Origin of the sequence: Roseovarius amoyensis, assembly GCF_003260265.1 — a bacterium.
In the GTDB taxonomy this organism is placed as follows: domain Bacteria; phylum Pseudomonadota; class Alphaproteobacteria; order Rhodobacterales; family Rhodobacteraceae; genus Roseovarius; species Roseovarius amoyensis.
Genome location: NZ_QITQ01000010.1, coordinates 1 through 56,228, shown reverse-complemented (window position 1 = coordinate 56,228; position 56,228 = coordinate 1). Strand labels below are relative to the sequence as shown.

The following is a 56,228-nucleotide window of genomic DNA, read 5'->3' as shown; positions in this document are numbered from 1 at the left end:
CGCCATCCGCCGGGGCGGCATCCTCGGCGCCCTCGACGCCCTCGACGCCAGCGAGGATCATCTGTTCTTTCAGCGGAATACCGAGTTTTTCATAGGTTTCCAGCAGCTTGGGGTCGACCTCGTCCAGCGATTTGGGCTTTTGGTCCATGCTCTTGGGACGGGCATAGTAGTACTGATTCTGGAAATTGATCTCGGGATACTCGACCATCGCCCAGTCGGGCTCTTTCATCTGCAGCCAGCGTTCATAGGCCGCCAGCCGCCAGTCGGTCATCCATTCCGGCTCGCCGTTCTTTTCCGAGATCAGGCGCACGATGTCCTCGGACAGCCCCTTGGGGGCATATTCCGTCTCGATATCGGTTTCCCAGCCGTGCTTGTAGGTGCCGACCTCAAGCACCGCGTCGACGGTTTCCTTGTCGACCCCTTCCTTGACCTCGGTCCGGTCCAGTGCCACCATGCCCAAACTCCTTTCGCGTCACGCCACGCGGGCGCGATGTTTTTCGTGCAGCCCTGCCCAGGTTTTGGCAAAGCGCGTTACATCGTCCTCGGTCGTCGCCGGCCCCAGAGAGACACGTACCGCGCATGCCGCGTGGTCCGCATCAAAGCCCATCGCCTGCAGCACGCGGCTGGCACGCACCTTGCCGCTGGAACAGGCCGATCCCGACGAGACCGCGAACCCGGCCAGGTCCATCGCCATTACCTGCGTCTCTCCCTTCCAGCCCGGTGTGATGAAGCAGGCTGTGTTGGGCAAGCGCCGATCCGATTTCCCGACAAAAATAGTCTCTTGGGCGGAATCCACAAGGCAAGATTCTAGAATGTTTCTAAGTTCCTCGACGCGCGTCCAGGTCCCGGCCTCCTGGTCGCGCATCGCCGCGTCCGCCGCGGCGGCGAACCCCGCGATTCCAATGACATTTTCCGTGCCGGATCGCCGCCCCATCTCTTGTCCGCCCCCCAGGCTGAGGGCCGGTATTTCCAACCCCTCGCGCACGATCAGGGCCCCCACACCCTTGGGTCCGCCCAGCTTGTGCGCTGACATGACGCAGATATCCGCCCCACTCCAGGCAAAAGAGAACGACACCCGCCCCACCGCCTGAGTGATATCCAGCAGCAAGACGCCCTCGCGCTCGGCCGGCGGCTCGGTCAGGATGCCGGTCTCGGAATTGGCCAGCCCCATGGCGAGGATCGCCGTCCCCTCGCCCGTCTCACGCCGGTGCGACCACAACGCATCATGGGCGGTGTCCTGCACCCGCACCGGCCCCGGCCAGCGCGCCAGAACGCTCGCCGCCTCGGTCGCGCCGGCGGTAAAGACCACTTCCTGCGGCTTCGCGCCCACGGCCGCCGCCACCCGCGCGCGTGCGCGCTCGACCAACCCGCGCGCCGCGCGCCCCTCGGCGTGTACGCTCGACGGGTTGCCGGCCAGATCCATCGCCTCGATCATCGCCGCACGCGCCTCGGGCCTCAGCGGCGCCGTCGCGTTGTAGTCCAGATAGACCCGCGCCATTGCTTCCCCTGCTTCTTTCTGGGTCAAATACCCCGGGGGAGTCGCGGCCCCGGGCCGTGACGGGGGCGGCGCCCCCATCGCATCGGCTGTGCCTTAGCACCCGTGCTTATTCGTCGTCCACCACCGAAAACAGCGTCGGCACCGCCGGACAGGGCGCCAGCGAATTGGTCACCACGTCGCTCAGCCGGGTCTGGTGCAGGAACACGTAAACATGCGCGCTCAGCCCTTCCCACAACCGATTGGTCATCGACTGCGCGCGCGACCCGCTGGTGCCGCCCGACGCGCCGGCGCCCATATGCAGCGCATCGACGGTTTCGTCGACCGCATGCAACACGTCGAACACCCGGATTTCCGAGGCCGGCCGCGCCAGGCGATAGCCGCCGCCCGGCCCGCGGACCGATTCAACCAGCTTGGCGCGGCGCAGTTTGACGAACAGCTGTTCCAGATACGGCAGCGAAATGTCCTGCCGCTTGGCGATCTCGCCCAGCGTGACCAGCCCCTCGCCCTGCATCAGCGCGATATCGACCAGCGCCACCATCGCGTAGCGCCCTTTCGTGCTCAGTTTCATGCGTCCGTCCCCGCGAACAGATTGACCTGACGACCTGCAAAGCTTATCTCGCTGAAAGCCCATCCAGCCAAAGCTGGAAACCAGATCAACGTAAAGGCCGCGGGATTGGCCGTCAACGATCCCCGGTGCCCCGAAAGATGGACAATATGACCCTATGCCCGAGGTAATCTTTCCCGGCCCCGAAGGCCGGCTCGAAGGCCGCTATCACCCGCAACGCGAAAAGGACGCGCCGATTGCTATCGTGCTGCATCCCCACCCGCAGTTCGGCGGCACGATGAACAACAAGGTTGTCTATAACCTGCACTACGCATTCTACAACATGGGCTTTACCGTGCTGCGGTTCAATTTCCGCGGCGTAGGGCGCAGTCAGGGCGAATATGACCAGGGTGTGGGCGAGCTGTCAGACGCCGCCGCCGCACTGGACTATTTGCAGTCGATGAACAACAATTCCAAGCATTGCTGGGTCGCCGGGTTCTCGTTCGGCGCCTGGATCGGCATGCAGCTTTTGATGCGCCGGCCCGAGATCACCGGTTTTATCTCGGCCAGCCCGCCAGCCAACATGTACGATTTCTCGTTCCTCGCACCCTGCCCGTCATCAGGGCTGATCATCAACGGCGCCGCCGATCGCGTTGCCCCCCCGCCGGACACCCGCACCCTGGTGCGCAAGCTGCAGGAACAGCAGGGCATCACCGTCACCCACGAAGAGATCGAGGGCGCCGGCCACTTCTTCGAAGACCCGTACATGGACCAGATGATCGGGACGGTCACCGATTACGTGAAACGCCGCCTGACAGAAACCACGAGGTAGGCACATGGGCGTGACCGAGGAACTGGCCGACGACCTGGCAACGCAGGTGATCCGCTATATCGATGCGTCGGGCGACGAACAGGTGGTGAACGACATCGTCAAGGTGCTGGGCGCCACCTCGCAAACCGCCGAAGAGGCGTTCCTGACCTCGATGCGGGTGCGCCGCGCCAACATGAAGGCGCGCACGCTGCTGGCCGAACGGGTCAAGGCGTTCAAGACCCGCCAGCCGGGCGGCAAGACCGGCGGCAAGGAAAAGGAATAAGGCATTCGCGCCGGCCGCTGGCTGGCCCCGTCCCGGCCCCGAGCCGGGGCCTCGCCCCTCTGACAAGAGGCCCCGGGTCAGGCGCGGGGCGCAAGAAGCAAAGAGATGCCGTAGTATCTTTTTAACGATACCAGACAAAATCCTGACATATCAGGTTTTTCCCGCTTCCCTGACCTTTTGCGCCAGGTCGCGGGCGATGGCGAATGCGCCCTTGATCTTGTCTGAATCCTTCTTCCAGTCCCGCCGCACGACGATCTTGTTGTCGCGCACCTTGGCCAGCCCCTTTTGATCGCGGATGAATTCGACCAAACCCGCGGGGTTGGCGAACTTGTCGTCGTGGAACTGGATCGTCGCGCCGCGCGGCCCGCCATCAAGCCGGGCAATGCCCGCGCGTTTGCACATCTCCTTGATCCGCACCACCAGCAGCAGGGTGTTGACCTCTCTGGGCAGCTTGCCGAAACGGTCGATCAGTTCGGCGGCGAAGCCTTCCAGCTCGACCTTGCCGTGCAACTGGCTCAGCCTGCGGTAAAGCCCCAGCCGCACATCCAGGTCGGGCACATAGTTTTCGGGGATCAGCACCGGAACGCCCAGGTTGATCTGCGGCGCCCATTGTTCGTCCGGTTCTGTCAGGCCCTCCATCTCGCCGGCGCGGATCTTGGCGATCGCCTCTTCCAGCATCGACTGGTAAAGTTCGAACCCCACGTCGCGCATCTGGCCCGACTGTTCCTCGCCCAAGAGGTTGCCGGCGCCGCGCATGTCCAGGTCCTGGCTGGCCAGGGTGAACCCCGCCCCCAGCGTGTCGAGGCTGCCCAGCACCCGCAGACGTTTCTGCGCTGCCGGCGACAGCGGCACCCGTGGCTTGGTGGTCAGATAGGCATAGGCGCGCAGCTTGGATCGGCCCACCCGCCCGCGGATCTGGTAAAGTTGGGCCAGCCCGAACATGTCGGCACGCCAGATCACCATCGTGTTCGCCGCCGGGATATCGAGCCCCGATTCGACGATGGTCGTGGCCACCAGCACGTCGTACTTGCCATCGTAAAAGGCGTTCATGCGGCTGTCGAGTTCCCCCGCCGCCATCTGCCCGTGCGCCACGACAAAGCTGACCTCGGGCACCTGCTGGGCCAGGAAGTCCTCGACCTCGGGCAGGTCGTCGATGCGGGGCACGACGAAAAAGCTCTGGCCGCCGCGGTAATGTTCGCGCAGCAGCGCCTCGCGCACGGTAACGGGATCGAACTCGCTGACATAGGTGCGCACCGACAGCCGGTCCACCGGCGGGGTGGCGATGATCGACAGGTCGCGCACCCCCGACAGGCTGAGCTGCAGCGTGCGCGGAATTGGCGTCGCGGTCAGCGTCAGCACATGCACGTCGGACCGCATCTGTTTCAGGCGTTCCTTGTGGGCGACGCCGAAACGCTGTTCCTCGTCAATCACCAGCAGCCCCAGGTTGGCAAAGCGCACGCCCTTGGCCAACAGCGCGTGCGTGCCCACCACGATATCGACCTTGCCGTCGGCCATCGCCGCACGCGTCGCCGCGGCGTCCTTTTGCGAAACAAACCGCGACAGCGGTCGTACACTGACGGGAAAGCCGCGAAACCGCTCGGCAAAGCTCTGGTAATGCTGGCGCGCCAGCAGTGTCGTCGGCGCGATCACCGCCACCTGAAGGCCCTGCATCGCCGCGACAAAGGCCGCGCGCATGGCCACCTCGGTCTTGCCGAACCCCACGTCGCCGCAGATCAACCGGTCCATCGGCGTGCCCGAGGCCATATCGTTGAGCACCTCGCCGATGGCGCTGAGCTGGTCGTCAGTTTCTTCATAGGGAAAGCGTGCGGCGAATGCCTCCCACGCGTGATGTTCAGGCTCCAGCACCGGGGCGCGGCGCAATGCGCGTTCGGCCGCGATCCGGATCAGCCGGTCGGCCATCTCGCGGATGCGTTCCTTCATCCGGGCCTTGCGCGCCTGCCATGCCCCCCCACCCAAGCGGTCGAGCATCCCCTCTTCGTGCCCGTAGCGGCTGAGCAGTTCGATGTTTTCGACCGGCAGGTACAGCCGCGCGCCCTCGGCGTATTCCAGGCTCAGACATTCATGCGCGGCACCGGCGGCGGTGATCACCTCAAGCCCGTGATAGCGCCCGATGCCGTGGTCGACATGCACCACCAGGTCGCCCGTGCTGAGCGACTGCGCTTCGGTCAGAAAGTTCTCGGCCCGCCGGCGCCGGCGCGGCGCGCGGATCAGCCGGTCGCCCAGGATATCCTGCTCGGCAATGACCGTCAGGCAGGCATCGCCAAATGGCGCCTCGAACCCTTGCTCCAGCCCCCAGACCGTCACGTGCAGCCCGTGCCGCCCCAGCCCACCCGCATCGCGCAAGCCGACCGCACCGATCAGGCCTTCATCCTCCAGCAGCCCTTCAAGGCGTTCGCGCGCCCCCTCGGAAAAGGCCGCGATCAGCACCGGCCCGACCTCCAGCTTGGCCTCGACGTGGTCCTTCAGGACGCTGAATAGGTTGACGTTTTCCTGCTGCCGCTCGGGCGCAAAGCTGCGCCCGATGCGCCCGCCCGCGTCGATCACGCCGGGGCCGGGGCTTTGCGGCAGGGGCGAAAAGGACAGGCAGCGCCGCCCGGCAACCGCCACATCCCACGCCGCCGGGTCAAGATAAAGCGTCTCGGGCGGCACCGGCTTGTAGACGCTGCCGGCCCCCCTCTGGCCCAGCGCATGGCGGCGCGCGCCGTACTGGTCGCAGACCGCCTCCCACCGGGCGGTGCGGCCGTTGGCGGTCTGATCGTCCAGCGTCACCGGCGCGTCCGGCAGATAGTCGAACAGCGTCTCCAGCCGGTCATGAAAGAACGGCAGCCAGTGTTCAATACCGGCGCTCTTGCGGCCGGCGCTGACCGCCTCGTAGAGCGGATCGTCGCTGCCGGCGGCGCCGAATTCGATACGATAGTTCTGGCGAAACCGCGTGATCGCCGCCTCGTCGAGAATCACCTCGCTGGCGGGGGCCAGTTCGACGCGCGTCAGTTTTTCAGTGGTGCGCTGGGTCGCCGGGTCGAACCGGCGCACCCCGTCCAGCACGTCGCCGAACAGGTCCAGGCGCACCGGCCCGCCCGCCCCCGGCGGGTAGATGTCGATGATGCCCCCGCGCACGGCGAAATCACCCGGCTCGGTTACAGTCGGGCTTTGGGAAAAGCCCATCCGCACCAGAAAATTCTTCAGCGCCGCCTCATCCACGCGGCTGTCGACCTCGGCCACGAAGGTCGCCCCGTTCAGCACCTCGCGCGCGGGCACCCGCTGGGTGGCGGCGTTGAGCGTGGTCAGAACGACGAACCGTTCGGGCGGACGATGCACCAGCGTCGCCAGCGTCGCCATGCGCGCCGCCGATATCTCGGGGTTGGGCGACATCCGGTCATAGGGCAGGCAATCCCAGCCGGGAAACCGGAGCACCGGCATGGAGGGGTAAAAGAACGCCAGCGCCTCGGCCATCTGCGCCATGCGCTTGTCGTCGCGCGCAACATGGATGACCGGGCCGCCGGCACGCGCGGCCTCGTCCAGCACCAGGCGCGCATCGAACCCCTCGGGCGCACCGCCAACCGCAATCTTGCTTGTTTCGCCCATCGCCCGCTGGCCCTAGCCCAGCGCGCCGATGTTCATGTTCTGCAGCATGCCCCACATGGCGGTGACAAAGATCGAAACCATGCCGATCGCCTGCGTGATCACCCGGTGGCGCCGCATCGCCTTGTACAGCGCATCACCTTGCAGATCATCACGGCGGATGCGCCGCGCCGTCGCGATCGAGGCCAGACCAACCAAGGTCATCGGAAAACCCAGCATGAACACCGCCTGCGCGAATTCGTTGTCATAGACGAACCCCAGCAGCACCAGCGACGTCAGCACAAAGCTGCCGAACGCCGCCAGCAGCAGCCCTGATTCTGAGGCAATCAGCAATATGCGCCTGGTGTTGATGCGCACCATCGTTTCCAGGTCCGCCTGTGTCTCCGCCCCCCCCTGTTTGCGGGTGCGCAAGATCATGTCCCAGGGCACGCCCAGAACCCAATGGCTCATCGACGACCACATCACGGCAAGCATGATCCAGAACCACAGGTTGCTGAAACTGCGCATGTCGATAAGTTCGAAAACGGTGTCGTACCAGTCCACGTCTCAAGCGCCTGTAATGCCCAAGGCTTCGTCGCCGTTGCTCTCATAGCGCCGCCGCGCGGCAATTCCTACCCTTGAGATGGGGAAATTTCCATGCCAGTGACATGACCGAAACGACAAGGAAACCCACCATGCGCCCGATCCAGGCCCCCTTTCCCGCAACCCGCCTGCGCCGCACCCGCCAAAACGCCGCCGTGCGCGCGCTGGTCAGGCAGTCCACGCTGTCGCCGGGCGACCTGATCTGGCCGCTCTTCGTGCGCGATGGCGAAGGGGTCGAGGAACCCGTGCCCTCGATGCCGGGTGTGGTGCGCCGGTCAGTCGATCGCGTGGTCGAGGCCGTGCGCGAGGCGGCGGCGCTGGGTATCCCGGCGATCTGCCTTTTCCCCTATACCGGGTCGGACAAGCGCACCGCCGACTGCGCCGAGGCGTGGAACCCCGACAACCTGTCCAACCGCGCCACCCGTGCAATCAAGGACGCGGTGCCCGACATCGTGGTGATGACCGATGTCGCGCTGGACCCCTATTCCGATACCGGCCATGACGGCTTTGTCGTCGATGGCGAGATCGTCAACGACGAAACCGTCGAGGCGCTGGTGAAACAGGCGCTTGCCCAGGCCGAAGCCGGTGTCGACATCATCGGCCCCTCAGACATGATGGACGGCCGCATCAGCGCCATCCGCACCGCGCTGGAGGGCGCAGGCCACCAAAACGTGATGCTGATGTCCTATGCGGCGAAATACGCCTCGGCCTTTTACGGGCCGTTCCGCGACGCGGTGGGCGCATCCGGCGCGCTGAAGGGCGACAAGAAGACCTATCAGATGGATCCGGCCAATTCCGACGAGGCGCTGCGCTGTGTCGCGCGTGACCTGTCGGAGGGCGCAGACATGGTGATGGTCAAGCCGGGGATGCCCTATCTGGACATCTGCCGGCGGGTAAAGGACAGCTTCGGGACGCCCACCTTTGCCTACCAGGTGTCGGGCGAATATGCGATGATCATGGCCGCCGCGCAGGCGGGCTGGATCGACGGCGACCGCGCGATGATGGAAAGCCTGATGGCCTTTCGGCGTGCGGGCTGCGATGGCATCCTGACCTATTTCGCGCCCCAGGCCGCCCGTGCGTTGGGGTGAGGCAAGGTTTAGATTCGCACCGCAACCCGCTCTTATTTCATCCAATTTCGTGGCACATCGTCAGCCCGGCCGGCACCGGGTAAAGGTATGGGCAACATGCCGCCCAGCGGGCGCTTTCCGGGTGACACTGCAGGCGGTTCTGCCTATACTGGCCGCGACCGGCAGCACAACAAGGCCGGCAGCGGCATCAAGCAGTAACAGGCGGAAACCATGAGCATACTTTCCAGACGCAGTTTCACCTTGGGCGTCCTTGCGGGCACCCCGCTGTTGGCGGGTTGCGGCAACGGCGTGGGCAGCAACAAGGCACAGGAAATCGACGCCCGCGTCGATTCAACCCTGAACCACATGTTCACCACCTACCCGGCCACGCGCGAGATCGCCAACAAGTCCACCGGCATGCTGGTCATGCCACTGATGACCGAGGGCGGCTTCATCGTCGGGGGCGGCTATGGCCGCGGCGCGCTGCGCGTGGGCGGCGTCACGGTTGATTTCTACTCGGCCACCAAGGGTAGCTTCGGGCTGCAGATCGGCGCCCAGCAATTCGCCCATGTCCTGTTCTTCATGACCGAAGAAGCGCTGGCGCGGTTCCGCCGGGCATCGGGCTGGGTCGCCGGTGCGGATGTGGAATATGTCTTCAACGATCAGGGCGGCAACCTGCGTGCCGACACCGTGACCACAACGGCGCCGGTCGTCGCGGTCGTATTCGGCCAGGCCGGTGCGCTGGTGGGGGCCTCGCTCGAAGGTATGAAATACACCCGCATCATCCCCTGAGCGCGGCAGGGCGTCAGTTAATGCGGAATTCCCCTTTCAGCTGACGCCATTCGCCCGGTGCGATCATCTTGCGATGCGTGAACTGCACCGAATGCAGTGGCCCCTCGATCTGGTCCTGCCAGTACTCGATAAAGCTGAACAGGCGCGGGTGATCCGGCGCGATATCGTACTCCTGCCAGACAAAGGAATTGAGCACATGCTCATAGTCGGGCATCCGGTAGAAGAATTCCGCCGTGGTCAGCCCATAGCCTTTCAGCATCATTTCGGTCTCGGACATCTCCATTTTTCTGCTCCTTTTCATGCCTGATATGAAAAGGATGGCATGTGTTTTTTACTTTTCAATAAAAACAGTGTGTTATCAGCCGCACCCCACTGCTGCCAGCAGCCATCTTGCATCACCGCCGCACCGGGCATTGCACCCCATATCCGGGCTCTGATATAACCGCCACAACAAGATATTGAGAAATCAGAACAGGACAGGTCCCAGGTGAGCGACACGCCGGAAACCCCTGAAAATCCAGCCGAAACGCCGCCAGAGCGTCCGGTGTATGACGGCCCGGTGATCTCGATCACCGATGAGATGAAGACGTCCTACCTCGATTACGCGATGAGCGTGATCGTCAGCCGGGCGATTCCCGACCTGCGTGACGGGCTCAAACCAGTGCACCGGCGCATCCTCTACGCGATGCACGAAACCGGAAATACGCACGACAAACCCTATCGCAAATCGGCCCGCCCGGTGGGCGACGTCATGGGTAAATACCACCCCCACGGCGACTCGGCGATCTATGACGCGCTGGTGCGGATGGCGCAGGATTTCTCGATGTCGCTGCCGCTGCTCGACGGTCAGGGCAACTTCGGCTCGATGGACGGCGATAACGCCGCCGCCATGCGCTATACCGAGGTGCGGATGGCGCGTCCCGCCTCGGCGCTGCTGGCGGATATCGAAAAGGACACCGTCGATTTTCAGGACAACTATGACGGCAAGGACCGCGAACCGACCGTTCTGCCGGCACGCTTTCCCAACATGCTGGTCAACGGCGCCGGCGGCATCGCCGTGGGCATGGCCACCAACATCCCGCCCCACAACCTGGGCGAGGTGATCGACGCCACGCTGGCACTAATCGACGATCCCGATCTCGACAGCGCCGCGCTGATCCAGTACATTCCCGCCCCCGATTTCCCCACCGGCGGGCTGATCCTGGGCCGCACGGGGGCGCGCAAGGCCTATCTCGAGGGGCGCGGCAGCGTGCTGATCCGCGCCCGCACCCGTGTCGAGGAAATCCGCCGCGACCGTTACGCCATCGTCATCGACGAGGTGCCTTATCAGGTCAACAAGGCGACGATGATCGAACGCATCGCCGAATGCGCCCGTGAAAAGCGCATCGAGGGCATCGCCCACGTCCAGGACGAAAGCGACCGCGCCGGCGTGCGCGTGGTGGTCGAGCTCAAACGCGACGCCACGCCCGAGGTGGTGCTGAACCAGCTGTTCCGCTTTACCCCGATGCAAACCTCGTTCGGCTGCAACATGCTGGCGCTCAACGGCGGGCGGCCCGAACAGCTGACGCTGCACGGCTTTCTCAGCGCCTTCATCGCCTTCCGCGAAGAGGTGGTCGCGCGGCGGACCGCCTATGAACTGCGCAAGGCGCGCGAGCGCAGCCATGTTCTGTGCGGGCTGGCGGTGGCGGTGTCCAATGTCGACGAGGTGGTTGCGACGATCCGGTCCTCCGCCGACGCGGCAGAGGCGCGCGAACGCCTGATGACCCGGCGCTGGCCGGCGGGGGACATCCTTGAATACATTGCGCTGATCGACGATCCGACCCACACCGCCAACGAGGACGGCACCTATAACCTGAGCGAGATTCAGGCGCGTGCGATCCTAGATCTGCGGCTGCAACGGCTGACGCAGTTGGGTGTGCGAGAGGTCACCGACGAACTGGGCGACCTGGCGGGCCGGATCAAGGAATACCTTGCCATTCTCGCCAGCCGCGCCCGGATCATGGAAATCATCTCGGATGAGCTGCGCGAGGTAAAGGAACAATTCGCCGTGCCCCGCCGCACCGAGATCGTCGAATGGGAAGGCGATTTCGACGACGAGGACCTGATCGAACGCGAGGACATGGTCGTCACCGTCACCCAGGGCGGCTATATCAAGCGCACCGCGCTGGCCGATTTCCGCTCGCAGAAACGCGGCGGCAAGGGCCTGTCAGGCATGGCCACCAAGGAAGAGGACGTGGTCACCACGCTGTTCGTGGCCAATACCCACACCCAGCTGCTGTTCTTTTCCACCGACGGCATGGTTTACAAGCTCAAGACATGGCGGTTGCCGCTGGGCGGGCGCACATCCAAGGGCAAGGCGATCGTCAACATCCTGCCCATTCCACAGGGCGTTTCCGTCGCCGCGATCATGCCCGTCGATGTCCCCGAAGAGGACTGGAACAAGCTGCAGATCGTCTTTGCCACCTCGGCCGGCGGCGTGCGACGCAACGCGCTGTCGGATTTCACCAACGTCAAGTCGAACGGCAAGATCGCGATGAAGCTGCCCGACGAGGAAACGCAGCTGGTCAATGCCCGCATCTGTTCGGAAGAGGACGATGTCATGCTGGTCACGCAGGGCGGCCGCGCGATCCGCTTTCCGGCGACGGCGGTGCGCGTCTTCAAGGGCCGCGATTCCACCGGCGTGCGCGGTATCCGCCTGCAACCGGGCGACCGGGTCGTGTCGATGTGCGTGCTGGGCCATTTCGAGGCCACGGCCGACGAACGCGCCGCCTATCTCAAGATGCGCCGCCAGATGGCCGGCGCCGACGACGATGAAACCGCGGTCGAAGAAGACGGCAACGCCGATGCGCCGCTGTCGCCCGAAAGGTTCGAGGAAATGCGCGCGGCCGAGGCGCTGATCCTGACCATCACCGAACAGGGCGCGGGCAAGCTGAGCTCCAGCCACGACTACCCGGTGCGCGGGCGCGGCGGCATGGGCGTGCAGGCGATGGACCGCGCCATGCGTGGCGGGCCGCTGGTCGCGGTCTTCCCGGTTGAGATGGAGGACCAGATCATGCTGGCCACCTCGCGCGGGCAATCCATCCGCGTCCCGGTAGAGGGCATTTCGTTCCGTTCACGGGGCGCTGGCGGCGTGCGTGTCTTCGACACCCGCGACGGCGAGAAAGTGGTCAGCGTCGCCTGGATCGCCGAGAGCGACGAGGAAACCGAGGACAGCGAGACCGCCGACGCCTGAACTGCTTCGGCGCGTGCCCTCACCTGATCTCTTTAGCATGACACGCGGGAGCCTGCTGTGCGGGCTCCCACCTTCGGGGCAAAGCTGCGCACGCCCGTTGTTTCGCGCAGGCATCGCTCACAAGTCCGGAATGGCCTCCTTCGATACACTTATCGCGTCCTGCCTGACCGCCTCCTCCCCCGCAATTTTCACCTTTATGCTGCAGTTTTGACAAACTTTCATCGCAGTACCTGACCTTGGGCGGGTACGCCGGTTTCTGGCCGGGCCCTGACTCGTGACAATGGCATGCGCACTGTGCGCGGAAACGTCTGGGCGGAGACTCATGAAGGCGCTGATGAAAAACGACCGCTCGCTGAATTATTTCGGCCTCAACCTGATCCGTATCGTGATCGGGTCCTACCTCATGGCCATTTCGCTGGGCCTGATCCAGGGTTTCGACCATGCCGCGCTGTTTCGACCGCTCATGCCCGGCACGCTGGCCGATCTGGCCGGCAAGGCGGCGCTGTTCGGGCTTGCCGCCTGTTTCATCGCCGGTATCCACCTGCGCATCTTCGCGCTGGCGCTGGCGCTGTTCGTTCTGGCCTCCGGCCTTTCGGCGGCGATGTCGCAGTTCGGCGCCGGCGCGGCGTCGGCCCTGTGGCGAGATCTGGTGCTGGTTTGCGCCATCCTGCTCAGCTATGCGCCGCTGCGCCGGCGGGAATTGCGCCACGCCGCGCTGCTGCTGAGCCACCGCGCGCGTCGCATCAGCCGCCGCAGAGCCCGCGCAGTTCGGCCCCGCCGGGTCAAGGTGCCCGCCAAAAGCATCGAGACCGCCCAGCGCCGCCCGAACAGCGACGAAGTGGCCCAGGCCCTGCGCCCGCCGATCCCGCCCACCGGCCCGATCGGTCGGCCCGAAGACCTGTCCGACAGCCGGGACGAGGCCGCCGCGCCCAACGACGCGAGCGTCGAAAACGACGACATCGAGAACATCTTCGCCAGCGGCTGACAGCGCGTCCGCATAGCCGGATACGCGCCCCGGGGCACGATTTGGCGCGCCCCGCCCTATTCGCCGATGTTGTCGACGCGCGCGCCAATCCCCACGACCGAGCCGATCAATCCCAGAATGGTCTGGGCGCTGGTGATCGGACTTTCGGTGGTCAGCAGCGTGTCACCCGGATGAACCTGCAACTGCCGGGCAGCAAACAGCCCGTCGGCGCTGGTCAGGTCGATGGCAAAGACCACCTGCTGCATGTCCGGGCCCTCGGGGCCCTTGCGCAACTGGCGCGGCTGGTATTCGCGCAGGATCAGCACCCCCTTGGGGTCTGCCCGCCGCGCGCTCAGCCCGCCGGCCGCCGACACCGCATCGAGCGCTGACATCCGTTCCTTTTCGAAATGGATCAGCCGCTGGTTCTGCGAGGCGCCGATGGCGGTAAAGCTGCGCATGTCCTCGACCACGGCAATCTGGTCGCCGCCCTGAACGCGCACGTTCAGCGACGGGTCCGACAGCACCGCATCCAGCCGGGTCGAATAGGCCCGCCCGTCGCGCTGCAGGCGAATGCGCGGCTGGCGCAGCGAGGTATCGACGCCCCCGGCCTGTGCCAGCACGCTCAGGATGCGCGTATTGCGATCCTGCAGCGCAAAGCGGCCCGGATTGCCGACACCGCTGACCACATCAACCGAATTGTTGCGCCCCGGCGTCACACCCAGCTGCACTTGCGCCGCCGGCACAACCATTTCCATCTTTTGCTGCACGCGTTCACGCGCCGCCTCGGGCGTCAGGCCACGCACGACGACCTCGCCCACATAGGGCAGATAGACGGTCCCGGTGGCGGACACTGTCAGGGGCGGTATCTGGGTCTGCTTGTCACCGATGTCGGAGATCAGGGAATTGTCCTGGTTGTCCCAGACCACGATGTCGATGCGGTCGCCGGTCCGGATCAGCGACGAATCGGGGCCGCGGTCGGCGCGAAACCAGCCGTGGCGCGCATCATCCCCGGTATAGGGCCAGCGCGCCAGCATCGGCATGGCGGCGCGGGTGACCTCGACCACCTGGAAAGAGGGGGTTTGCGACGTGCCTTCGCTGATGATCTGGTTTTGCAGCGCGGCACTGCGCGGCAGGGTACAGCCCGCCGCCAACAGCACGAGGCAGACCGCGATGATCCCTCTGAAGACACTCAGCAACCCGACTTCCCCCAGTTCGACAGCATTCAAATCCCTACTGCACCGGGCGGCGGTTCGACAATGGATATTTCCCGCAACCGGTGCAAAGGCGGCCATCAGGTGACATTGTCGCCAGCCTCTTCTGCGAGGGCGGCAAGGGTCAGCCATTCATCTTCGGCCTCGCCCAGCGCATTCTGGCGGGCGGCCAAGGCCTGGGACGCCTTGCGGAACTTGTCGGGTTCACGGGTGAAAAGCTCGGGATCGGCCAGCAGCCCTTCGAGCTTGGCAATCTCTGCCTCCAGCCGTTCGATGGTGGCTGGCAGCGTCTCAAGCCGGTGCTTTTCGGTGAAGCTCAGCCTGGCCTTGCGCCCTTGCGGCCGCGCCGCCGGGGCGGCGGGGGCCTTGACGTCCGGCTTGCGCGCGGGCCTCAGCGTTTGCGCCGGATCAGGCGCAATTCGCGCCTGATAGTCCGACCAGCCGCCGGCATGAACGGTGGCGCGGCCATCCCCCTCCATCACCACGGTGGTGGTGGCGACACGATCCAGGAAATCGCGGTCGTGACTGACCAGCAGCACCGTGCCGTCATAGTCGTCCAGCAGTTCCTGCAACAGGTCCAGCGTTTCGATGTCCAGGTCGTTGGTCGGCTCGTCCAGCACCAGCAGGTTGCTTTCCCGCGCCATCAGCCGCGCCAGCAGCAGCCGCGCCCGTTCGCCCCCCGACAGCGCCGAAACCGGCGCGCGCGCCTGGCGTTCGTCGAAAAGGAAATCCTTGAGATAGCCCACAACGTGCCGGGGCTGGCCGCGTACCATTACCTGGTCCGACCGCCCCGAAACGCGCATCTCGGCATCGCCGGTCAGGTTTTCCCAAAGGCTGCGATCTAGGTCGAGCGCGGCGCGCGACTGATCAAAGATCGCCGGCACCAGGTTGGTGCCGTGGGTGACGGTGCCGCTGTCTGGCTCGATCCGTTTCATCAGCAGGTTCAACAGCGTGGTCTTCCCCACCCCATTGGGACCGACAAAGGCCACGCGATCACGGCGCAGGATCTTGATGCTGAAGTCTTTCAGGATGACGTGTTCGCCGTAAGCCTTTGAAATCTCTTTGGCTTCGATCACCTTGCGGCCCGATTTCGGACCCGATTCCAGCGCCATCGCCGCGGCGCCCTGGCGCACGATCTGGCCGGCCCGCTCGGACCGCAGCGCCTGCAGCGCGCGCACCCGGCCCTGGTTGCGCTTGCGCCGAGCCGAGATACCCTCGACCGCCCAACGCGCCTCGGACTTGATCTTGCGATCCAGCTTGTGGCGGGCGGTGTCCTCTTCTTCCCAGACACGGTCGCGCCAGGCCTCGAAATCGCCGAATCCTTTTTCCTGTCGGCGCAGTCTTCCCCTGTCCAGCCAAAGCGTTGCGCGGGTCAGTTCACGCAGGAACATGCGGTCGTGGCTGATCAGGACAAAGGCACGGCGGGTTTCCTTCAACTGCGCCTCAAGCCAGCCCACCGCCTGGATATCCAGATGGTTGGTGGGCTCGTCCAGCAGCATCAGGTCGGGTGCCTGCGCCAGCAGGCGCGCCAGCGCCGCGCGCCGCCGTTCCCCGCCCGAGGCGGTCGCACAGGGCAGCGAGGGGTCGAATTTCAGCCCCTCGGCGGCCATCTCGACCCGGTATTCCTCGCCCGGGGCCAGGCCAGCGGCGGCAAAATCTCCCAGCGTGGAAAACCCTGAAATATCCGGATGTTGATCCATGTAGCTGACGCTCACGCCGGCGGGCACAATGCAGTTCCCTGCATCCGGTTCGACCAGTCCGGCCATTACCTTCATCAGCGTCGACTTGCCCGAACCGTTGCGCCCCACCAGCGCCACCCGATCACCCGGATGCAGGGTCATCGACACGTCACTGAACAAAGGCTCGCCACCAAAGGTGAGCGCGATATCGTTGAGTTGCAAAAGGGGTGCCCTAGCCATGCGAGCGGGGCTATCGCGCCCACCCGCCCCGGTCAAGCCGGGTCAGGACGCAACAGCGCGCAACAGCCGCTTGCGCGCCGCCGGGATCGCCGAAATCTCGAGCCCGGTAAAGACATGCAGCGTGTTCATCTGCAGATCTATCACCGCATGATCGCTGACCCAGCCGCCCATCGCCAGGTAGCTGCGCAGCAAGGGCGGCATCCGCAACATCGCCAGGCGCGCGTCGGGCTTGCGCCGCCGCAGCTTGTTGGCGAATCGCACCACCGAGGGCGCCTTGACCCGCGGCCACCACCGGCGTGGGGCCAGGTGGCGTTCCTTCAGCATGGCAAAGACGTCGGCATAGATGTCCGCGTCGATCCCCTTGAAGGACGAGCAGCCGAACAGCATTCCCACCCCGTTTTCATCGACGAATCGCGTCATCGCCGCCCAGGCGGTGCGCAGGATGTCGGGGTCGCGTATGTCCGGGTGGATGCAGAAACGGCCCAGTTCGACCATCGGCCCCTTGTAAGCGGCCAGCGACGAAAGCCCATAGAACTGGGCGGAATAGCTGCGCTCTATCTCGCCGCCATTGCTGAGCGGCAGCATCCGGAAACAGCACACCAGCCGGCCCGTCGCCTGTTCCTCGACCAGGATATGGGTGCACAGCGCGTCAAAGCGGTCGGCGTCGCACCCGTCATCGCTGCCGTGAAAGGCCAGCCGGCGCAGGCGCTGCGCCGCGCGGATGTCATCTTCTGTTCCGGCCTCTCTGGCCAGATAGCGCCCTTTGCGAAACATGACCCCTGCTCACCCCTGCTCACCCCTGCGTTCACTGCATCACGCTAGACGCAAGCGCCTTACCACTCAAGCTGTGACAGCATCATGACGCGCAGCCGGCAGCGTTACTGGAACAGTGTCGAGGGGTCGATATTGCCGAAGTTGCCAAAGATCTGGCGCAGCAGGCCATTGCCCAGCACCGACGAATCGGTCACGCGGCGGGTCAGCGGCACCACCATGCCATCCTGCAGGCCGAAGGTTTCGATGTTGCGGATGGTGTCGTCGGGGTTGAAGCTGATTGCGACGACCTTGCGGTCGACCACCTGCGGGCGGCGCGGGCCGTATTCGCGCATGCGGCTGCGGACATAGTAATAGTCGCCGTCGCTCAGCAGGCCAGAGGCCGAGGGCGCGCCGATCACGTCATCGACGGTGGCGCGGGTGTCCACGCCGACGACCAGCTTTTGCAGGTCTTCGGCAGGCGGCACATAGCCGTGGTTGCGATACTGCGCCGTACAGGCAGCGACTGCGATCAGGCAAAGCGCCGCCAGCAGGCCGGCCACGCGGTTGCGGTATCCAATCATCATCTGCCCTTTCACACGCGAGAGTGTCGCTTTCCCTCCCGCTTACAACAGGCTAGCTTTGTTTATCAAGCGACGATACGGGATCGGCGATGCAGGACGAGATGCGAAAATCAGCCAAATGGCGCGTTGGCGGGCTGTCGTCAACGGTCTCTCACCCGTTTGACCTGCGGCCCGGACCCGCCGCCTGCGACGCCATTGCGCGCGATCTGGGGCTGCGCGGGCTGCGCAAGCTGCGCCTTGCCGGTACGCTTGCGCCCGACGGGCGCGATGACTGGCGTCTTGACGCGCGGCTGGGCGCAACCGTGACCCAGGACTGCGTCGTCACCCTGGCGCCGGCAACCACCCGCATAGACGAAGACATAACCCGCCGCTTTCTGCGCGACTGGCCCCCGGCCGCCGAACAGGGCGAAGAGGCAGAGATGCCCGATGATGACAGCATCGACCCGCTGGGCACCGAAATCGACCTGTGGGCGGTCATGACGGAGGCGCTGGCGTTGGCGCTGCCGCCCTACCCGCGCGCCGAAGGCGTCGAGCCGCAGCGCATCAGCGCCGCCCCACCGGACGCCGCCCCCGACGACGAGGAGCGCCCAAACCCCTTTGCCGCGCTGGAGACACTGCGCGGCAAACTTGACAAGAGTGACGAATGACACCCAAAAAGGGGTTGCCAGCGCATCGATTCAATGTATTTTCGCGCTTCCATCGGAATTCGGGGTTGAACCTGCGGCTCGGGACGCATTAAGAGCCGCGGCGATCCAAGACACGAGGGGCCGAGCGCCCCGCCAGATTGAGGTTGCGACATGGCCGTCCAGCAGAACAAAGTATCGAAATCGCGCCGCAACAACCGCCGCGCGCACGATTCCCTTATCGCAGCCAATCCCTGCGAATGCCCCAATTGCGGCGAACTCAAACGTCCGCACCACGTCTGCGTTGCCTGCGGACACTATGCCGATCGTGAAGTCGTGAGCCTGATCGAAGACGTCGATCTGGAAGACGACGCGGCCTGACACGGCCGGAGGCGGGCGCCCGATGACCGCAGATCGCGATCAGACCGAGCCGCGCGCCAAACGCACCATTATTTCCGTCGATGCGATGGGTGGCGACCTGGGGCCGGGGACAGTTGTCGCCGGCGTCGCGCTGTCCGCACACAAGAACGACGAGATAGGCTTTATCCTGCATGGGCGCCGCGACGTGCTGGAACCGCTGGTCGCGCGGCGTCGGAACCTTGCCGGGCGATGCGAGATCCGCGACGCCCCCGAAATCGTCGCAATGGACGAAAAGCCCAGCCAGGTGATGCGCCGCGGGCGCGAAACCTCGATGTGGTCCGCCCTGGAATCGGTGCGCAGCGGCGAGGCGACGGTATGCGTTTCCTGCGGCAACACCGGCGCGCTGCTGCTGATGTCGGTGGTGCGGCTGCGCAAGCTGCCGGGCATCTACCGCCCCGCCATCGGCGTGCTGTGGCCGTCGCCGAACCCGCAAGGCTTCAACATCATGCTCGACGGCGGCGCCGACATCCGGGCCGACGCCAAGGACCTGATGCAATACGCGCTGATGGGCACGTCCTATGCGCGCAACGGATTCGGGCTGAAACGGCCGCGCGTCGGGCTGCTGAATGTCGGCACAGAGGAACACAAGGGCCGCGCCGAGCTGAAAGAGGCTTATGATCTCATCGCCGCCAACGCCCGCGTCGCCGAGTTCGAATTCGTGGGCTTCGTCGAGGGCCGTGACCTGCCCGGCACGCTGTGCGACGTCATCGTGACCGACGGATTTACCGGCAACATCGCGCTGAAAACCGGCGAAGGTGTGGCGCGGCTGATCTCGGACCTGCTGCGCGAGGCATTCAGCCACACACCGCTGTCACGCATCGCCGCGCTGCTGACGATGACCTCGATGCGGCGTTTCAAGAAACGCATCGACCCCCGCCGCGCAAATGGCGGGGTGTTTCTGGGGCTGAACGGCACGGTGGTCAAATCCCACGGCGCGGCCGACGCCACCGGGGTTTCGGCCGCGGTAAAGCTGGCATTTCAACTGGCGCAATCGGGTTTTACCGAAAAATTGGCCGCACGGGTTGCATCCGCCTCGCTGCTTGAGCAGGATGACGAAGCCGCAGAAGAAAAAAATAGTGGTGACTCTCAATGACAATACGTGCCGTCGTGGAAGGTGTCGGGCAGTATCTTCCCGAACGGATCGTTCCCAATGCCTGGTTCGAGGAATTTCTCGACACGTCCGACGAATGGATTCGCACCCGTTCCGGCATCGAGCGGCGGCATTTCGCGGCCGAGGGTGAAAACACCTCGGACATGGCGGTTCATGCCGCCCGCGCGGCACTGGCGCAAGCCGGCCTTGGCGTTGACGACATCGACGGCATCCTGGTCGCCACATCGACGCCGGATATGACCTTTCCGTCGGTCGCCACGATGGTGCAGTCCGATCTGGGCATGACCCACGGCTTTGCCTTCGACGTGCAGGCGGTCTGCGCCGGTTTCATCTATGCGCTGGCCAACGCCAACGCGCTGATCGTTTCGGGCCAGGCCAAGCGGCTGCTGATCATCGGCGCCGAGACCTTCAGCCGAATCCTGGACTGGGAAGATCGCGCCACCTGCGTTCTGTTCGGCGACGGCGCCGGGGCATTGGTGCTGGGCGCGGCCGAGGGCGAAGGCACCAAAGATGACCGCGGCATCCTGTCGGTCGATCTCAATTCCGACGGGCGCTATCGCGACCTGCTTTACGTCGATGGCGGCGTTTCCAGCACCGGCAGCGCCGGCAAGGTCCGCATGAAGGGCAACGCGCTGTTCCGCCAGGCGGTGGAAAAGCTGACATCGACCGCCGAAAGCGCCCTTTCCGCCGCCGGGCTGAAAGACGACGACATCAACTGGATCGTGCCGCACCAGGCCAATATCCGCATCATCGCCGGTACCGCGAAAAAACTGGGCGTGCCGATGTCGCGGGTGATCGTCACCGTGCAGGAACATGGCAACACATCTGCCGCCTCGATCCCGCTGGCCCTGGCCGAGGGCGTGGCCCAGGGCAAGATCAAGCGCGGCGACCTGATCATATCGGAGGCGATCGGCGGCGGTCTGGCCTGGGGCGCGGTGGTGCTGCGCTGGTAGGCCCCGGCAGGGGCCCAAAAGCCGCTTAAACTCCTTCGCCCAAGTCATTGACATTGACTCGTAAATTCCTTGCACCCTAAAGTCTTTCCAAAGAGCGAGGGGATGTCATGGGCGACAAGACGTTGACAAGGATGGATCTGAGCGAGGCCGTGTTCCACGAGGTGGGCCTTTCCCGAAACGATTCCGCACAGCTTGTGGAAAGTGTCCTGAACCACATATCGGACGCGCTGGTGCGCGGCGAGCAGGTCAAGATATCATCCTTCGGCACCTTTTCCGTGCGTGAAAAATCGGCCCGCGTGGGGCGCAACCCCAAGACCGGGCAAGAGGTGCCGATCCAGCCGCGCCGGGTGCTGACATTTCGCCCGTCGCACCTGATGAAAGACCGCGTCGCCGCCGGCAACCGAAGCTAGCGCAGGCCCCGATGGCCAAGTCAGCAGACGCATTCCGCACCATCAGCGAGGTCGCCGACTGGCTCGAGACCCCGGCGCATGTCCTGCGATTCTGGGAAAGCAAGTTTTCGCAGGTCAAACCGGTCAAGCGCGCCGGCGGTCGGCGGTACTATCGCCCCCAGGACATGCGGCTGCTGGGTGGGATAAAAAAGCTGCTGCACGATGACGGGATGACCATCAAGGGCGTGCAGAAACTCTTGCGCGACAAGGGGGTCAAGCACGTCGCCGCGCTGTCGGCCCCGCTTGCGGACGAGAGCAAAGAGGAAGCCCGCGCCTGGACCGTCGAGGCGGTGCAGCCGACCGAAACGCCCTCGCCCCCCGAACCGGCGCGGGTGCTGGATTTCCGCCGTAATGACGACGCGTCCGAACCGGAACAGGACGCGCCGGTCGAATTGGCCACCGACAGCCAGGTCGAACAGCCCGCCCCCCCGGAAACGGACGAGGAACAGGGTGCAAGCGCCTCTGAACCGGTGGTGCCACAAACCGAGCCGACCGAGGCACCGGATGCGCCGGACGTGGCCGAAGAGCCCCCCGCCGAAGAACCCGGAGCGGACACCCCCGAAGCGGGAAAAGGAAAGCTGCCCGGCTTTCTCAGCCGTCCGGCGGAAGAGGCGCCGATCGCCGCAGAGCCAGACAAGCCTGAAGAGGCCGCAGAGCCAGAGCCGGCCACCCCTGCCCCGCGCCCGGCCGAGGTCGACGTTCCGCTGGACCCGGACGATTCCGAATTCGCCCATCCCGGAATTCTCAGCCGCATCATCGCCCTGCCCCGCCCCCTGCCCGCCCCGATAGCCGAGGCCGCCCGCCCCCTGCTGGCGCAGCTTGACGCATTGCGGGCGGCATCCGGCGACGAATAGCTTTGAAAATGCGCCATTGCCCCTTGCCCGCGCCGGCAAATCGGTTATGACACGCGGGTCGTCGGGCTATAGCGCAGTTTGGTAGCGCGTCCGTCTGGGGGACGGGAGGTCGCAGGTTCGAATCCTGCTAGCCCGACCAAATCTACCCGCCCCGTCTGTGTTCGCGAAAGCCGATGCGCCACGAACTGGCCGGGGCCGACGGGAGGATGAGCATGACCGGAGTTCTGGCCAGCCAGCAATTGAGGGCGCTCATCGCCGACGGCCGCATTTCGGCCCCATCGCCCGTGCTGCCCGAACAGATCCAGCCTGCGAGCCTCGATTTGCGGCTGGGCAATGTCGCGTATCGCGTGCGCGCCTCGTTTCTGTCGGGGGCAGAGCACCGGGTTGCCGACCGGCTGACGGAATTCGAAATGCACCAGATTGACATCAGCAATGGCGCGGTCCTGGAAAAGGGCTGTGTCTATGTCGTCGAACTGATGGAGGTGCTGGACCTGCCCGCCTCGGTGCACGCGGTGGCGAACGCCAAGTCCTCGACCGGGCGGCTGGACCTGCTGACGCGCGCGATCACCGACCGGGGCTGCGAGTTCGACCGCATCCCGGCGGGCTATACCGGCCCGATCTATGCGGAAATCTGCCCGCGTTCGTTTTCAGTGCTGGTGCGCCCGGGCATGCGGCTGAACCAGATCAGGTTCCGCGAGGGCCAGGCGGTACTGGACGATGACGAGTTGGCGGCGCTGCACCAACGCTCGCCGCTGGTCGATGGCCCGGCGGTCATTTCCGACGGGCTGGGGTTTTCGGTCGATCTGAAACCGCAAAAGGGCACCTTGGTGGGCTGGCGGGCCAAGCCCCACACCGGCGTCATCGACCTGGACCGCGTGGGCCATTACGACCCAGCCGAGTTCTGGGAAGAAGTGCACAGCGACCAGGGTCGCATCATCCTGGACCCCGGCGCGTTCTATATCCTCGTCAGCCGCGAGGCGGTGCATATCCCGCCCGAATATGCCGCCGAGATGGCCCCCTACCTGGCGATGGTGGGCGAATTCCGGGTGCATTACGCGGGATTTTTTGATCCCGGCTTTGGCCACGATGCTGCCGGCGGGACCGGATCACGCGGGGTGTTGGAGGTGCGCTGCCACGAGGCGCCTTTCGTGCTGGAGCATGGCCAGGTGGTGGGCCGGCTGGTCTATGAACGCATGGACCAAGTGCCCGAACGCCTGTACGGCGCCGGGATCGCATCCAACTATCAGGGTCAGGGGCTGAAACTGTCCAAGCACTTTCGCGGCTAGGGACGGCTCAGAACCGGCCGAATCGCCGCGTCATGCGCAGCGTCCGGCGCATGCGCTGGCGGGTCTTGCCGGTGTTGGGTGCCGCGCTCGCCTGCTGCTGGCCCTCGCCCTTGCCCCGGTTCACCCGCTTGCCCACCGCGTCGATGCCGGCATTGACACCCGAACGCATCAGCCGCCGCATGACCATGCGGATCACCATGTTGATCATCTGGTTGGCGTTCATCGCGCCCTCCGTTCATGCCTGCTCGGCACAAAGATAATACCGAAATATGCGATTTTCAGGGCAATGGCGGCCAAATGCCACCGCCTCCCGCCGGATCAGTCATCAAACAGCATGTCCTGTTCGTCATCTTCATCGCCGTCCTCGCCCCCGCCTCGGGTCAGGCTGTCGGGGGGGGGCCGGCTGTCCAGCAGGCCGGCGGCGCGCAGCTCCTTCAGTCCGGGCAGGTCGCGCGTGCTTTCCAGTCCGAAATGATCCAGGAAGTGTTGCGTGACAACGAATGTCACCGGCCGGCCCGGCGTGCTGCGCCGGCGGCCAAAGCGGACCCATTCGAGTTCCAGCAACTGGTCCAGCGTGCCGCGGCTGACCGAAACGCCGCGAATTTCCTCGATCTCGGCGCGGGTGACGGGTTGGTGATAGGCGATGATCGCCAGCGTTTCGGTCGCCGCGCGGCTGAGCTTGCGGGTCTCGACCGTCTCTTTCTGCATCAGATAGCCCAGGTCGGGCGCGGTGCGCATCGCCCAGGCCTCGCCCACCTTGATCAGGCGGACGCCGCGCCCTTCGTACCGGCGGGCAAGGTTGGCCAGCGCCTGGGCCGCGTCGCAGCCATGGGGCATGCGCGCCTCCAACTCAGCCCGGGTCAGCGGCTCGGCGCTGGCAAACAGCATCGCCTCGCACATCCGTTCCTGTTCTGCCGGCGGCGGGGCCTCGAAAAGGCTTTGTTCCTTGTTTTCGGTCTCTTCACTCACAACGCTGATCCAATTCCATCCGCCAGAACGGGGCGCGAAATCTTGAAAAGATTTCGCCCCGCTTTCTTTTCAAGAAAGCGGCAGCATGGCACCCGATCAGAGTTTCCCTGCTTTTTACGCATCCGCAGCCCCCTTGCGCCGCAGTTGGACCGGCGCGAAATGCTCGGACTGGCGCAACTCGGCGCGCCCTTCCTTGACCAGTTCCAGCGCCGCCGCAAAGGTCGACGCCGTCGCCGAACGCCGCCGCGCCGGATCGCTGCCCATGCCCTCTGGCAGATAGCTGGAAATGTCGGTCCAGGTTCCGGAAAAGCCGATCAGCCCGCGCATCCGGTCCAGCGCCTCGTCCAGCGTCACCACCCAGTCGCGGTCCATCACATAGGGGCGAAACTCGTCGCGGGTGCGGATGCGGGCATAGGCGTGCATCAGGTCCAGCAGCGTGGCGGTGTGGATGACCCGCTTGACCCGCATCACGTCCTCGGGAATGCCGCGGGCGAACACGTCGCGCCCCAGCCGGTCGCGCGCCATCAGCCGCGCGGCGGCCTCGCGCATGGCCTGCAGGCGTTCCAGCTGAAACGCCAGATGCGCCGCCAGTTCCTCGCCCGATGGCCCTTCGTCCGTCGGGTCGGGGGGCAGCAGCAGCCGCGATTTCAAAAACGCCAGCCAGGCCGCCATCACCAGGTAATCCGCCGCCAGTTCGATGCGCAGCGCCTTGGCCTTTTCGACAAAGGCCAGGTATTGCCGCGCGAGTTGCAGCACCGATATCTGGCGCAGGTCCACCTTTTGCGTGCGCCCCAGCGTCAGCAACAGGTCGAGCGGCCCCTCGAAACCATCGACATCGACGATCAGCGACTCGGCCGCCATGCGGTCGGCCACGCTGTCAAACGCACCCTCGCCCGCCGCCGTTTCGTCAAATCTGTCAGTCACCATCGCCACGCCCATCTGTCAGGGCGTCAAGTCTTGCCGTCAGGGCCGGAATGTCAACCGCGTCGGGCGCCCTGCGCGCCGCCAGTGCGCGTTCGGCCCGCGTCTGGGCAATGGCGGAAAAGCGGCCCGCCGCATCGGCCACTGCCTGTTTTTCCGACAGGGTGCCGTTGCAAAACAGCACCGCGTCGCACCCTGCCGCCAGCGCATCAACCGCGATCTGGTCAAGGGGGCCGTCCAGCGCCTTCATGCCGATGTCGTCGGTCATCACCAGCCCGTCAAAGCCGATCTCGTCGCGCACAAGGCGCATCATCGCCGGCGACAGGGTGGCGGGACGGTCGTCGAAGGCGGGATAGACCACATGCGCGGTCATCGCCATCGGCAGATCCGAGAGCACCTTGAAGGGGGCGAAATCCACCTCTTGCAGCTCTTTGGCCGGGGCATCGGCGACGGGCAGCGCCTTGTGGCTGTCGATGGTGGCGCGGCCATGACCGGGAATATGCTTGAGCACCGGCAGCACCCCACCGGCCAACAGCCCCTCGGCCACCGCCCGCCCGATCCGCGCCACCGCACCCGGATCGGTGCCATAGCAGCGGTTTCTCAGAAACGGATGCGTGGCGTCGCAGGCCACGTCGACCAGTGGCGCGCAGTTGCCGTCGATGCCCAGCGCCCGCAGTTCCGCCGCGATCAGGCGATAGCGCAGATACATGACCTCTTCGGCATGTGCGGTTCCGGCTGCGGCAACATGATCGAGCGGCGCCGGCCAGCCGCGCCATTGCGGCGGGCACAGCCGCGCCACCCGCCCGCCTTCCTGGTCGATCAGGATCGGAGCCTCGCGCCCGACACAGGCGCGCATCTCGTCGCACAGCGCTGCCAGTTGGGCAGGGGTGTCGACATTGCGCGCGAACAGGATAAAGCCGAACGGATCGGCAGCGGTGAAAAAGCGGCGTTCTGCAGGCGTCAGGCGCAGCCCCCCGGCATCAAGAATGCAGGCACCGAAATGGCTCAACGCACGACCACGGGGATGCACTCTACCCGTTCGGCCACCAGTGCCGAGCAAAAGCGGCGTGCCTCGGAAAGATCGGAAAAGCCCATCGCCCGAAGCCGATAGAAGGTGCGTCCGCCGCTTTCGGCCTTTTGAATCACGCGGTTCTTGTCGGCAAGGTATTCGTCAAAGCGCCCCGCAAGCCGGTCCCATTCCTGGATCGCGATCTCGCGGCTGGCAAAGGCGCCAAGCTGCGCCAGCCGCGTGCCGACGGGGATGGTGTCGGGGTCGATGTCGCGCACCGTGGCCCCGGCCACGGCGGCCAACGCCACCGCCTCGGGACTGGTGGCAAGGGTCTGCGGGCGCAGCCGCGGACGCAGCGAACGGCCGATGCCGCCGGTGACGGGGGCCGACGCGGCGGGCAGTTCCTGCAACGGCTCTACCCCCTCGGCCAGTGCTTCGGCCACCGCCTCGGCCCGGGCAAGGCGCAGCGTCGCTTCATCCGCCGCCGGGCTGTCGCCGCGTTCTGCCTGGCCGGAATCCGTGCGCGCGGTCACCGCGACCGATTCCAGCGTCAGATCCAGCGGCGCGGGCGCCAGGATCAGCCGGTCGGGCGGATCGTCCGCCGCGCCTTCGGCCAGGATCGCGTTGACCGACAGCCCCTGGTGCGGCGCCTGCTGGCCACCGGGATCATCCGGCGCAATGCGCATCGGGTCCTGGCTGGCGCGCACCACCGGAACGCCGCTGACATCGCGCACAACCATCCGGTAGCCCCAGATGCCGATGCCGACGATCAGCGCCAGCGACGTGACTGCGCCGATGAGATTGAAGAAAAATCTCAGGGGGGCCGCCTGCCCCGCGGGATCCTCGGAATACGTCTGACCTGCGTCTGCCATCTCTCGCCTCGCCCACGCCTGGCGATACGATGCCGCCGGGCTGTTCATTGCTGCCTCTTGCGCCCGGCGATTGAAAAATGGACGCGCTTAGCGCATCTCGTTCGCCGGTGTCACGCCAAGAATACCAAGACCGGCCGAAATGACAACGGCCACGGCCCGGACCAGCGCGATTTTGGCCTGACTAGTGGCCGGCGCGTCCTCTTGCAGAAACCGCAGGGCGGGTTCGTCGTTGCCCCGATTCCACAGCGCGTGGAATTCGCTGGCCAGGTCATAGAGATAGAACGCCACCCGGTGGGGTTCGTGCGTGCGCGCGGCGGTTTCCACCAGCCGCGGCCATTCGGCCAGTTTGCGGGCCACGGCAAGTTCGGCTTGGTGGGCAAGCCCCGACAGGTCTGCCGCGCCAAGCGCCCCGTCGGATACGTCGATCCCTGCCGCCTCTGCCTTGCGCAGGACGGAACAGGCCCGCGCATGAGCGTACTGGACGTAAAAGACCGGGTTTTCGCGGGTCTGTTCCAGCACCTTGTCGAAATCGAAATCAAGCGGCGCATCGTTCTTGCGCGTCAGCATCACGAAGCGGGTCACGTCAGGGCCGACCTGATCGACCACATCACGCAGCGTGACAAATGTGCCGGCCCGCTTGGACATCTTGAAGGGTTCGCCGTTCTTGAACAGCCTCACAAGCTGCGTCAGCTTGATATCCAGCGGCACCTTTCCGTCACTCAGCGCGCTGACGGCGGCCTTCATGCGCTTGACATAGCCGCCGTGATCGGCGCCGAACACGTCGATCAACGCATCGAAGCCACGCGAAATCTTGTCGTAGTGATAGGCGATGTCGGGCGCGAAATAGGTCCAGCTGCCATCGGATTTCATCACCGGGCGGTCGGTGTCGTCGCCATGTTCGGTCGAACGGAAAAGCGTCTGCTGGCGCGGTTCCCAATCCTCGGGCAGCTTGCCCTTGGGCGGCTCCAGCACGCCCTCGTAGATCAGGCCCTTTTCCTTGAGCGTCTTGAGCGCCTCTTCGATGCGGCCGGTGCCGTAAAGCGACTTTTCCGAAAAGAACACGTCCATGCTGACGCCCAGCGCGGCCAGGTCATCGCGGATCAGGTCCATCATCGCCTCGGTCGCGTAGGTGCGCAGCTCGTCCAGCCAGACCGACTCGGGCTGGCCGACCCAGGCATCGCCCTTCTTTTTGGCCAGCGCCCCGCCGACCGGCTTGAGGTAATCGCCGGGATAGGTTCCGTCCTCGAACGCGACCTCCTGGCCCAGCGCCTCAAGATAGCGCAGATAGACCGAGCGGGCCAGAACATCGACCTGCGCGCCACCATCGTTGATGTAGTATTCGCGCGTCACGTCATAGCCGGAATAGGCCAGCAGGCTGGCCAGCGCATCGCCGAAAACGGCGCCACGGGTGTGGCCCACATGCAGCGGGCCGGTGGGGTTGGCAGAGACATATTCGACGTTGATCCGCTGCCCCTGCCCCAACTGCGAGCGCCCGTAATCGGTGCCATTGGCCAGCGCGGCGCGAACGACCCCATGCCACAGCCCGTCCGCCAGCCGCAGGTTCAGAAAGCCGGGGCCCGCGACCTCGGCGCTGGTAATGCGGTCGTCGGACGCCAGGCGCGCGGCCAGGGCCTCGGCAATGTCGCGGGGCTTTTTCCCGGCAGGCTTGGCCAGAACCATCGCGGCGTTGGTGGCCATGTCGCCATGCAGCGCATCGCGCGGTGGCTCGACCGTGACCGCGGCGGTTTCCAGCCCCTCGGGCAGATCACCCGCCGCCTGCATCGCCTCGATCGCCTCCAGCACGCGGGCGCGGATATCGGTGAAAAGGTTCATGGCGCTCTTACCCCTCGGTTTCAGGCGCCGGTTTACCACCGCCAGCCTTGGCGTCAATCGGGGCCGTCGCGCCGCTCAGTCGCGCCGCTCGCCCGCCCCGCCGGGACCGCCCAGCAGGCTGGCATGGGCCTGCAGGGCATAGCGGTCGGTCATGCCCGAGATATAATCGCTGACCAGCCGCGCGAGGGCGGTTTCATCGTGTGCCGCCGCGACCTCGTTCTGCCAGCGCGCGGGCAGATGGCCGGGCTCGGCCATGTAAAAGGGAAACAGCTCTTCGACCACGCGGGTCACCTGTTCGCGCATCCTCATCACCGTGGGGGCGCGGTACATACGGGTAAAGAGAAAGCTGCGGATCTGTTTCAGGTCGGCCCACAGCGCGGGCGAAAACCGGATCACGGGGCGGCCCAGGTGGCGCACCGCCGCCGCGTTTTCGGGCGCGGTTTCGGCAAGGATCGCGCGCGAGGTGTTGATCACGTCGGCCACCATCACGCCAAAGACCCGGCGCAGCGCCTCGTGCCGGCGGCGATAGGGGTCGAGCGCCGGCCACAGGCGGTCGACCTCGGCATAGGCCTCGCCGACGATGGGCAGGGCGCGGACGTCACCCTCGTCGAACAGTCCCGCACGCAGCCCGTCATGCAGATCGTGGTTGTTATAGGCGATGTCGTCGGCCAGCGCAGCAACCTGGGCCTCGGCCCCGGCATGGGTGTGCAGTTCCAGATCGTGGCGGGTGGCGTATTCGGCCAGCGCCCAGGGCAAGTCACCCGTTTCCGTGCCATCAGTCACCGGGCCATCACCCCGCAGGGGCGTCACCGGGCCGTTATGTTTGGCGATCCCCTCCAGCGTCTCCCATGTCAGGTTGAGCCCGTCAAAGGCGGCATAGTGGCGTTCCAGCGATGTCACGATGCGCAGCGCCTGCGCGTTGTGATCAAACCCGCCATAGGGCGCCATCAGCGCGTTCAGCGCATCCTCGCCGGTATGGCCGAACGGGGTGTGGCCCAGGTCATGCGCCAGCGCCACCGCCTCTGTCAGTTCGGCATTCAGACCCAGCGCGCCCGAGATGGTGCGCGCCACCTGCGCCACCTCGATCGAATGGGTCAGCCGGGTGCGGAAATAATCGCCCTCGTGTTCGACGAATACCTGGGTCTTGTGCTTGAGCCGGCGAAAGGCGCTGGAATGAATGATCCGGTCCCGATCCCGCTGAAAGCAGGAGCGAAAGGCGCTTTCCTCTTCGGCCACCAGCCTGCCGCGCGCCTGCGCGGGGTCGGCGGCATAGACGCTTTGCATTGCGGGCATCCTTGTCGCACGGTACTGGCGTCCATATATTCCAAGCCGCACCGGGAAGAAACCGCAAGGGACACACCGAAATGGATCTGCCACCGAAAGTGACCGAGCGCGCCTTTGCCCGCCTGGCCGAAATCGGCGCCGGCGACGAGGGCCAAGCCCTGCGAATCGCTGTCGAGGGCGGCGGCTGTTCGGGGTTTCAGTACGACATCCGCCTTGATCGGCCGGCCAAGGACGATCTTGTCCTCGAAGGCCAGGGGCAGAAGGTCGTGGTCGACACCGTGTCGCTGCCGTTCCTGTCGGGCGCGGTGATCGACTTTACCGAGGAACTGATCGGCGCCCGGTTCACCATCGAGAACCCCAACGCCAGCAGTTCCTGCGGCTGCGGAACGTCGTTCTCGATGTGACCTGATACCACCGACCGTTTTTTATTGCGCCTGGTCCCGTCTCACTCCGCCGGCACGGCATGCGCGGGCGGGCGCGGGCGGGTCTGATCCCAGACCAGCCATGTGCCCGCCGCCACCACGATGGCCGCACCCAGCCAGACCCCCACCCCCGGCCATTCGCCGAACGCGAGCGCGCCGATGACGACCATCCACAGGAACTGCAGGTTCATCAGCGGCGTGACCACATAGGCCGGCAGCAGGCGCAGTGCCGCCACCAGCACCCAGCGCGCCCCGAACAGGAACACCGCATAGGTCAGCGCCCAGCCCAGATCGGCCAACCCCATAGGTCGCCAGACAAAGGGCAGCACGCAGGCCATCACCGCCATCAGCGCCAGGTTGGGATAGAACACCTGCGTCAGCAGGTTGTCGTCACGCTGCCCGATATAGCGCGAGGCCAGCATCGACACCGTGCCCAGCAGCACCGCCGCAAAAGCCACCAGGTGCCCCAGCCCGACGCTGCCCAGCCCGGCGGGAAAGAGGCACAGCACACCGACGGTGCCCAGCCCCAGCGCCGCCCAGACCTGCGGGCGCACTGTCTCGCCCAGCGTCGGGCCCGACAGCAGCGCCGCCAGGAGCGGGATCAGCGCAATGAACAGAAAGACCTCGGCAAAGGGCAGCAGACGAAAGGCGTAGAAGAACGCCACCGAGCCCAGCACCGTGGCCCCCGCGCGCAGCGCCATCGCCCGGGGACAGCGCGTCGCCACCCCGCGCCAGCGCCCCTGGCGCCGGTTCGCCGCCAGGCTCAGCACGGCGACGACCCCCCCTGAAATCACGAAAAGCTGCGGCGCCGCATAGGTGGTCGCGAACAGCTTGGTGATGCCGTCGGCGGTGGCGATCAGGGCGGTGTAGAACAGCGTCAGCACCACCCCCGCCAGGGCGGCGGCGGGCAGCGCACGGCGGGCCGCAAGCGTGCTCATGACGGCCGCCCCCGTGCGACGGTCGCGGCGCCGGGCCGCAGCCCCGGCCCCCCGGCGCGGGCGAAGCCGCGAAAGAAGACGCTGAAATCAACCGCCTCTTCGGCCGCGGCCAGCACGTTGCGGGCCTCGTCCGACAGGCCGTCGCCGACCCGGTCGCGCATCTTGTCCCAGTCGGGGCTGCGCGCATCGCGCAGCTTGTACATGCAGTCCGACAGCTCGCGCAGCGGGCCGGCATTGGGTTCCGGCGCGGCAAAGACCACCGCCCCTTGCGGCATCTCGTGGGCAAACCCGCCACGGCCGGACAGGGCCATGAACCAGTTCAGCATCAGCCACGGGTGATAGTCGTCCATCCCGCCCGGGCGGTCGGCCGGCAGCACCTGGAACCGGTTGGCCTGGTCGGCCAGCCAGCGTTCCCACACCGGCGGCGGCGTCGCCCCGGCAAAGCGCAGCGCGATGCAGACCTCTGACAGAAGGTCGATGTTCAGTTCCAGGAATGCCAGCGTGCCGGTGTGGCACAGGCTTTCGATCATCGCCGCATCGGCACCCGGATCGCGGCGGCCGTATTCGGACAGGTAAAAGATGATATGGGTCAGCTCATAGGCCGCCTTCTTGTTGGGCAGTGCAAAGGTGGCCGACCGGCGCGCAAAGGCACGCAGACGGTCGTCAAGCCCGTGATCGCCAGCCAGCGGATCGACCCCGCGCCGCAGGCACAGACGGCGCGCCTCGGCGCGCTGCAGGTCCGACAACTCGGCCCCGACCAGCCCTTGCGACGCCACCCATTCCGCCAGCGCCACCGCCTTGTCGTCCCCGGAGTCGCCACCAAGCCCCAGATCCTCAAGATCCAGGCAGATCGACAGGAAAAAGCGGTAGTATTGCGGAAAGAACCCGATCCGCGCCTCGATGTCGCGGTAGAACCCCTCGTAAGCGGCAAGCGCGCCGGTTCCCGGCGCGGCTTTCGTGCTTTCCAGCACGTTGAGCAGTTCGGCGTTTTCCTTCAGCCAGAAAACGTCTTCGCTGCCGCGGCGCGCGCTGGCGACCCGATCAATCAGGGCCACCTGGCGCGCAGCGCGGCTGCGCTGGCGGAACGGCATGTCGAGTTGAAGAATGTCACCCATAACCTTGAATTCCCTCTTCTTGTTCGCCTTGCCGCCCCGCACAGGCAGCGGTGCTTACATGCTCGAAGTGAACATTTCGCAGCCATCGCCCTCTTCGGCCGTCACCTTGGTGGCGGGCGACATGGACGAGGTGAACGCGCCCACGGCATCGCCGGTGCGGGTTTCGCCGGCGGTCACCGGACCCATCGAGGAGGTGAACATTTCGACGGCTTCACCAGCGGTGGCGTCGCCGGCGGTGACCGGGCCCATCGACGAAGTGAACAATTCCACCGCGTCACCGGCGGCGGTGTCGGCGGCCGCGACGGGCGCCATGGAAGAGGTGAAAAGGCCCGTGGCCTCACCCGCCCCGGTATCGCCGCTCAGAACCGGCGACATCGACGAGGTGAACATTTCGACCGCGTCGCCCAGCAGGCTGTCGGTCCGCATTTCCGGCCCCATCGACGAGGTGAAGGCGCCGACCAGCGTGCCGTCATGCAGGCTGCTTTCGGACTGTTTCAGGGTGGTTTCAGTGGTGGTAACGATCTTGCGTTGTGCAGTCATTTTGCGATCTCCCCAGTTTGCGATGCCCTGAAACGCTTGCACGCAAAACGTGTCTTGCCAATATTCATTTCTCGCATAGCGAGTTATCCACAGGACCTGTATCCACGCCCCGCCAATCCAACCGATTGAAACTCGGGCGGGAAATTCGCGGCTATCTGGCGGCGAAAAAAAGTTATCCACAGGTCTGATTTAAAAGGTTTTTCAACTCCAACGTGCGTCCCGTCAAACGAATCAATCCCGCCGCCGGAGTCGCGGACCGCAACCCTTGCCAGCGCGGTCCCGCTGCGCGATAGAAAGGGGCGACAGCACGGGAGGCACGGGATGAAGATCGCCAGTTTCAACATCAACGGCATCAAGGCCCGGCTGGCCGCGCTGACCGACTGGCTGGACACGGCTCAACCCGATGTCGTGCTGCTGCAAGAGATCAAGTCGATCGACGAGGCATTCCCGCGCGAGCCGTTCGAGGAACGCGGCTACAACGTCGAAACGCACGGCCAGAAAGGCTTTAACGGGGTGGCGATCCTGTCAAAGCTGCCGCTAGAGGATGTCACCCGTGGCTTGCCCGGCGATCCGACCGACGAACAGGCGCGGTGGATCGAGGCAACGGTGACGGGCGAACACGCCACGCTCAGGCTATGCGGGCTTTACCTGCCCAACGGCAACCCCACGCCGGGTCCGAAATACGACTACAAGCTTGCCTGGATGGAGCGGCTGAAAGCACGCGCCGAGGCGCTGTTGCAGCTCGAAGAACCGCTGCTGATCGCCGGCGACTACAACGTCATCCCCCAGGACGAGGACGCCAAGCGCCCCGAGGCCTGGGCCGAGGACGCGCTGGCGCTGCCGCAATCGCGCGCCGCCTTTCGCAGGCTGCTATATCTTGGTCTGACCGATGCCTTTCGCGCCCGTGTACAGGGGCCGGGGCACTATACATTCTGGGATTACCAGGCCGGGGCGTGGCGGCGTAACGACGGCATCCGCATTGACCACATCCTGCTCAGCCCGCAGGCGGCCGACCGGCTGACCGATTGCCAGATCGACAAGCAGGTGCGCGCCGGCGAAAAGCCGTCGGACCATGTTCCAATCTGGGTGAATATCGACCTGTAGAGATTTGATTTAAAATCTAATCCCCGGCGACGACATCGTAATCGTACAGCCAGCCGAACTGCCGCGCCATTAGCCCCGGCACCACCAGGCCGCCCAGCCTCAGCGCCGCATGCGCCGCCCAGCGCGCCGGCGGAAAGGCAAGGTGATACTTGCGGGCGTTGGCATTGGCGGCCTCGACCACGCGTTTCGCGCGGCCCTTGCGCCGGCGCTGATAGGCGGCCAGCCGGTCCGCCAGCGGCCCCGGCCCCGACAGCGTGTCGGCCAGCACCCAGGCGTCCTCCAGCGCAAGGCTTGCCCCCTGCGCCATGAAGGGCAGCGTCGGATGCGCCGCATCGCCCAGAATCGCCACCCCCGGCCCGTGCCAGTTGGGCGCAACCGGGTGGCGAAAAAGCCCCCACAGATGCACGGTTTCCACCTCGGCCAGCATCGCCTGCACCTCGGGGCCGAACCCGGCAAAGGCGGCGCGCAGGTTCTCGGGGTCGTCCTGCTGGTTCCAGCTTTCCTCGGCCCAGGCCATGCGTTCCTCGACCGCAACCAGGTTCAGCGCCGAGCCATCGCGCAGCGGATAGCTGACAACATGCCGGTGCGGCCCCATATGCACCCGCGCCTCCGGGCCGCGCCCGGCGCTGTTGGGCACCACCGCGCGCCAGGCCACCTGCCGGGTAAAGAACGGCGCGGCAGTGCCGTTCAGCACCTGGCGGACGACCGAATGCAGCCCATCCGCCCCCACCACCAGGTCGGCATGCATCTTTGCCCCGTTCGCCAGCGTGATTTCGGGTTGCGGCCCGGGCGTGACGCTTTCGACCTGCTGCAACAGGCGGATGTTGACGCCGGCGGCACGCGCGCCCTCGGCCAGCAGGTCGATCAGGTCGGCGCGGTGAACGAAATGGTAATCCCGGCTTTTCAGCCGCCCAAGGTCAAGCCGCAGCAGATCGGCGCCGCCGGCATCGCACAGCCGCACCGCCCGGGCCTGCACCGACGCCGCGCGCAGCCGGTCCGCCAGCCCCAGCGCCTGCAATACGCGAAACCCGTTGGGGCTGACCTGCAGCCCGGCGCCGACCTCGCGGATTGTCTCGGCCTGCTCCAGCACCGTGACCTCGGCGCCGTGCAACCTGAGCGCGCGCGCGGCCGCAAGCCCGCCAATACCGCCGCCGACAACGGCGATGTTCATTCCGTTGAGTGCCATACCCTCCCCTCTCCCGACGAAAAACGCCGAGACCCTGGCCCCGGCGCTTTCTACATCACTTTGCCTGACGCGTCGCAGCGGTCAGTCGTCGCGGTGCACCTTTTCGCGCCGCTCGTGGCGTTCCTGGGCTTCCAGGCTCATGGTGGCGATCGGGCGTGCGTCCAGCCGCTTGAGGCTGATCGGCTCGCCGGTCACCTCGCAATAGCCGTATTCGCCGTCTTCGATGCGGCGCAGCGCGGCGTCGATCTTGGTCACCAGCTTGCGCTGACGGTCGCGCGTGCGCAGCTCCAGCGCGCGGTCGGTTTCCTCGCTGGCGCGGTCGGCAACGTCGGGGATGGCGCGGGTGCCGTCCTGAAGCCCGACAATGGTGTCACGGCTGCCCTCAAGCAGTTCGTTTCTCCAGGCGATCAGTTTGCGGCGGAAATATTCGAGCTGACGCTCGTTCATGAAGGGTTCGTCTTCGGCGGGTCGGTAGTTGTCAGGCAGAAAGACTTCTGCTTTCATGGTCGCTCCCTCGTCAAGACCAGTGTCAGGCATGAATGTCTCCTGAGGTTATCGGCGTGGGCTTACACGCAGGATCGGGGATTGTCACTACCCAATAACAACGCATTGATGTGTTTTACGTCAGCGGCTATTGTGCGCCGCGTGGCCGAACCTGACCATCTTGAAAGAGGTTGATTCCAAATGAAATTCCATGGCACCGACGCCTATGTCGCAACCGAGGACCTGACAGTTGCGGTTAACGCCGCGGTGACGCTGGAACGCCCGCTGCTGGTCAAGGGCGAACCCGGCACCGGCAAGACCGAGCTGGCCCGCCAGGTGGCCGACGCGCTGGGGATGGAGTTTCTGGAATGGAACATCAAATCAACCACCAAGGCAGCACAGGGGCTGTATGAATACGACGCCGTCAGCCGGCTGCGCGACAGCCAGCTTGGCGACGAGCGCGTGCATGACGTGCGCAACTATATCCGCAAGGGCAAGCTGTGGCAGGCGTTCGAGGCGGACACGCGCCTGGTGCTGCTGATCGACGAGATCGACAAGGCCGATATCGAGTTTCCCAATGATTTGCTGCAGGAACTCGACCGGATGGAATTCCACGTCTACGAGACCGGAGAGACCATTCGCGCCCGCCACAGACCCGTTGTGATCATCACCTCGAACAACGAAAAGGAACTGCCCGATGCGTTCCTGCGGCGGTGCTTTTTCCACTATATCCGCTTTCCCGACTCCGAAACGATGAAGCGAATCGTCGAGGTCCACTACCCCGGCATCAAGGAGTCGCTGCTGACCGCGGCGCTGACGCGGTTCTACGAGGTGCGCGACCAGGCTGGGCTGAAGAAGAAACCTTCGACATCCGAGGTTCTGGACTGGCTCAAGCTGATCCTGGCCGAGGATCTGAGCCCCGAGGACCTGCGCCGCGACGGCGCCGAGGCATTGCCGAAACTGCACGGCGCGCTGTTGAAGAACGAGCAGGATGTGCACCTGTTCGAACGGCTGGCATTCATGGCACGCGGACAGCGATAAATCAGGGACCCGGCCGCAGTTGCGGGACACAAACAGCGTCGATCTGGCGGATTTCTTTCCTCCAACGCGTGGTAGCTTTGCCAGGAACCGAATCGCAACGGCCGCGATTTTGCCGCCGGTCCCATCTATCGCCGGGCGCGGCGGGGGGCTAAGCTGGCCAGGTCGCCGCCGCCCAACACCCGGACCGGGGCGATGCAACCGTTTCGAGGGGGTGCGCATGCGCCGTGGTCTTGTGATTTCTCTTTCGCTTCTGGTCTGGCTGGCGGGCTGCGCCTCGGCGCCGCAATCCGATATGCCCACCCGCGCCGCGATGCCCGAGGCCATCGCGCTGCCGCCGATGAAGGCATTCGCAGACACGCGCCCCGTGCCGCCCACGCGCGCCAACCGCGACATCGCCCGCGATTTTCTGGACCTCGCCTTTCAGCTCGAATCGGGCCGCACGCTGACCCATCTGTCGCGATTCGAGGGGCCGATCTCGGTCCGGGTGACAGGCAACCCACCGCCCACCCTGGTGCCCGACCTGACCCGCCTGATCGCACGCCTGCGGCGCGAGGCCGGCATCGACATCGGCAGCGCCGGCCGCGAAAGCGGCCCCGCCAGCATCACCATCGAGGCCGTCTCGCGCGACGAGATCCGCCGCTATTTGCCCAAGGCGGCCTGTTTCGTGGTTCCCAACGTGTCCAGCCTGCGTGAATACGGCCGACTGCGCCATTCCCGCGAAACCAGCTGGAGCGACCTGACCGAGCGCCGGCGCATCGCCATCTTCGTGCCCGGCGACAGCGCCCCGCAAGAGGTGCGCGACTGCCTGCACGAGGAACTGGCCCAGGCCATCGGCCCGCTCAACGACCTCTACCGCCTGCCCGACAGCGTCTTCAACGACGACAACGTGCACACCGTCCTGACCGGCTTCGACATGCTGGTGCTGCGCGCCTATTACGCGCCCGAGCTGCATTCGGGCATGACCCGTCCCGAGGTGGCGCAGCGGCTGCCGGCGATCCTGTCGCGCCTGAACCCCGACGGCGATCGCATCGCCTCTCGCGGGGTGTCGCCGACACCGCGGGCCTGGGTGCGGACGATCCAGACCGCGCTTGGCCCCGGCGCAAGCGAGGCGCTGCGGCGCAACGCGGCCCGGCAGGCGCTGGCCATCGCCCAATCCCAGGGTTGGAGCGATCACCGCCTGGGCTTTAGCCATTTCGCACTGGGCCGGCTGTTGCAACTGTCCGAACCAGAGGCAGCCTTTGGCCATTTCCTGACCGCCGACCGCATCTATCGCCGGTCGACCGATACGGCGCTGCACCGGGCCCATACCTCGGCTCAACTGGCGGCCTATGCGGTCAACCAGGGCCGGGGCGCGCTGGCGCTGGAACTGATCGAGCCCCATATCGTCACCGCCCGGCAACACCAGAACGCCGCCCTGCTGGCAACGCTGATGATGCTCAAGGCCGAGGCGCTGAAGCTGGAGGGGCAGACCGAAAAGGCGGAAACAGTGCGGCTGGACAGTATCGGCTGGGCGCGATACGGCTTTGGCGCGGACTGGGCGGTGCGCGCCAAGCTGCGCGAGATCGCCGCGCTCAGCCCGCTGCGGGAAACAAACGGGTAGATCATGATCGTATTGCTGGGGGGAATTCTGGGCATCGTGACCGGCGCGCTGGTGGCGCGAAGGCGCAAGGGCAACCTTGCCGACATGGCGCAATACGGCTTTGTCTATTGTGTGTTATTCGCCTTGGCCGGGCTTTTCCTGACGATCCTTATCCACCGCTTTTCGGGCTGAGGCGCGACGATGTTCCTGCCCTTCTTCGATAACCTGCGATCCGCCGGCGTGCCGGTGTCGCTGCGCGAATACCTGACATTCCTGCAGGCGGTCGCGGCCGACCTGGTGATCTACGATGTCGAGGGGTTCTATTACCTCGCACGTACCGCGATGGTAAAAGACGAACGCCTTATCGACCGGTTCGACCGTGCATTCGCCCAAAGCTTTGAAGGGCTGGAAAAGATCGGCATCGACGAGGTGCTGAACGCCATCGACCTGCCGCGCGATTGGCTGGAAAAGCTGGCCGAAAAGCACCTGAGCGACAAAGAAAAGGCCGAAATCGAGGCGCTGGGCGGCTTTGACAAGCTGATCGAGACCCTCAAGGAGCGCCTGCGCGAACAGAAGGGTCGCCACCAGGGCGGCAGCAAGTGGATCGGAACCGCCGGCACCTCGCCCTTCGGCGCCTATGGATACAACCCCGAGGGCATCCGCATCGGCCAGGATGAAAGCCGCAACCGCCGCGCGGTCAAGGTGTGGGACCGACGCGAGTTTCGCAATTTCGACGACACTGTCGAACTGGGTACGCGCAACATCAAGGTGGCGCTCAAGCGGCTGCGCAACTGGGCGCGCGAGGGCTCTCCGGACGAGCTGGACCTTTCAGGCACCATTCGCGCGACGGCCGAGCACGGCTATCTCGACCTCAAGATGCGCCCCGAGCGGCGCAACGCGGTCAAGGTGTTGCTGTTTCTCGACGCAGGCGGCTCTATGGACCCGCATGTCAAGGTGGTGGAAGAACTGTTTTCCGCCGCCCGGGCCGAGTTCAAGCACCTAGAATACTACTATTTCCACAACTGCCTTTACGAAGGCGTCTGGCGCGACAACCGCCGGCGCTGGAACGAGGTGACGCCGACGCAGGAGGTGCTGAACACCTACAGTTCTTCCTACAAGTGCATCTTCGTCGGCGATGCCTCCATGAGCCCTTACGAGATCGCCTTTCCCGGCGGCGCCAACGAGCACTGGAACGAAGAGACCGGCGAAGTCTGGCTGAAGCGCGCGCGCGAACAGTGGCCCGACCATGTCTGGATCAACCCGGTGCCGCAGAAATACTGGCACCACACCCAGTCGATCCAGATGATCCGAGAGATATTCGACGACCGAATGATGCCGATGACGCTGTCGGGAATCGAAACGGCGATGAAGGCACTGGGCCGATAGCGCGAAGGCCCCCGAAAGGGGATGCAGGTTTCGGGTCAATCGGAAATTGGAGCGGGTGAAGGGAATCGAACCCTCGTCTGGAGCTTGGGAAGCTCTCGCTCTACCATTGAGCTACACCCGCCGCGCCCGTCAGATATCATCATGAGCAAGCCCCCTTCAAGCCCATAACACCAGCCCAAAACGATCCGCGTGAACCGCGCCGGGTTTGGCGGAGGCTGAATTTGGTTGGCTGCGCTGCCGTCAGACATCCGGCACATCCCGATGCAGCCCCTCAGACGGCGATAGTCATTCGACGACACCAAGCGCCCTTCTGAGGGGCCTTCTCAGGTCTGTCAGCTTTGCACGATCATTTTTGCGACCAGCTCGGCTGCGTTCTGAACTCCCAGTTTTTTCATGACCGAACTGCGATGGACCTCGACAGTACGTGGCGAAATGCCCATCGCCTGTCCGGTTTCCTTGCTGGTGTAGCCATTGACGATGTAGCGCGCGACTTCACGTTCACGCGGCGTCAGCGTGGCCGAGCATGAAGGGCGACTCTCCAAGTGTTCGAAGGCCCAGACCATGAGGCGGAACGGATCTGTCGGGGTCAGCGTACGCCCCGTTGCGCGGGTCCAGATGATCTCGCCACTGCGACGTTGCATGAAGCGTTCGTCGGTGTACCGGGGCCGCCCTTCCAACCATCGCCGCCACCGCGCGCCGGTCTTTTCGTAATCGACGCTCGATGGATAGAGTATTCGGATCGACTGCCCCTCAAGCTCGTCACGGGACCACCCGAAGATGTCTTCAATCTCTGTATTGACGCGTTGGATTACCCGGTTGGAAATAACCAGGAGACCAATGGGCGCATCCATGAAACCAGTGAAATCCAGATCGGCCTCTGAAATCCGGTCATAATCCATGACGCCCCTCCCCTTGCTGCACCTGCATCTACGTGGAACCTACGTAAATAACTACGTAGTTCTACGAATTGCTGCCACAGGTATTATTGGTAACGATCGGCGCAGGAGGACAACCCATGACAAAAGACATCTTTATCGTTGGCTCCGGTCACACGCGCTTTGGCCGGCTTGATCAGAGCCTTGAGGACCTGATCGTCGAAGCCGCACGCGAGGCCATGGAAGAAGCGCAGACTTCCCCAGCCGAGATTGATGCTGTCTTTCTGGGGCATTTCAATTCAGGCCTGGTGCCTGATGGTTTTGCCTCTTCGCTCATTTTGCAAGCCTACCCGGAATTGCGGTTCAAGCCAGCGACGCGTTGCGAGAATGCCTGTGCCTCCGGTGCGGCGGCGTTCCATGCGGGCTTGAACGCCGTTCGCGCGGGTGGTGCGCGAAACGTTCTGGTTGTTGGGGCCGAGAAGATGACCCACCGATCGACGCGAGATGTCACCAGGGCGCTGGCCGGGGCCGGCTATCAGAACGATACGGTCGAGGCAGGCCTGAGTTTCCCACAGGTCTTTGCCATCGCCGCAAAGGAATACGCCAAACGCCATGGCGACCCTTCGGATGCGATGGCTCGGATCGCCGCGAAAAACCACGAAAACGCGATGAAGAACCCGTTGGCACATATGCACAAGCAAATGCCCTACGAGTTCTGCCGCGAGATCAGCGAAAGCAATCCGTTGATCGCCCCACCACTGCGGCTGAGCGATTGCTCTCTGATTACCGACGGTGCCGCTGCCATTGTACTGAGCGTGGAAGATGCCCATGCACACGATGCCTCTGCCCGTGTCCGGATCGCCGCAGCAGAGCACGTGTCCGATTTTCTGCCGATGCGAAGTCGTGATTTCTTGGCATTCGAAGGCCCGGAGCGCGCCATCCAGACGGCCTTCAAGACCGCCGGCATCACCGCGAACGATCTCGATTTTGCCGAAGTGCATGATTGTTTCACCCCGGCAGAGTTGCTGATCTACGAGGCCATGGGGCTTGCCCCCAAGGGGCAAGGCGCCCGCGCTCTTGAAGAGGGGACGGTCTATGCGTCCGGCAGCACACCGGTGAACCTGTCCGGCGGCCTGAAAGCCAAGGGGCATCCTGTCGGGGCCACCGGCGTTTCCATGCTCGCTCTGGGGTTCCGGCAGTTGACGGGTCGTGCCGGTGACATTCAGCGCGAGGGCGCGGAATGGGGGCTTGCCTTCAACATGGGGGGCACGGCGGTCTCCAACTACGCCACGATCCTGCAGGCTGATCGCGCCTGAGACCAAACGATCCGAGGACAGAAGAAACTATGAACATCGCGAATTGGCTGTATCAGACCGCCTTGTCCTGGCCTAAGCGCCCAGCCGTCTACGAAGGCGACGTGTTGCGCCAGAGCTATGCCGAGCTTCTGCAAGCGGTCTGCAACCGGGCCGCCTGGATGGCCTCCGAACATGGCGTCAAAGCGGGCGACCGAGTTGCGGTCTTCGCCAAGAACGCACCCGAATATATCGAGGTGCTTCACGCCTGCTGGTGGTTGGGCGCCAGCGTTGTGCCGATCAATTGCAAGCTGCATGAACGCGAGGTCGAATGGATCGTGCGGGATTCCGAGGCGACGCTGGCCGTCACCGAAAGCGGCACGCTGTTTGCGGATGAAGATGACATTCCAGAGGCTGCGCTCGCTGCGCCGGTGTCGAAGCGTGAAAGGATCGCGGCGCCCGCAGAAGTCGCGAGAGACGACCTCGCGTGGCTTTTCTATACCTCAGGCACGACAGGCACCCCGAAAGGCGTGATGCTGAGCCACGACAATCTGCTGCACATGACGCTGTGTTACGCGCTTGACGCGAATTCCGCACGCTCCGACGATCACATGCTCTATGCCGCGCCCATGTCTCATGGTGCGGGTCTTTACATGTTCGCCCAAATCCGCGCAGGCGGGCCGCACGTGGTGCCCGCTTCACGCGGATTTGACAGCGAAGAGATCATCGCTCTGGCAAGAAGCCGAGGCAACCTTGTCTTCTTTGCCGCACCGACCATGGTCAAGCGATTGATCGCCGCGTCCAAGGCGCAGGGATATGACGGTGAGGGCATTCGCACCATCGTCTATGGTGGTGGCCCCATGTACGCCAATGACATCGACGAGGCTCTTGCCTGCTACGGCCCGCGTTTCGTTCAGATCTACGGCCAGGGCGAATCGCCGATGACGATATCCGTTCTGCCGCGAGAACTGGTCGCAGACCAATCCCACCCCCGCTGGCAAGCACGGCGCGCATCGGTGGGAATCGCGCAGGGTTCGGTCACTCTCACTGTTCTCGGATCAGACGGGACGCCGGTTCCGCCAGGCCACACCGGAGAGATCTGCGTTCAGGGGCCGACGGTGATGCGTGGCTATTGGAAAAACCCCGAGGCAACCGCACAGACTCTGCGCGATGGCTGGCTTCACACGGGCGATCTTGGCCATCTGGACGAGGACGGATTCCTGTTTCTGACCGATCGCTCGAAGGACGTGATTATCTCGGGGGGGACAAATATCTACCCTCGCGAGGTCGAGGAAGTTCTGCTGCGTCATCCCGCGGTGTTCGAGGTCGCCGTGATTGGAGAACCCGAGCCGGAATGGGGGGAACAGGTGGTTGCCTTTGTCGTCTTCGAGCCGGGGCAAAGCGCAGACGAAACCGAGCTTAAAAGTTGGTGCCGCCAGCAGATCGCGTCGTTCAAGCTGCCGAAACGCTACAAGTTTGTCACCGATCTCCCCAAGAACAGCTACGGGAAGATTTTAAAGACTGACCTCAGAGCGCGTTCGCGTTCTGTCGCTGCGGCGACGCAACCCAAATGACAATCTCGCCGGGTAGAGGATGCCCGGCATCCTTAAGTTCTCGATGTGGCTTCGACCGTCTCAGCGATCCTTGAATTCTGGCTTCCGTTTCTCCGAGAACGCCTTCATGGCCTCGGGAAAGTCATGCGCGCACAGCAAGACACTTTGTGCATCGCGCTCGATGTCCAGCGCCTCCAGATAGCTGCATTCTGCCGCGGCACGCATCACGCGCTTGGTGGTCTGCACCCCGAACATGGGGTGTGCAGCGATCTCGCGCGCGATTTCAAGCGCGCGCGCCTCGACCTGCTCTGCGGGAACGCATTCTTCCACGACGCGCAAATCCTTTGCGGTGCGCCCGTCTATCTCACGACCTGTGAGAACAAGCATCCGCGCCACCCCCGCGCCGGCACGCTGCTGAAGCAGCCAGCTTGAACCTGTGTCGGGACAACCGCCGACACGGGCAAAAACCTCGCACAGTCTTGCATCTTCGGCGGCCACGACGATATCCGCCGAAAGGGCCAGGCTCAGACCGGCACCATAGGCGACCCCGCGGACGGCCGAAATAAGAGGTTTCCGAAAGAGATAGGCAGCGCGTCCGCCATCGTGAACCTTGTCGACCAATTCGGATGTGGCCCTGGCCCCCTTGGCGACTTCGGCCTGAAAACCGACCAGATCCCCGCCGCTGCTGAAATGTTCGTCACCGGTCATGATCACGGTCCGGATCGTATCGTCACATTCGGCTTCGCGCAGATGCGCCACCAATTCCTCGACGAACGCCACGCTGTAAGGGTTGCGTTTTGCAGTCTGAAGAAAACGCAAGATGCCGACGGGGCCCTCCCTGTCCAGGCGCATCAATTCGGTCATGTTCGCCTCCATCAGGTTCCGGTCCACACTGGTGCGCGCTTTTCGGCGAACGCCTTGGGGCCCTCAATCGCATCATTGCTGGCATAGACGACCTCGTGCAGGCGCTTGCCCTCTTCCAGACCTTCTGCGCAGCCCAAATCCATGGTTGCGCGCACGCTCCCCTTCGCTGCGATCACTGACAAGGGCGCACCACTGGCGATACGCGTCGCCAATTGGTGTGCCCGCGCGCGGACAGCATCGGCCGTGTCTTCAAGATAGTTGGTGAACCCGTATTCGTGCAGGCGCTCGATCGGCATCAGATCGCCGGTCAGAACGATTTCCATCAAGATGGGCTGCGGTAGCATCGACAGGGCCGGTGCTGCCCAGGGCGATCCACGACCGATCTTTACTTCGGTGATACCGACCTTGGTCCCTTTGAGACCGATGCGCAGATCGCAATTCAACGTCAGCATCATGCCGCCCGCCATCAGCGACCCCGTCATCGCCGCAATGATGGGTTTCTTGCAGGCGCGCATGGTCTCGTGAAACGGGTCGCGCATCTTGGTCAGAATATCGACGCCCTCGTCCCGCGCGATCTGGGTGGCTTCCTTGAGATCCAGCCCGGCACAGAACACCCCGCAATCGGCCGAAGTCAGAATGGCCACGCGAATGCTGTCATCCGCCTCGATCTTTTCCCAGGCATCCGTCAGCCCATTCGCTGTGGCCACGGACAGCGCGTTCTTGCGCTCGGGTCGGTTGATGCAGACGGTCGCTATGCCGTCTTTGATTGTCACGTCGATAGGGTTCATGCTTCGCACCTCGTCTGGATCGCAAATATTGCAGCTTGAATTCTGTCAGGAACTCCCCCCGCGGCCCGAAAGCCGCGGGGGGTCAACACTCATTCGACGTTGAACTTTCCGGAGCTTTCCTTGATCACTTCCCACACCACGTCAAGGTAGTCGGCGCTCCAGTCGGTCAGCGGAACCCAGGTCTTGCCGTCCCACTGTTCAACCCGCGTCTTGCCACCGCCGCCGTGGTCGCTTTCAGTCACTGTGACCGGGGCCATGACGCCATCGCCATCGAATTCGGAGATCGATTCATAGCCAGCCTTCATGGTCTCGGGCGTCAGCGGCCATCCGTTCTCCTTGATCGCCAGCCGCGCGGCTTCAAATCCGGTCGAATAGATCGCCATTCCGGTGTTGTAGTACACGTCGCGAACCGAGCTTTCGGGACCGCTGCCCTTGCCGTTGGCATAGTAGGTGTCCAGCATTGTCTTGACGATCGGCACTTCCTGACCGCCAGCGACGTTGGTTCCGCGAAGAAGGCCGGCGGCCTCTTCTGCGCCGATGTTTGAGATATCGACTTCGTTCAGCCAGTTGACCGCCAGATAGCGGTCGATCGGGAAGCGGTTGCGGCGCATTTCCTTGGAGGCGACCACATGTCCGCCAGCCAGAAGCCAGCTGATCATATAGTCAGGCTTGTCGCGCCGCACCTTGCTCCATGCGCCGGCCTGATCGGATCCGGGCAGTGGCACAGGATAGAGTTCAAGCTCAAAGCCTTCCTTCTCGGAGAGGGTTTTGAGAATCTCGATCGGCTCCTGACCGAACGGATAATCAAGGTAGATGAACCCGATCTTGGCATCGCTCAGATCACCGCCGAGCTGCCCCTTGATGAAGGCAACGTCGTTTGCCGCCTGTTGCCAATAGGTCGGACCGACCGGGAAGACCCATTCGAACACCTCGCCGTCGACCGCGTCGCCACGGCCCACGAAGGACTGCATCAGAATGTTGCCATCCTTCATCGCCCGCGGCAGAGCTGCGTTCGAGACAGGTGTGGACAGGAAGTTGAAGATGAACACGCCATCGCGCTTCAGCTGCTCGTAACACTCCACACCGCGTTGCGGCTCGTTGCCGTGATCCTTGACGATGATCTCGACCGGATGTCCTTCGATCCCACCGTTCTCGTTGGTGTACATCGCGAGGTCCTGCGCCGCCTGCGCCACCTGGGGCGAAATGAAGGTGTAGGATTTGCTGAGGTCGAAGCACAATCCGAACCGGATCGGCTCCTTGTCCTGCGCGGCGGCCACCGTCGCGCTTGTTGCCAATGCGGTGGCAAGGGCCACCACCTTGATATGTTGTTTAATCTTCATCTTATCTTTCTCCCGTTGATAAAGTGTAGGGCGGCTTTATCGACTTGTGGGCACGCCGCCGCCCCGCGTGACGCCGACCCTTCAGTTACCTGTCCGTCACTGCTCGTATTTCGAGGAACTTTCCTCGACCACATCCCACACGATATCGCTGTATTCCGCGATCCAGTCGGTTTGCGGCACCCAGGTCTCGCCATCCCACATCTCGATGCGCGTCTTGCCACCGCCACCGTGATCTTCTGCTGTCACCGTAATCGGCGCCATCAGGCCGTTTGCATCGAAGTCTTCCAGAGATTCGAGGCCAGCCTTGTAGGAATGTGCCGTAATCGGCAGCCCTTGCAGGTCCGCGGCTTTGCGCGCGGCCTCGAAGATGATCGAATACATCGCCAGACCGGTGTTGTAATAAACGTCCTGCGTATTCACCAACGGACCGGATCCTTGCCCCTTGTCATAGAGTTCGCTTATGATCTCGGTCCGCAAGTCCACGTCCTGACCACCCACGACATTGGTGCCGCGTTTCAGTCCGATGGCCACCTCTGCACCAATATTGGCAATATCCACTTCATTCAGCCAGTTGACCGAAATGTACTTGTCCATCGGAATGCGATTGCGCTGCATCTCTTTCGAAGCGACGACATGGGCACCGCCGAGCATCCACGAGATAACATGATCGGGACTGTCGCGGCGCATTTTCGACCAGGCGCCCGCCTGATCGCTGCCGGGCAGCGGCACGGGGTAGAGCAAAAGCTCGAAGCCCTCTTTTTCCGACAAGGTCTGAAGAATCTCGATCGGCTCCTGCCCGAACGGATAATCGAAATAGATATAGCCGACCTTGACGTTCGAAAGATCGCCATCGTGCAATTGCTTGATATAGCCGATATCGTTGGCCACCTGGCCCCAATAGGTCGGGCCGGCCGGATAGACCCATTCGAAAACCGTGCCGTCCACCGCATCACCACGCCCGACCAGAGACTGCATGAGAATGCGTTCATCCTGCATCGCGCGCGGCAGGATCGCCAGCGACACCGGCGTGGACAGGGTATCGAAAACAAAGACCCCCTCGCGGCTCAGCTTCGAGTAGCATTCGATGCCTCTTTGCGGCTCGTTGCCGTGGTCACGGACGATAACTTCGACCGGTTCGCCACCGATTCCACCCTTCATGTTGATGAGCTTTGCCAAATCCATCGCGGCCTGCGAAACCTGCGGCGTTGCAAAGGTATAGGCCTTGCTAAGGTCGTAGCAGACACCGACCTTGAATGGCTCTGCCAGAGCCTGAGTTCCGGATATCAAGCCGGCCATCAGCGAAATTACAGTTAGTGCTTTGGTAAGTTGTTTCACCTTATCCTCCCTGAGTAATTTCCGTTTAGAGCCTCAGCTCAGCCAACGTTTACGTCGGCTGTAATGCTTGACATTGTGAAAATCGGTGCCTTCACCGCCGCCAAGATAGAATTCCTGGATATCGGAGTTGGATTTGAGGGCTTCTGCCGTGCCGTTCATGACGACGCGACCGTTTTCGATCAGATATCCTTCTGAAACGATCTCCAGAGCGGCCAGAGCGTTCTGTTCCACAAGAAGAACCGACATACCCTCCTCCTGGTTGATTTTTTGAAGGATGCCAAAGATCTCGGCCACCAGGAACGGCGCAAGTCCCAGGCTCGGCTCGTCCAGCATCAGCAGGCTCGGCTGAGTCACCAGCGCGCGGCCGATGGCCAGCATCTGCTGCTCGCCGCCCGACAGATAGCCCGAAAGCGAATTGCGCCGCTCGGCAAGCCGGGGAAAATAGTTGTATATCTTCTCCTTTTCCACGTTCAGCTTCGACCGGGACATTCCCACCGGTGCGGCTGCTGTCAGGTTCTCGTCCGGAGTCAGATGTTCAAAGACACGCCGCCCTTCGATGACGTGACAGATACCCATCGCCACGCGGTTCTGGGCGAGCATCTCGGTGATATCGGTTCCTTGGAACTTGATCTCACCCCGGCTGACGCGTCCACGTTCGGCTTTCAAAAGACCGCTGATCGCTTTCAACGTCGTGCTTTTTCCCGCTCCGTTCGACCCCAGAAGCGCAATCATCTCGCCTTTTGGGACCTGAACCGAAACACCTTTGATCGCGAGCATCACGTTGTCGTACAGCACCTCGACGCTGTTCATCGACAGAATGGGCTCGGCTTCGACCTTTCCTTGCATCGGCTTTCCTCTCTACTTTCTGAGCTGATCGAAGGGCCAGACCATCAGATAGTCCCTGATGTTGCCGTAGAGCTTTCCCAGCCCCAGCGGCTCGATCAGAAGGATTATCACGATCAGCGCGCCATAGACCGCGTGCGGGATATGGGCGAGCGTTTCAACATTGATCTGCATGCCAAGCGACTGGCTTGCTCCCACGACCAGACCGTTCACAAGGCCCGGCACAAGCAGGATCAAGGCAGCGCCGAAATAGGATCCGATGACACTGCCAAGACCGCCGACGATCACCATTGCAAGCACCTGGATCGAAACGTTCACCGAAAACTGCTCCGGCGCGGCCAGAAAGAAGAACGTCGCAACAAGCAACGCGCCGCTAACACCCGCGATAAAGGACGACGTCGCGAAGGCCAGAATCTTGTAGTAGAAACTGTTGACGCCCAGGATTGCGGCGGCAAAGTCTTTTTCCCGCACGGCGACCAGCGCACGCCCAAGCCCGGTGCGCTTGAGATTCAGCATGAAGATTGTCACCAACACGCACCATCCGAAGGCAACATAGTAATAGCCGGTATCAGAGGTGATCTCCTGCCCAAGCAACGCCAGTGTCGGAGATTGGAGCGACGCGTGGGAGCCCCCCGAAATCGCTGGCGAGTGGGACAGAACCCAGTCCATCACGAACTGCATCGCCAGAGTCGTGAGCGCAAGATAGAGACCTTTCACCCGCAACGCGGCAAAGGCGAACACGCTGCCGATCACCGAAGATGAAAGGCCGCCGATGATCAGGGCAAATTCCCAAGGGACCCCGAACCGCGCGGCATGGATCGCCGAATACGCGCCAACGGCCATGACCGCAGCATAGCCCAGGTGAAGCTGGCCGGCCCAACCCGTCACCAGGTTCAGACCAAGGGCGGCGGCCGTCCAGATCAGCCACGGCAGAATGTAACTGTTCAGGTAGAGCGACGGCAGGATGAATGGCGCCGCAAGACCGAACAGGAAGATGAACACAGCCAGATTCCGGTCAGCAGGTACCTTGAAGATACGGCTGTCGGATAGATAGTTGGCGTGGTGAACACCGGAAAGTCGGTAAAACATCTCTTACACCCTTTCGATGTCGTGACGGCCAAACAGTCCGTGCGGACGGATCATGACCGTAAGAATGAGCACGGCGGCGACGATAAGTTCCCGGCTTCCCCCCCCGACAAGCGGATCGAGGAAGTCAGACCCCACGTTTTCTATGATGCCGAGAATGATGCCGGCGACCACTGCCCCCAGGATACTGTCGAGACCACCCAGAACAGCGACCGCAAGACCCTTGAGAAGCAACAGCGACAGGGCCTGATCAACCCCCTGGATCTCGCCCCAGATGACGCCTGCTGCCACGGCAACGACCGACGCCAATGCCCAGGACAACCCGACGCCGCGCTCGACCGAAATCCCGACCGACCAGGACGCCATGTAGTCGTCCGCGATCGCCCGCAATTTGATGCCGATCCGGCTGCGGAAGAACAGCATGAAGGCGATGAAGAGTGCGATCGTCACCCCGGCACCGACGAGATGGATGCGACTGATGAAGATATCGCCGATGAACAACGGTTCATAGCTGACCCCCAACTCCATGGATCGGGACGTCCCGCCCCAGATCGCAAGCGTTGTACCGCGCAGGAAAATGTCGAGACCCAGCGTCAGCATCAGGATCATGACGACCGGGCGGCCGGCAAGGCGGCGCAGAGCAACGCGCTCGATGCCAAATCCCAGGACGAACATGATGACCGCGGCGAGCGGGATGGCGGCCCACAGCGGCAGACCCGCGTCATGCGCCAGAGCAAGAACCACATAGGCCCCGACCATCGTCAGCCCGCCTTGCGCCAGATTGGGCACCGAAGAGGCCTTGTAAATCAGCACGAGGCCGATGGCGAAAAGCGAATACAGAAGGCCGGTCAAGCCGCCGTTGATCGCAAGCTCTGATAAAAAGATCCAGTCCATTTATACCTCCCTGATGGGAAGGCTTCTTTCGACCTTCCCTACTTCCCCAGTCTCGTAAGTCACCTGAGCGCTTACATGGACCTCTGTTGAACCATCGTAGAGTGCCGCGATAACATCGGCATAGCGTTCCTCAACGACCTTGCGACGCAGTTTCCGGGTCCGCGTGATCTCACCATCATCCGGATCGAATTCCTTCGGCAGGCTGACAAAGCGTTGCAGGCGCAACGGCTCGGTGACGACCTTGTTCACCCGCTGAAAAGCCTCGTGCAGCAGCTCGGCGACCTCGTCGCGCTGAGACAAATCGGCATAAGACACGTAAGGAACGCCGTTCACCTCGGCCCAATGGCCTACCGCTTCGAAATCCACGCAGACCATCGCCGTCAATGCATCCAGTCCCGCGCCAAGAACAGCCGCATCCTTGATATACGGGCTGAACTTCAGTCGGTTCTCGATATAGTTCGGGACATAGCGTTCACCCCCGGCCGTATACATGACCTCGGAGATACGCCCCAGAACCACAAGTTGGCCGTTTTCCTCCAGATACCCGGCGTCACCGGTATGCAGCCAGCCGCCCTCGAGGGCCTCGGCGCTCTCTTTCGGCTTGTTGAAATAGCCGTTGAACACGCTGTCCGAGCGCAGCAAAATCTCGCCGCTCTCATCGATTTTCACCTCGACCCCCGGCGCAGCTTTGCCAACGGTGTGAAGCCGCACTTCGTTCGGGGCCTGCATCGCACTGATCGCGCTGATCTCGGTCTGCCCGTAGAACTGGCGCAGCTTGATCCCGAGGGCGCGGTAAAAGACAAAGGTGTCTTCCCCTATCGCCTCGCCGCCGGTGAAGGCATTCTTCAGGCGGCTCATCCCGAACTGGTCCTTGATCGGACCAAAAACGAGCGCCTCGCCCAACAATCTGCCCAACGGCTCCAATGCGCCGCCACTCTCGCCATTCAGCTTGCGTTTTTCGGCGGCAATGGCCCGATCCATGAAGAAATGGTACAACCACTTCTTCAAAGGGGTTGAATCCTCCATCCCGACCTGGATCGTCGTTAGCATCTGGTCCCAGCTTCTGGGTGCCGCCAGATAAAAGCTCGGTGCGATTTCGCGCATGTCCCGTACGACCGTTTCCTGCCGCTCCGGCACGTTCACGGTGAACCGGTACAAAAGCGCCGCCGCTACCGTAATGGCGTAATCCCCGACCCAGGCCATCGGGAGATAGGCAAGGATTTCCTCATTCTCTCCGTATGCGCCCGCTTCATGGCCGTTCCTAGCTGCGGCCAGAACGTTCTTCTGGCTCAGAACGACACCTTTCGGCTTGCCGGTTGTTCCCGACGAATGCAGGAAAATCGCCGGATCGTCGGGTTGGGTCCTGTTCAGAAGCTCCTCGCGGCGGCGCGGATCTTCGTTGAGATCGTGTCGGCCGACTTCGATCAGGTGATCCCATGACATAAGACCATCGTCTTCGTAGAATCCGAGCCCTCGCGTCTCATCGTATATGATATGTGCGATGCCGCTCGCGCCCGCGGTCCGCACCTCAAGGATCTTGTCGACCTGCTCCTGATCTTCGGCGATGGCCGCAACGATTTCGACTTCGCCAAGGAAATGCTGAAGCTCTTCAAGCGTCGCGCCCGGATAGGCCGGCATTGCGTAGGCCCCAAGCAGCGAAGTCGCAAGCATGCCTCCGTAAAGTCGCGCACGGTTGTCGCCCAGAATGAGCACCGCCTTGCCCGGCGTGACACCGATTTTCTCAAGACCGGCCGCGCAGGCCAAAATCTCTTCGACGTACTCCGCCCAGGTGCTTTCTTTCCAGATTCCGCGCTCTTTCTCGCGAATCGCGATACTCGACCCGTGGCTTGATGCGTTGCGCGCCAGCAACGTTCCGATCGTCTCGCTGGCCGAGAATTGCGATGTTGCCGCTTCAGCCATGCGCCCCTCCAACATATGCCTCGATGACCCTTGGGTCCTTTACAACTTCCTTCGGAATGCCGCTGGCGATCATTTCGCCGTAGTTCAATGCTAGCATCCGATCACAAATGCCGATGATCACATCCATATGATGCTCGATCAGCAAAACACTGACGCCACGTTCGGCCCGCGCGTCCAGAATAAAGCGGGACATGTACCCCTTCTCCTCCTGGTTCATGCCCGCCATCGGCTCGTCAAGGATCAGCATTTGCGGCTCTGCCACCAGCGCGCGCGCAAGCTCGACCCGTTTCTTCAGGCCAATCGGAAGACCATCAACCAGCTCGTGCCGAATGCTCTCGAGCTGCAGAAACTCGATCACTTCCTCGACGATTTTTCGGTTCTCGATTTCTTCACGCTGTGCGGCCCACCAGTAGAGCGCCGTTTGGAAAACGCCCGGTTTCATGTGGATGTGTCTCCCGAGCAGGACGTTATCGAGAACGCTCATCCCGTTGAACAGGGCGAGGTTCTGAAACGTTCGGGCGATCCCGAGCTTTGCAACCTTGTGGGGTGCCGTGCCCGTGATGTCTTTTCCTGCCAGCCGGACAGTGCCGGTGTTCGGAGGGTAAAATCCGGTGATCGCGTTCGTAAGCGTTGTCTTGCCGCTGCCATTTGGCCCCACGAGGCCAAAGATTTCCTTTGGTCGAATGACGAAATCCACGCCTGTGACAGCCACGATGCCGCCAAACCTCCGCTCGATCCCGTTACACTCCAGTATCGCTCCGTCACCGGTGCCGATTTCTGATTTGCTATTCGTTTTCATTTGGCTCCTGTTGCCCCCCCCACTAGGTTCGTAGCTTGTGTCAGGAAATTCGGAAGTAATCCGGTCGCCCTGTTGGCCAGGGATCACCCCACATCTGTTGCCCACCATCGATGTTCAGAACTTCACCTGTAATGAATTTGCCCGAACTGGCTGCCATGTAGACAACGCCTTCGGCGACATCCCATTCGTCACCGGCGTGCCGCATCGGGTTCGAATCCTGAAAGGTTGCCGCGCCATCATCGGGATAGTTCCCGAAACCGTTGCTTTCGCAGCATCCCGGCGCAACACAGTTCACGCGGATCCCATGCGGCGCCCATTCCACAGCGACCGACTTGGACAGGTAAATCACCCCTGCCCGGGCCGCACAGGTATGCGCGATACCGGGCATACCGCGCCAGATGTCGGCCACGATGTTCACGATTGAACCCGGTTGCTTGTTCTCAACCCAGTGGCGCGCAGTGGATTGCATCATCCACCAGGTGCCGTTGAGGTTGGTGTCGATGACGGCGTTCCAGCCCTTCGCGGTAAAATCCAGAGCGGCCTGTGGAAACTGCCCCCCTGCATTGTTCACCAGGACGTCAATCGAACCGAATTCCTGATTTACCCTGGTGACGAATTCCTCGACCTGTTCGGGATCCCGAATGGTCATGGGCATGGCAAAGACCTTGGCGCCCAGACTTTCGAGAAACCCCTTGGCCGAAGCCAGCTTTTCCTCGTTGCGTCCATTGATCGCAAGGTTTGCGCCCAGCTTGGCAAACAGGGCCGCAATTGCCAGCCCCAGGCCACCGCCTGCGCCGGTAACAACGACGCATTTGCCGGCGAACAAATCGCTTGCATAAACAGTAGAACGTGTTTCCAAGTCTTCTCGCGAAGACCCGAATTGCGCCTCACTCATGACGCCTCCTCCCTATTGTCCTCATTCGAGGTTATTCACGTAATCTAACGCGTGTTAGAAAATTAATCAAGACAAGAATACTCACCATTTCGACACGTCGCTTTAACCTAGTAAGACTTTGGAAGTCCGAGAGCTTTTTCAGCTATGAACGACAACAGCATCTGCGGCGTCACCGGTACGATTCGGAAAAGCAGGGCCTCTCGAACCAGTCGCTCGACATGATATTCCTTGGCATATCCGAATCTGCCAAAAGCCATCTGCGCCGCCTCGGTCGCCTCAACCGCGGCATCGGCAGCCAATAGCTTGGCTGCGTTCGCCTCTACGCCGCACGCCTCTCCCGAATCGTAAAGAGCTGCGGCATGCATCACCATGAGATTGACCGCTTCCACCCGCGCCCAGGCCCGGGCCAGCGGATGCTGAACCCCCTGATTCTGACCAATTGGCCGGTTGAAAACCACGCGCTCGTTGGCGTATTGCGCCGCGCGTGTCAGAGCGTTGCGTGCAATGCCAATGCATTCCCCGGCCACGAGGATGCGTTCCGGGTTCAAACCGTACAGGATTTGTCGAAAGCCTTTGCCCTCTTCTCCGATCAGGTCTTCGGCCGGAATCGGCAGCCCGTCGATGAAAACCTCGTTCGAATCGACCGCCTTGCGCCCCATCTTTTCGATCTCGCGCACATCCACGAAATCGCGGTCAAGATCCGTATAGAACAGGCTTAACCCCTCGGTCGGATTCGTTACATCCTCAAGCGGTGTCGTTCTTGCAAGAAGCAGCATCTTGTGCGCGACCTGCGCCGTCGAAATCCAGACTTTCTGGCCATGCACGATATACCGGTCACCCTGCCGCACCGCCATGGTCTTTAATTTGGTTGTATCCAGTCCGGTCGTCGGCTCGGTCACGGCGAAACAGGCCTTTTCATCACCGGCGATCAGGGGGGACAGCATTCAGGCGTGCTGTGCATCTGACTGAACCGCCCCGGGTTTACCGGAGAGTAAAACTCTCAAAGGATGAGCCCTATGACGAAGAGACGATTCACCCCCGCCTATCCGGCTGAACTTCGCGAACGCGGTGTTCGGCTGTTTCGAGAGAACCGTGCAGATTACACCAGCGATACGGCAGCCTACCGCGCGATTGCACCGAAGCTGGGTTGTTCGCCGGACAGTCTGCGCTCCTGGTGCCAACAGGCCGAACGCGATGCCGGGCAACGGGCCGGGCTGACGAGCGCCGAGAAGGACAGGATCAAGGAATTGGAGCGGGAGAACCGTGAACTTCGCACCGCTAATGAGATCCTGAAGAAAGCATCTGCGTATTTCGCCCAGGCGGAGTTCGACCGCCCGTTCCGCAAATGATCACGTTGATTGATGATCACCGTTGTGTCCATGGTGTCGGGCCGATCTGACGGGTTCTGGGGATCGCACCATCGACCTATTACGCCTTCAAGGCCGTGGAGCGTGATCCGGACCTGGCATCGGATCGAGCCAGACAGGATCGTCAGGACATGGCCGCCATCAAGCAAGCCTTCGATG

At 63.5% G+C, this 56,228-nt stretch carries 55 protein-coding genes, 2 tRNA genes, 1 pseudogene and 1 other annotated feature (1 of these 59 running past the window's edge); of the genes and pseudogenes, 23 read left to right on the top strand and 35 right to left on the bottom strand.

Features of this window, described 5'->3' with window-relative positions; translation table 11 throughout:
* The 3 genes from sufB to iscR all read right to left on the bottom strand — a co-directional run.
* Positions 1-454: the start of a Fe-S cluster assembly protein SufB gene (gene sufB / locus DL899_RS10440; RefSeq protein ID WP_111734296.1), read on the bottom strand. Its footprint begins 1,094 nt before the window's first position; only the first 454 of its 1,548 coding nucleotides appear in the window; it begins with the start codon at positions 452-454; its stop codon lies off the left edge, out of view.
* A gap of 18 nt (positions 455-472) precedes the next feature.
* Complete coding sequence (locus tag DL899_RS10435) at positions 473-1,498, bottom strand: cysteine desulfurase family protein (RefSeq protein WP_111734295.1); 1,026 nt, start codon at positions 1,496-1,498, stop codon at positions 473-475.
* Positions 1,499-1,604: 106 nt separating this feature from the next.
* On the bottom strand, positions 1,605-2,066 hold the full coding sequence (iscR, locus tag DL899_RS10430; RefSeq protein WP_111734294.1) for a Fe-S cluster assembly transcriptional regulator IscR: 462 nt from the start codon (positions 2,064-2,066) through the stop codon (positions 1,605-1,607).
* 154 nt (positions 2,067-2,220) lie between these two features.
* Between iscR and DL899_RS10425 the strand changes: the two genes are divergently transcribed.
* Complete coding sequence (locus DL899_RS10425; RefSeq protein ID WP_111734293.1) at positions 2,221-2,874, top strand: alpha/beta hydrolase; 654 nt, start codon at positions 2,221-2,223, stop codon at positions 2,872-2,874.
* A gap of 4 nt (positions 2,875-2,878) precedes the next feature.
* Positions 2,879-3,136, top strand: coding sequence for a hypothetical protein (locus DL899_RS10420; RefSeq protein ID WP_111734292.1), 258 nt, complete (start codon positions 2,879-2,881; stop codon positions 3,134-3,136).
* A gap of 150 nt (positions 3,137-3,286) precedes the next feature.
* Here the strand turns inward: DL899_RS10420 and mfd are convergent, their stop codons facing one another.
* Both mfd and DL899_RS10410 read right to left on the bottom strand, forming a co-directional pair.
* Entirely contained in the window at positions 3,287-6,742 is a 3,456-nt protein-coding gene (gene mfd / locus DL899_RS10415; RefSeq protein ID WP_111734291.1) for a transcription-repair coupling factor, read from the bottom strand.
* 12 nt (positions 6,743-6,754) lie between these two features.
* Positions 6,755-7,282: a component of SufBCD complex gene (locus tag DL899_RS10410; protein ID WP_111734290.1), complete on the bottom strand. Its 528-nt coding sequence runs from the start codon at positions 7,280-7,282 to the stop codon at positions 6,755-6,757.
* 131 nt (positions 7,283-7,413) lie between these two features.
* On the opposite strand from DL899_RS10410, the gene hemB reads away from it, so the two are divergent.
* Positions 7,414-8,409 carry a porphobilinogen synthase gene (hemB, locus tag DL899_RS10405; RefSeq protein ID WP_111734365.1) on the top strand — a complete coding sequence of 332 codons (996 nt, stop codon included), beginning with the start codon at positions 7,414-7,416 and terminating at the stop codon, positions 8,407-8,409.
* Positions 8,410-8,619: 210 nt separating this feature from the next.
* Entirely contained in the window at positions 8,620-9,180 is a 561-nt protein-coding gene (locus DL899_RS10400) for a lipid-binding SYLF domain-containing protein (protein WP_111734289.1), read from the top strand.
* Positions 9,181-9,193: 13 nt separating this feature from the next.
* Here DL899_RS10400 and DL899_RS10395 read toward each other — a convergent pair whose 3' ends face one another.
* Positions 9,194-9,463, bottom strand: coding sequence for an usg protein (locus DL899_RS10395; RefSeq protein ID WP_111734288.1), 270 nt, complete (start codon positions 9,461-9,463; stop codon positions 9,194-9,196).
* Positions 9,464-9,667: 204 nt separating this feature from the next.
* Between DL899_RS10395 and gyrA the strand changes: the two genes are divergently transcribed.
* Positions 9,668-12,412 (top strand): DNA gyrase subunit A, encoded by a 2,745-nt coding sequence (gene gyrA, locus DL899_RS10390; protein WP_111734287.1) that lies wholly within the window; start codon positions 9,668-9,670, stop codon positions 12,410-12,412.
* A 334-nt stretch (positions 12,413-12,746) separates the two neighbouring features.
* Positions 12,747-13,397: a hypothetical protein gene (locus DL899_RS10385; RefSeq protein WP_162685551.1), complete on the top strand. Its 651-nt coding sequence runs from the start codon at positions 12,747-12,749 to the stop codon at positions 13,395-13,397.
* A gap of 56 nt (positions 13,398-13,453) precedes the next feature.
* On the opposite strand, the gene DL899_RS10380 is transcribed toward DL899_RS10385, so the two are convergent.
* The 4 genes from DL899_RS10380 to DL899_RS10365 all read right to left on the bottom strand — a co-directional run bounded on the left by DL899_RS10380 (position 13,454) and on the right by DL899_RS10365 (position 17,840).
* A complete protein-coding gene (locus DL899_RS10380; RefSeq protein ID WP_239494675.1) occupies positions 13,454-14,572 on the bottom strand; it encodes a polysaccharide biosynthesis/export family protein in 1,119 nt (372 codons plus the stop codon).
* A 95-nt stretch (positions 14,573-14,667) separates the two neighbouring features.
* Positions 14,668-16,506, bottom strand: coding sequence for an ABC-F family ATP-binding cassette domain-containing protein (locus DL899_RS10375; protein ID WP_111734284.1), 1,839 nt, complete (start codon positions 16,504-16,506; stop codon positions 14,668-14,670).
* Positions 16,507-16,548: 42 nt separating this feature from the next.
* Complete coding sequence (locus tag DL899_RS10370) at positions 16,549-17,280, bottom strand: GNAT family N-acetyltransferase (protein ID WP_111734283.1); 732 nt, start codon at positions 17,278-17,280, stop codon at positions 16,549-16,551.
* A gap of 104 nt (positions 17,281-17,384) precedes the next feature.
* A complete protein-coding gene (locus tag DL899_RS10365; protein WP_111734364.1) occupies positions 17,385-17,840 on the bottom strand; it encodes an outer membrane protein assembly factor BamE in 456 nt (151 codons plus the stop codon).
* An 89-nt stretch (positions 17,841-17,929) separates the two neighbouring features.
* Here DL899_RS10365 and DL899_RS10360 point away from each other — a divergent pair, with 89 nt between their 5' ends.
* The 8 genes from DL899_RS10360 (at position 17,930) to DL899_RS10325 (ending at position 23,536) form a co-directional block, all read left to right on the top strand.
* Positions 17,930-18,487 carry a YceD family protein gene (locus DL899_RS10360; protein WP_111734282.1) on the top strand — a complete coding sequence of 186 codons (558 nt, stop codon included), beginning with the start codon at positions 17,930-17,932 and terminating at the stop codon, positions 18,485-18,487.
* Positions 18,488-18,637: 150 nt separating this feature from the next.
* Positions 18,638-18,844 carry a 50S ribosomal protein L32 gene (gene rpmF / locus DL899_RS10355; protein WP_111734281.1) on the top strand — a complete coding sequence of 69 codons (207 nt, stop codon included), beginning with the start codon at positions 18,638-18,640 and terminating at the stop codon, positions 18,842-18,844.
* Positions 18,845-18,866: 22 nt separating this feature from the next.
* Complete coding sequence (gene plsX, locus DL899_RS10350; protein ID WP_111734280.1) at positions 18,867-19,976, top strand: phosphate acyltransferase PlsX; 1,110 nt, start codon at positions 18,867-18,869, stop codon at positions 19,974-19,976.
* Positions 19,973-20,947, top strand: a complete 975-nt coding sequence (locus DL899_RS10345) for a beta-ketoacyl-ACP synthase III (RefSeq protein ID WP_111734279.1) — start codon at positions 19,973-19,975, stop codon at positions 20,945-20,947. Before plsX ends, DL899_RS10345 begins: the two co-directional genes overlap by 4 nt.
* 107 nt (positions 20,948-21,054) lie before the next feature.
* On the top strand, positions 21,055-21,357 hold the full coding sequence (gene ihfA / locus DL899_RS10340) for an integration host factor subunit alpha (RefSeq protein ID WP_111734278.1): 303 nt from the start codon (positions 21,055-21,057) through the stop codon (positions 21,355-21,357).
* 11 nt (positions 21,358-21,368) lie between these two features.
* Positions 21,369-22,250, top strand: a complete 882-nt coding sequence (locus DL899_RS10335; RefSeq protein ID WP_111734277.1) for a MerR family transcriptional regulator — start codon at positions 21,369-21,371, stop codon at positions 22,248-22,250.
* A 62-nt stretch (positions 22,251-22,312) separates the two neighbouring features.
* Positions 22,313-22,389, top strand: a tRNA-Pro gene (locus tag DL899_RS10330).
* Between the two features lie 73 nt (positions 22,390-22,462).
* Positions 22,463-23,536: a 2'-deoxycytidine 5'-triphosphate deaminase gene (locus tag DL899_RS10325; RefSeq protein ID WP_111734363.1), complete on the top strand. Its 1,074-nt coding sequence runs from the start codon at positions 22,463-22,465 to the stop codon at positions 23,534-23,536.
* A 7-nt stretch (positions 23,537-23,543) separates the two neighbouring features.
* Here the strand turns inward: DL899_RS10325 and DL899_RS10320 are convergent, their stop codons facing one another.
* The 7 genes from DL899_RS10320 to DL899_RS10290 form a co-directional block, all read right to left on the bottom strand.
* A complete protein-coding gene (locus tag DL899_RS10320) occupies positions 23,544-23,759 on the bottom strand; it encodes a hypothetical protein (RefSeq protein WP_111734276.1) in 216 nt (71 codons plus the stop codon).
* 95 nt (positions 23,760-23,854) lie between these two features.
* Positions 23,855-24,505 carry an SMC-Scp complex subunit ScpB gene (gene scpB / locus DL899_RS10315; protein WP_239494674.1) on the bottom strand — a complete coding sequence of 217 codons (651 nt, stop codon included), beginning with the start codon at positions 24,503-24,505 and terminating at the stop codon, positions 23,855-23,857.
* Positions 24,506-24,619: 114 nt separating this feature from the next.
* The gene (locus tag DL899_RS10310; protein ID WP_111734361.1) at positions 24,620-25,432 is read right to left on the bottom strand and encodes a segregation and condensation protein A; all 813 of its coding nucleotides are present in this window, start codon (positions 25,430-25,432) and stop codon (positions 24,620-24,622) included.
* Positions 25,422-26,435: a beta-N-acetylhexosaminidase gene (gene nagZ, locus DL899_RS10305; protein WP_111734275.1), complete on the bottom strand. Its 1,014-nt coding sequence runs from the start codon at positions 26,433-26,435 to the stop codon at positions 25,422-25,424. Before nagZ ends, DL899_RS10310 begins: the two co-directional genes overlap by 11 nt.
* Positions 26,432-27,307 (bottom strand): SPOR domain-containing protein, encoded by an 876-nt coding sequence (locus DL899_RS10300; RefSeq protein WP_111734274.1) that lies wholly within the window; start codon positions 27,305-27,307, stop codon positions 26,432-26,434. The genes nagZ and DL899_RS10300 overlap by 4 nt, the downstream gene beginning before the upstream one ends.
* Before the next feature lie 87 nt (positions 27,308-27,394).
* On the bottom strand, positions 27,395-29,140 hold the full coding sequence (gene argS, locus DL899_RS10295) for an arginine--tRNA ligase (protein ID WP_111734273.1): 1,746 nt from the start codon (positions 29,138-29,140) through the stop codon (positions 27,395-27,397).
* Between the two features lie 75 nt (positions 29,141-29,215).
* Entirely contained in the window at positions 29,216-30,424 is a 1,209-nt protein-coding gene (locus tag DL899_RS10290; protein ID WP_111734272.1) for a deoxyguanosinetriphosphate triphosphohydrolase, read from the bottom strand.
* An 80-nt stretch (positions 30,425-30,504) separates the two neighbouring features.
* Here DL899_RS10290 and DL899_RS10285 point away from each other — a divergent pair, with 80 nt between their 5' ends.
* The gene (locus tag DL899_RS10285; protein ID WP_111734271.1) at positions 30,505-30,828 is read left to right on the top strand and encodes a HesB/IscA family protein; all 324 of its coding nucleotides are present in this window, start codon (positions 30,505-30,507) and stop codon (positions 30,826-30,828) included.
* 41 nt (positions 30,829-30,869) lie between these two features.
* Here DL899_RS10285 and DL899_RS10280 read toward each other — a convergent pair whose 3' ends face one another.
* From DL899_RS10280 to DL899_RS10270, 3 genes are read right to left on the bottom strand one after another with little or no spacing between them, the layout of a single operon-like run.
* Entirely contained in the window at positions 30,870-31,784 is a 915-nt protein-coding gene (locus DL899_RS10280; RefSeq protein WP_204355295.1) for a DMT family transporter, read from the bottom strand.
* A complete protein-coding gene (locus tag DL899_RS10275) occupies positions 31,781-32,899 on the bottom strand; it encodes a DUF6902 family protein (RefSeq protein ID WP_111734359.1) in 1,119 nt (372 codons plus the stop codon). Before DL899_RS10275 ends, DL899_RS10280 begins: the two co-directional genes overlap by 4 nt.
* 54 nt (positions 32,900-32,953) lie before the next feature.
* The gene (locus DL899_RS10270; RefSeq protein ID WP_111734270.1) at positions 32,954-33,439 is read right to left on the bottom strand and encodes a DUF6749 family protein; all 486 of its coding nucleotides are present in this window, start codon (positions 33,437-33,439) and stop codon (positions 32,954-32,956) included.
* Between the two features lie 321 nt (positions 33,440-33,760).
* Between DL899_RS10270 and xth the strand changes: the two genes are divergently transcribed.
* Positions 33,761-34,543, top strand: a complete 783-nt coding sequence (gene xth / locus DL899_RS10265; RefSeq protein WP_111734269.1) for an exodeoxyribonuclease III — start codon at positions 33,761-33,763, stop codon at positions 34,541-34,543.
* A 16-nt stretch (positions 34,544-34,559) separates the two neighbouring features.
* On the opposite strand, the gene DL899_RS10260 is transcribed toward xth, so the two are convergent.
* On the bottom strand, positions 34,560-35,729 hold the full coding sequence (locus tag DL899_RS10260; RefSeq protein ID WP_111734268.1) for an FAD-dependent monooxygenase: 1,170 nt from the start codon (positions 35,727-35,729) through the stop codon (positions 34,560-34,562).
* An 81-nt stretch (positions 35,730-35,810) separates the two neighbouring features.
* Positions 35,811-36,266: an RNA polymerase-binding protein DksA gene (dksA, locus tag DL899_RS10255; protein ID WP_111734267.1), complete on the bottom strand. Its 456-nt coding sequence runs from the start codon at positions 36,264-36,266 to the stop codon at positions 35,811-35,813.
* A 147-nt stretch (positions 36,267-36,413) separates the two neighbouring features.
* Between dksA and DL899_RS10250 the strand changes: the two genes are divergently transcribed.
* From DL899_RS10250 to DL899_RS10240, 4 genes are all read left to right on the top strand, one after another.
* Entirely contained in the window at positions 36,414-37,253 is an 840-nt protein-coding gene (locus DL899_RS10250; protein WP_111734266.1) for an AAA family ATPase, read from the top strand.
* Between the two features lie 217 nt (positions 37,254-37,470).
* Positions 37,471-38,853 (top strand): DUF2927 domain-containing protein, encoded by a 1,383-nt coding sequence (locus DL899_RS10245; protein ID WP_111734265.1) that lies wholly within the window; start codon positions 37,471-37,473, stop codon positions 38,851-38,853.
* A gap of 3 nt (positions 38,854-38,856) precedes the next feature.
* On the top strand, positions 38,857-39,024 hold the full coding sequence (locus DL899_RS19635) for a hypothetical protein (protein ID WP_204355294.1): 168 nt from the start codon (positions 38,857-38,859) through the stop codon (positions 39,022-39,024).
* 9 nt (positions 39,025-39,033) lie between these two features.
* On the top strand, positions 39,034-40,218 hold the full coding sequence (locus DL899_RS10240) for a vWA domain-containing protein (protein ID WP_111734264.1): 1,185 nt from the start codon (positions 39,034-39,036) through the stop codon (positions 40,216-40,218).
* 47 nt (positions 40,219-40,265) lie between these two features.
* On the opposite strand, the gene DL899_RS10235 is transcribed toward DL899_RS10240, so the two are convergent.
* Both DL899_RS10235 and DL899_RS10230 read right to left on the bottom strand, forming a co-directional pair.
* A tRNA-Gly gene (locus DL899_RS10235) sits at positions 40,266-40,339 on the bottom strand.
* A 211-nt stretch (positions 40,340-40,550) separates the two neighbouring features.
* The gene (locus DL899_RS10230) at positions 40,551-41,117 is read right to left on the bottom strand and encodes a LuxR C-terminal-related transcriptional regulator (RefSeq protein ID WP_111734263.1); all 567 of its coding nucleotides are present in this window, start codon (positions 41,115-41,117) and stop codon (positions 40,551-40,553) included.
* 116 nt (positions 41,118-41,233) lie between these two features.
* Between DL899_RS10230 and DL899_RS10225 the strand changes: the two genes are divergently transcribed.
* A complete protein-coding gene (locus tag DL899_RS10225) occupies positions 41,234-42,409 on the top strand; it encodes a thiolase domain-containing protein (protein ID WP_111734262.1) in 1,176 nt (391 codons plus the stop codon).
* 29 nt (positions 42,410-42,438) lie between these two features.
* Entirely contained in the window at positions 42,439-43,959 is a 1,521-nt protein-coding gene (locus tag DL899_RS10220) for a class I adenylate-forming enzyme family protein (RefSeq protein WP_111734261.1), read from the top strand.
* A 60-nt stretch (positions 43,960-44,019) separates the two neighbouring features.
* Here the strand turns inward: DL899_RS10220 and DL899_RS10215 are convergent, their stop codons facing one another.
* The 11 genes and pseudogenes from DL899_RS10215 to DL899_RS10165 all read right to left on the bottom strand — a co-directional run.
* Positions 44,020-44,802 carry an enoyl-CoA hydratase/isomerase family protein gene (locus DL899_RS10215; RefSeq protein WP_111734358.1) on the bottom strand — a complete coding sequence of 261 codons (783 nt, stop codon included), beginning with the start codon at positions 44,800-44,802 and terminating at the stop codon, positions 44,020-44,022.
* An 11-nt stretch (positions 44,803-44,813) separates the two neighbouring features.
* Positions 44,814-45,590, bottom strand: coding sequence for an enoyl-CoA hydratase/isomerase family protein (locus DL899_RS10210; RefSeq protein ID WP_111734260.1), 777 nt, complete (start codon positions 45,588-45,590; stop codon positions 44,814-44,816).
* An 89-nt stretch (positions 45,591-45,679) separates the two neighbouring features.
* A complete protein-coding gene (locus DL899_RS10205) occupies positions 45,680-46,930 on the bottom strand; it encodes an ABC transporter substrate-binding protein (RefSeq protein ID WP_111734259.1) in 1,251 nt (416 codons plus the stop codon).
* 96 nt (positions 46,931-47,026) lie between these two features.
* Positions 47,027-48,265, bottom strand: coding sequence for an ABC transporter substrate-binding protein (locus DL899_RS10200; protein ID WP_338049655.1), 1,239 nt, complete (start codon positions 48,263-48,265; stop codon positions 47,027-47,029).
* 33 nt (positions 48,266-48,298) lie between these two features.
* Complete coding sequence (locus DL899_RS10195; protein ID WP_111734257.1) at positions 48,299-49,111, bottom strand: ABC transporter ATP-binding protein; 813 nt, start codon at positions 49,109-49,111, stop codon at positions 48,299-48,301.
* A gap of 12 nt (positions 49,112-49,123) precedes the next feature.
* Entirely contained in the window at positions 49,124-50,197 is a 1,074-nt protein-coding gene (locus DL899_RS10190) for a branched-chain amino acid ABC transporter permease (RefSeq protein ID WP_111734256.1), read from the bottom strand.
* A gap of 3 nt (positions 50,198-50,200) precedes the next feature.
* Positions 50,201-51,088, bottom strand: a complete 888-nt coding sequence (locus tag DL899_RS10185; protein ID WP_111734255.1) for a branched-chain amino acid ABC transporter permease — start codon at positions 51,086-51,088, stop codon at positions 50,201-50,203.
* Positions 51,089-53,008 (bottom strand): AMP-dependent synthetase/ligase, encoded by a 1,920-nt coding sequence (locus DL899_RS10180; protein ID WP_239494673.1) that lies wholly within the window; start codon positions 53,006-53,008, stop codon positions 51,089-51,091.
* Positions 53,001-53,807, bottom strand: a complete 807-nt coding sequence (locus DL899_RS10175; RefSeq protein ID WP_111734253.1) for an ABC transporter ATP-binding protein — start codon at positions 53,805-53,807, stop codon at positions 53,001-53,003. The genes DL899_RS10180 and DL899_RS10175 overlap by 8 nt, the downstream gene beginning before the upstream one ends.
* 40 nt (positions 53,808-53,847) lie before the next feature.
* Positions 53,848-54,702: an SDR family oxidoreductase gene (locus DL899_RS10170; protein WP_111734252.1), complete on the bottom strand. Its 855-nt coding sequence runs from the start codon at positions 54,700-54,702 to the stop codon at positions 53,848-53,850.
* A 107-nt stretch (positions 54,703-54,809) separates the two neighbouring features.
* Positions 54,810-55,646, bottom strand: a pseudogene (locus DL899_RS10165) (acyl-CoA dehydrogenase family protein); the annotation flags it as partial.
* Between the two features lie 72 nt (positions 55,647-55,718).
* Between DL899_RS10165 and DL899_RS10160 the strand changes: the two are divergent.
* Positions 55,719-56,051, top strand: coding sequence for a transposase (locus DL899_RS10160; RefSeq protein WP_162685550.1), 333 nt, complete (start codon positions 55,719-55,721; stop codon positions 56,049-56,051).
* Positions 56,006-56,122: a sequence feature (AL1L pseudoknot), on the top strand. (Overlaps the previous gene by 46 nt.)
* Positions 56,123-56,228: the final 106 nt, after the last annotated feature.

Excerpts from the sequence above, each read along its gene's own strand:
- DL899_RS10435 (WP_111734295.1), bottom strand. The coding sequence starts at position 1,498 with ATGGCGCGGGTCTATCTGGACTACAACGCGACGGCGCCGCTGAGGCCC.
- iscR (WP_111734294.1), bottom strand. The coding sequence starts at position 2,066 with ATGAAACTGAGCACGAAAGGGCGCTACGCGATGGTGGCGCTGGTCGAT.
- DL899_RS10425 (WP_111734293.1), top strand. The coding sequence starts at position 2,221 with ATGCCCGAGGTAATCTTTCCCGGCCCCGAAGGCCGGCTCGAAGGCCGC.
- DL899_RS10420 (WP_111734292.1), top strand. The coding sequence starts at position 2,879 with ATGGGCGTGACCGAGGAACTGGCCGACGACCTGGCAACGCAGGTGATC.
- mfd (WP_111734291.1), bottom strand. The coding sequence starts at position 6,742 with ATGGGCGAAACAAGCAAGATTGCGGTTGGCGGTGCGCCCGAGGGGTTC.
- hemB (WP_111734365.1), top strand. The coding sequence starts at position 7,414 with ATGCGCCCGATCCAGGCCCCCTTTCCCGCAACCCGCCTGCGCCGCACC.
- DL899_RS10400 (WP_111734289.1), top strand. The coding sequence starts at position 8,620 with ATGAGCATACTTTCCAGACGCAGTTTCACCTTGGGCGTCCTTGCGGGC.
- DL899_RS10395 (WP_111734288.1), bottom strand. The coding sequence starts at position 9,463 with ATGGAGATGTCCGAGACCGAAATGATGCTGAAAGGCTATGGGCTGACC.
- DL899_RS10385 (WP_162685551.1), top strand. The coding sequence starts at position 12,747 with ATGAAAAACGACCGCTCGCTGAATTATTTCGGCCTCAACCTGATCCGT.
- DL899_RS10375 (WP_111734284.1), bottom strand. The coding sequence starts at position 16,506 with ATGGCTAGGGCACCCCTTTTGCAACTCAACGATATCGCGCTCACCTTT.
- DL899_RS10370 (WP_111734283.1), bottom strand. The coding sequence starts at position 17,280 with ATGTTTCGCAAAGGGCGCTATCTGGCCAGAGAGGCCGGAACAGAAGAT.
- DL899_RS10365 (WP_111734364.1), bottom strand. The coding sequence starts at position 17,840 with ATGATTGGATACCGCAACCGCGTGGCCGGCCTGCTGGCGGCGCTTTGC.
- DL899_RS10360 (WP_111734282.1), top strand. The coding sequence starts at position 17,930 with ATGCAGGACGAGATGCGAAAATCAGCCAAATGGCGCGTTGGCGGGCTG.
- rpmF (WP_111734281.1), top strand. The coding sequence starts at position 18,638 with ATGGCCGTCCAGCAGAACAAAGTATCGAAATCGCGCCGCAACAACCGC.
- plsX (WP_111734280.1), top strand. The coding sequence starts at position 18,867 with ATGACCGCAGATCGCGATCAGACCGAGCCGCGCGCCAAACGCACCATT.
- DL899_RS10345 (WP_111734279.1), top strand. The coding sequence starts at position 19,973 with ATGACAATACGTGCCGTCGTGGAAGGTGTCGGGCAGTATCTTCCCGAA.
- ihfA (WP_111734278.1), top strand. The coding sequence starts at position 21,055 with ATGGGCGACAAGACGTTGACAAGGATGGATCTGAGCGAGGCCGTGTTC.
- DL899_RS10335 (WP_111734277.1), top strand. The coding sequence starts at position 21,369 with ATGGCCAAGTCAGCAGACGCATTCCGCACCATCAGCGAGGTCGCCGAC.
- DL899_RS10325 (WP_111734363.1), top strand. The coding sequence starts at position 22,463 with ATGACCGGAGTTCTGGCCAGCCAGCAATTGAGGGCGCTCATCGCCGAC.
- DL899_RS10320 (WP_111734276.1), bottom strand. The coding sequence starts at position 23,759 with ATGAACGCCAACCAGATGATCAACATGGTGATCCGCATGGTCATGCGG.
- DL899_RS10310 (WP_111734361.1), bottom strand. The coding sequence starts at position 25,432 with ATGGTGACTGACAGATTTGACGAAACGGCGGCGGGCGAGGGTGCGTTT.
- DL899_RS10300 (WP_111734274.1), bottom strand. The coding sequence starts at position 27,307 with ATGGCAGACGCAGGTCAGACGTATTCCGAGGATCCCGCGGGGCAGGCG.
- argS (WP_111734273.1), bottom strand. The coding sequence starts at position 29,140 with ATGAACCTTTTCACCGATATCCGCGCCCGCGTGCTGGAGGCGATCGAG.
- DL899_RS10290 (WP_111734272.1), bottom strand. The coding sequence starts at position 30,424 with ATGCAAAGCGTCTATGCCGCCGACCCCGCGCAGGCGCGCGGCAGGCTG.
- DL899_RS10285 (WP_111734271.1), top strand. The coding sequence starts at position 30,505 with ATGGATCTGCCACCGAAAGTGACCGAGCGCGCCTTTGCCCGCCTGGCC.
- DL899_RS10280 (WP_204355295.1), bottom strand. The coding sequence starts at position 31,784 with ATGAGCACGCTTGCGGCCCGCCGTGCGCTGCCCGCCGCCGCCCTGGCG.
- DL899_RS10275 (WP_111734359.1), bottom strand. The coding sequence starts at position 32,899 with ATGGGTGACATTCTTCAACTCGACATGCCGTTCCGCCAGCGCAGCCGC.
- DL899_RS10270 (WP_111734270.1), bottom strand. The coding sequence starts at position 33,439 with ATGACTGCACAACGCAAGATCGTTACCACCACTGAAACCACCCTGAAA.
- xth (WP_111734269.1), top strand. The coding sequence starts at position 33,761 with ATGAAGATCGCCAGTTTCAACATCAACGGCATCAAGGCCCGGCTGGCC.
- DL899_RS10260 (WP_111734268.1), bottom strand. The coding sequence starts at position 35,729 with ATGGCACTCAACGGAATGAACATCGCCGTTGTCGGCGGCGGTATTGGC.
- dksA (WP_111734267.1), bottom strand. The coding sequence starts at position 36,266 with ATGCCTGACACTGGTCTTGACGAGGGAGCGACCATGAAAGCAGAAGTC.
- DL899_RS10250 (WP_111734266.1), top strand. The coding sequence starts at position 36,414 with ATGAAATTCCATGGCACCGACGCCTATGTCGCAACCGAGGACCTGACA.
- DL899_RS10245 (WP_111734265.1), top strand. The coding sequence starts at position 37,471 with ATGCGCCGTGGTCTTGTGATTTCTCTTTCGCTTCTGGTCTGGCTGGCG.
- DL899_RS19635 (WP_204355294.1), top strand. The coding sequence starts at position 38,857 with ATGATCGTATTGCTGGGGGGAATTCTGGGCATCGTGACCGGCGCGCTG.
- DL899_RS10240 (WP_111734264.1), top strand. The coding sequence starts at position 39,034 with ATGTTCCTGCCCTTCTTCGATAACCTGCGATCCGCCGGCGTGCCGGTG.
- DL899_RS10230 (WP_111734263.1), bottom strand. The coding sequence starts at position 41,117 with ATGGATTATGACCGGATTTCAGAGGCCGATCTGGATTTCACTGGTTTC.
- DL899_RS10225 (WP_111734262.1), top strand. The coding sequence starts at position 41,234 with ATGACAAAAGACATCTTTATCGTTGGCTCCGGTCACACGCGCTTTGGC.
- DL899_RS10220 (WP_111734261.1), top strand. The coding sequence starts at position 42,439 with ATGAACATCGCGAATTGGCTGTATCAGACCGCCTTGTCCTGGCCTAAG.
- DL899_RS10215 (WP_111734358.1), bottom strand. The coding sequence starts at position 44,802 with ATGACCGAATTGATGCGCCTGGACAGGGAGGGCCCCGTCGGCATCTTG.
- DL899_RS10210 (WP_111734260.1), bottom strand. The coding sequence starts at position 45,590 with ATGAACCCTATCGACGTGACAATCAAAGACGGCATAGCGACCGTCTGC.
- DL899_RS10205 (WP_111734259.1), bottom strand. The coding sequence starts at position 46,930 with ATGAAGATTAAACAACATATCAAGGTGGTGGCCCTTGCCACCGCATTG.
- DL899_RS10195 (WP_111734257.1), bottom strand. The coding sequence starts at position 49,111 with ATGCAAGGAAAGGTCGAAGCCGAGCCCATTCTGTCGATGAACAGCGTC.
- DL899_RS10190 (WP_111734256.1), bottom strand. The coding sequence starts at position 50,197 with ATGTTTTACCGACTTTCCGGTGTTCACCACGCCAACTATCTATCCGAC.
- DL899_RS10185 (WP_111734255.1), bottom strand. The coding sequence starts at position 51,088 with ATGGACTGGATCTTTTTATCAGAGCTTGCGATCAACGGCGGCTTGACC.
- DL899_RS10180 (WP_239494673.1), bottom strand. The coding sequence starts at position 53,008 with ATGGCTGAAGCGGCAACATCGCAATTCTCGGCCAGCGAGACGATCGGA.
- DL899_RS10175 (WP_111734253.1), bottom strand. The coding sequence starts at position 53,807 with ATGAAAACGAATAGCAAATCAGAAATCGGCACCGGTGACGGAGCGATA.
- DL899_RS10170 (WP_111734252.1), bottom strand. The coding sequence starts at position 54,702 with ATGAGTGAGGCGCAATTCGGGTCTTCGCGAGAAGACTTGGAAACACGT.
- DL899_RS10160 (WP_162685550.1), top strand. The coding sequence starts at position 55,719 with ATGACGAAGAGACGATTCACCCCCGCCTATCCGGCTGAACTTCGCGAA.